The organism is Corynebacterium afermentans subsp. afermentans (assembly GCF_030408355.1).
Taxonomy (GTDB): domain Bacteria; phylum Actinomycetota; class Actinomycetes; order Mycobacteriales; family Mycobacteriaceae; genus Corynebacterium; species Corynebacterium afermentans.
On record NZ_CP046606.1, the window covers coordinates 959713 to 1016336 of the forward strand.

Annotated in this window: 53 protein-coding genes, 1 tRNA gene and 2 pseudogenes (1 of these 56 running past the window's edge); 34 read left to right on the forward strand and 22 right to left on the reverse strand. The window is 64.8% G+C overall.

The features are described from left to right. From CAFEA_RS04570 to CAFEA_RS04585, 4 genes and pseudogenes are all read right to left on the reverse strand, one after another. Positions 1–42, reverse strand: partial view of a hypothetical protein gene (locus CAFEA_RS04570; protein WP_063937407.1) — the start only. 417 nt of this gene lie to the left of the window's left edge; the window shows 42 of its 459 coding nt (coding positions 1–42); it begins with the start codon at positions 40–42; the stop codon falls past the left edge of the window. 5 nt (positions 43–47) lie between these two features. Then, positions 48–620: a DEAD/DEAH box helicase gene (locus CAFEA_RS04575; RefSeq protein ID WP_253704944.1), complete on the reverse strand. Its 573-nt coding sequence runs from the start codon at positions 618–620 to the stop codon at positions 48–50. A gap of 1 nt (position 621) precedes the next feature. Then, positions 622–1392 (reverse strand): annotated as a pseudogene (locus tag CAFEA_RS04580) (HindVP family restriction endonuclease). 641 nt (positions 1393–2033) lie between these two features. Further along, positions 2034–2396: a helix-turn-helix domain-containing protein gene (locus tag CAFEA_RS04585; RefSeq protein ID WP_063937523.1), complete on the reverse strand. Its 363-nt coding sequence runs from the start codon at positions 2394–2396 to the stop codon at positions 2034–2036. Between the two features lie 116 nt (positions 2397–2512). On the opposite strand from CAFEA_RS04585, the gene CAFEA_RS04590 reads away from it, so the two are divergent. From CAFEA_RS04590 to CAFEA_RS04605, 4 genes and pseudogenes are all read left to right on the forward strand, one after another. Further along, complete coding sequence (locus tag CAFEA_RS04590; protein WP_156490099.1) at positions 2513–3619, forward strand: hypothetical protein; 1107 nt, start codon at positions 2513–2515, stop codon at positions 3617–3619. Positions 3620–3738: 119 nt separating this feature from the next. Beyond that, the gene (locus CAFEA_RS04595) at positions 3739–4797 is read left to right on the forward strand and encodes a site-specific integrase (protein ID WP_253704943.1); all 1059 of its coding nucleotides are present in this window, start codon (positions 3739–3741) and stop codon (positions 4795–4797) included. 81 nt (positions 4798–4878) lie between these two features. After that, positions 4879–6693, forward strand: coding sequence for a hypothetical protein (locus CAFEA_RS04600; RefSeq protein ID WP_253704941.1), 1815 nt, complete (start codon positions 4879–4881; stop codon positions 6691–6693). Between the two features lie 386 nt (positions 6694–7079). Next, positions 7080–7307, forward strand: a pseudogene (locus CAFEA_RS04605) (helix-turn-helix domain-containing protein); the annotation flags it as partial. A gap of 151 nt (positions 7308–7458) precedes the next feature. Here the strand turns inward: CAFEA_RS04605 and CAFEA_RS04610 are convergent. The 6 genes from CAFEA_RS04610 to CAFEA_RS04635 all read right to left on the reverse strand — a co-directional run bounded on the left by CAFEA_RS04610 (position 7459) and on the right by CAFEA_RS04635 (position 13909). Continuing rightward, positions 7459–7535 (reverse strand) — tRNA-Arg (locus CAFEA_RS04610). A 261-nt stretch (positions 7536–7796) separates the two neighbouring features. Further along, positions 7797–8975, reverse strand: a complete 1179-nt coding sequence (locus tag CAFEA_RS04615) for an IS1249 family transposase (RefSeq protein WP_063937531.1) — start codon at positions 8973–8975, stop codon at positions 7797–7799. Positions 8976–9136: 161 nt separating this feature from the next. Then, positions 9137–9811: a LutC/YkgG family protein gene (locus tag CAFEA_RS04620; protein WP_063937403.1), complete on the reverse strand. Its 675-nt coding sequence runs from the start codon at positions 9809–9811 to the stop codon at positions 9137–9139. After that, positions 9812–11365: a LutB/LldF family L-lactate oxidation iron-sulfur protein gene (locus CAFEA_RS04625; protein ID WP_063937402.1), complete on the reverse strand. Its 1554-nt coding sequence runs from the start codon at positions 11363–11365 to the stop codon at positions 9812–9814. Beyond that, a complete protein-coding gene (locus CAFEA_RS04630) occupies positions 11362–12147 on the reverse strand; it encodes a (Fe-S)-binding protein (protein ID WP_034999785.1) in 786 nt (261 codons plus the stop codon). Before CAFEA_RS04630 ends, CAFEA_RS04625 begins: the two co-directional genes overlap by 4 nt. A gap of 91 nt (positions 12148–12238) precedes the next feature. After that, entirely contained in the window at positions 12239–13909 is a 1671-nt protein-coding gene (locus CAFEA_RS04635) for an L-lactate permease (RefSeq protein ID WP_063937401.1), read from the reverse strand. Positions 13910–14073: 164 nt separating this feature from the next. Here CAFEA_RS04635 and argS point away from each other — a divergent pair, with 164 nt between their 5' ends. From argS to thrB, 4 genes are all read left to right on the forward strand, one after another. Further along, on the forward strand, positions 14074–15726 hold the full coding sequence (argS, locus tag CAFEA_RS04640; RefSeq protein ID WP_063937400.1) for an arginine--tRNA ligase: 1653 nt from the start codon (positions 14074–14076) through the stop codon (positions 15724–15726). Beyond that, positions 15727–17091: a diaminopimelate decarboxylase gene (gene lysA / locus CAFEA_RS04645; protein WP_063937399.1), complete on the forward strand. Its 1365-nt coding sequence runs from the start codon at positions 15727–15729 to the stop codon at positions 17089–17091. Positions 17092–17177: 86 nt separating this feature from the next. Next, entirely contained in the window at positions 17178–18530 is a 1353-nt protein-coding gene (locus CAFEA_RS04650; protein WP_063937398.1) for a homoserine dehydrogenase, read from the forward strand. Positions 18531–18542: 12 nt separating this feature from the next. Further along, positions 18543–19472, forward strand: coding sequence for a homoserine kinase (gene thrB, locus CAFEA_RS04655; protein ID WP_063937397.1), 930 nt, complete (start codon positions 18543–18545; stop codon positions 19470–19472). Here the strand turns inward: thrB and CAFEA_RS04660 are convergent. Then, entirely contained in the window at positions 19469–20725 is a 1257-nt protein-coding gene (locus tag CAFEA_RS04660) for an HNH endonuclease signature motif containing protein (protein WP_063937396.1), read from the reverse strand. The genes thrB and CAFEA_RS04660 overlap by 4 nt on opposite strands. 287 nt (positions 20726–21012) lie before the next feature. Here CAFEA_RS04660 and CAFEA_RS04665 point away from each other — a divergent pair, with 287 nt between their 5' ends. Continuing rightward, entirely contained in the window at positions 21013–21249 is a 237-nt protein-coding gene (locus CAFEA_RS04665; protein ID WP_063937395.1) for a hypothetical protein, read from the forward strand. A gap of 12 nt (positions 21250–21261) precedes the next feature. Here CAFEA_RS04665 and CAFEA_RS04670 read toward each other — a convergent pair whose 3' ends face one another. Then, positions 21262–22992, reverse strand: a complete 1731-nt coding sequence (locus CAFEA_RS04670) for a long-chain fatty-acid--CoA ligase (protein WP_063937521.1) — start codon at positions 22990–22992, stop codon at positions 21262–21264. Between the two features lie 240 nt (positions 22993–23232). Between CAFEA_RS04670 and rho the strand changes: the two genes are divergently transcribed. From rho to CAFEA_RS04765, 19 genes are all read left to right on the forward strand, one after another. After that, positions 23233–25032 carry a transcription termination factor Rho gene (gene rho / locus CAFEA_RS04675; RefSeq protein WP_286131550.1) on the forward strand — a complete coding sequence of 600 codons (1800 nt, stop codon included), beginning with the start codon at positions 23233–23235 and terminating at the stop codon, positions 25030–25032. Then, positions 25032–26111, forward strand: coding sequence for a peptide chain release factor 1 (gene prfA, locus CAFEA_RS04680; RefSeq protein WP_063937393.1), 1080 nt, complete (start codon positions 25032–25034; stop codon positions 26109–26111). Before rho ends, prfA begins: the two co-directional genes overlap by 1 nt. After that, complete coding sequence (gene prmC, locus CAFEA_RS04685) at positions 26098–26943, forward strand: peptide chain release factor N(5)-glutamine methyltransferase (RefSeq protein ID WP_063937392.1); 846 nt, start codon at positions 26098–26100, stop codon at positions 26941–26943. The genes prfA and prmC overlap by 14 nt, the downstream gene beginning before the upstream one ends. 25 nt (positions 26944–26968) lie before the next feature. Next, positions 26969–27625, forward strand: a complete 657-nt coding sequence (locus CAFEA_RS04690) for an L-threonylcarbamoyladenylate synthase (RefSeq protein WP_063937391.1) — start codon at positions 26969–26971, stop codon at positions 27623–27625. Between the two features lie 6 nt (positions 27626–27631). After that, the gene (locus CAFEA_RS04695) at positions 27632–28795 is read left to right on the forward strand and encodes an MraY family glycosyltransferase (RefSeq protein ID WP_034999805.1); all 1164 of its coding nucleotides are present in this window, start codon (positions 27632–27634) and stop codon (positions 28793–28795) included. A 19-nt stretch (positions 28796–28814) separates the two neighbouring features. After that, positions 28815–29213: a Cg1360 family ATP-synthase-associated protein gene (locus CAFEA_RS04700; RefSeq protein WP_063937520.1), complete on the forward strand. Its 399-nt coding sequence runs from the start codon at positions 28815–28817 to the stop codon at positions 29211–29213. Between the two features lie 355 nt (positions 29214–29568). Next, on the forward strand, positions 29569–30363 hold the full coding sequence (gene atpB / locus CAFEA_RS04705) for a F0F1 ATP synthase subunit A (RefSeq protein WP_034999809.1): 795 nt from the start codon (positions 29569–29571) through the stop codon (positions 30361–30363). A gap of 97 nt (positions 30364–30460) precedes the next feature. After that, positions 30461–30706, forward strand: coding sequence for an ATP synthase F0 subunit C (locus CAFEA_RS04710; protein ID WP_034999811.1), 246 nt, complete (start codon positions 30461–30463; stop codon positions 30704–30706). Between the two features lie 47 nt (positions 30707–30753). After that, positions 30754–31326, forward strand: coding sequence for a F0F1 ATP synthase subunit B (locus CAFEA_RS04715; protein ID WP_063937390.1), 573 nt, complete (start codon positions 30754–30756; stop codon positions 31324–31326). A gap of 5 nt (positions 31327–31331) precedes the next feature. Continuing rightward, on the forward strand, positions 31332–32165 hold the full coding sequence (locus CAFEA_RS04720; protein WP_063937389.1) for a F0F1 ATP synthase subunit delta: 834 nt from the start codon (positions 31332–31334) through the stop codon (positions 32163–32165). A gap of 8 nt (positions 32166–32173) precedes the next feature. Then, positions 32174–33838 carry a F0F1 ATP synthase subunit alpha gene (gene atpA / locus CAFEA_RS04725; protein WP_063937388.1) on the forward strand — a complete coding sequence of 555 codons (1665 nt, stop codon included), beginning with the start codon at positions 32174–32176 and terminating at the stop codon, positions 33836–33838. A gap of 51 nt (positions 33839–33889) precedes the next feature. After that, a complete protein-coding gene (locus CAFEA_RS04730) occupies positions 33890–34858 on the forward strand; it encodes a F0F1 ATP synthase subunit gamma (protein ID WP_063937387.1) in 969 nt (322 codons plus the stop codon). A 3-nt stretch (positions 34859–34861) separates the two neighbouring features. Further along, positions 34862–36373 (forward strand): F0F1 ATP synthase subunit beta, encoded by a 1512-nt coding sequence (atpD, locus tag CAFEA_RS04735; RefSeq protein ID WP_034999821.1) that lies wholly within the window; start codon positions 34862–34864, stop codon positions 36371–36373. An 11-nt stretch (positions 36374–36384) separates the two neighbouring features. After that, the gene (locus CAFEA_RS04740) at positions 36385–36753 is read left to right on the forward strand and encodes a F0F1 ATP synthase subunit epsilon (RefSeq protein WP_063937386.1); all 369 of its coding nucleotides are present in this window, start codon (positions 36385–36387) and stop codon (positions 36751–36753) included. Between the two features lie 134 nt (positions 36754–36887). Further along, entirely contained in the window at positions 36888–37367 is a 480-nt protein-coding gene (locus CAFEA_RS04745) for a DUF2550 domain-containing protein (protein WP_034999833.1), read from the forward strand. Between the two features lie 22 nt (positions 37368–37389). Beyond that, entirely contained in the window at positions 37390–38082 is a 693-nt protein-coding gene (gene nucS / locus CAFEA_RS04750) for an endonuclease NucS (protein ID WP_034999834.1), read from the forward strand. Next, complete coding sequence (locus CAFEA_RS04755; RefSeq protein WP_063937385.1) at positions 38082–38369, forward strand: Rv1322 family protein; 288 nt, start codon at positions 38082–38084, stop codon at positions 38367–38369. Before nucS ends, CAFEA_RS04755 begins: the two co-directional genes overlap by 1 nt. Before the next feature lie 10 nt (positions 38370–38379). Then, positions 38380–38682, forward strand: a complete 303-nt coding sequence (locus CAFEA_RS04760) for an MTH1187 family thiamine-binding protein (RefSeq protein WP_063937384.1) — start codon at positions 38380–38382, stop codon at positions 38680–38682. Between the two features lie 6 nt (positions 38683–38688). Continuing rightward, entirely contained in the window at positions 38689–39522 is an 834-nt protein-coding gene (locus CAFEA_RS04765) for a tetratricopeptide repeat protein (RefSeq protein ID WP_063937383.1), read from the forward strand. Here the strand turns inward: CAFEA_RS04765 and glgB are convergent. Beyond that, positions 39519–41708: a 1,4-alpha-glucan branching protein GlgB gene (glgB, locus tag CAFEA_RS04770; RefSeq protein WP_172796714.1), complete on the reverse strand. Its 2190-nt coding sequence runs from the start codon at positions 41706–41708 to the stop codon at positions 39519–39521. The genes CAFEA_RS04765 and glgB overlap by 4 nt on opposite strands. 8 nt (positions 41709–41716) lie before the next feature. Further along, positions 41717–43744 (reverse strand): maltotransferase domain-containing protein, encoded by a 2028-nt coding sequence (locus CAFEA_RS04775; protein WP_063937382.1) that lies wholly within the window; start codon positions 43742–43744, stop codon positions 41717–41719. Positions 43745–43883: 139 nt separating this feature from the next. On the opposite strand from CAFEA_RS04775, the gene CAFEA_RS04780 reads away from it, so the two are divergent. Genes CAFEA_RS04780 through CAFEA_RS04800 form a run of 5 tightly spaced genes read left to right on the forward strand, consistent with a single transcriptional unit; the run spans position 43884 to position 48929 of the window. Beyond that, a complete protein-coding gene (locus tag CAFEA_RS04780; RefSeq protein ID WP_063937518.1) occupies positions 43884–44678 on the forward strand; it encodes an ABC transporter ATP-binding protein in 795 nt (264 codons plus the stop codon). A 19-nt stretch (positions 44679–44697) separates the two neighbouring features. Then, positions 44698–45573, forward strand: a complete 876-nt coding sequence (locus CAFEA_RS04785) for an NUDIX hydrolase (protein ID WP_143313236.1) — start codon at positions 44698–44700, stop codon at positions 45571–45573. Beyond that, positions 45563–46702 (forward strand): THUMP-like domain-containing protein, encoded by a 1140-nt coding sequence (locus CAFEA_RS04790; protein WP_063937381.1) that lies wholly within the window; start codon positions 45563–45565, stop codon positions 46700–46702. The genes CAFEA_RS04785 and CAFEA_RS04790 overlap by 11 nt, the downstream gene beginning before the upstream one ends. 10 nt (positions 46703–46712) lie before the next feature. After that, positions 46713–47822 carry a cysteine desulfurase family protein gene (locus tag CAFEA_RS04795; RefSeq protein ID WP_063937380.1) on the forward strand — a complete coding sequence of 370 codons (1110 nt, stop codon included), beginning with the start codon at positions 46713–46715 and terminating at the stop codon, positions 47820–47822. A gap of 51 nt (positions 47823–47873) precedes the next feature. Then, the gene (locus CAFEA_RS04800; RefSeq protein WP_063937379.1) at positions 47874–48929 is read left to right on the forward strand and encodes a glycoside hydrolase family 25 protein; all 1056 of its coding nucleotides are present in this window, start codon (positions 47874–47876) and stop codon (positions 48927–48929) included. Here the strand turns inward: CAFEA_RS04800 and CAFEA_RS04805 are convergent. The 8 genes from CAFEA_RS04805 to CAFEA_RS04840 all read right to left on the reverse strand — a co-directional run bounded on the left by CAFEA_RS04805 (position 48926) and on the right by CAFEA_RS04840 (position 56333). After that, positions 48926–49714, reverse strand: coding sequence for a spermidine synthase (locus CAFEA_RS04805; protein ID WP_063937378.1), 789 nt, complete (start codon positions 49712–49714; stop codon positions 48926–48928). The two genes, CAFEA_RS04800 and CAFEA_RS04805, sit on opposite strands and share 4 nt — an antisense overlap. 14 nt (positions 49715–49728) lie before the next feature. Continuing rightward, entirely contained in the window at positions 49729–50478 is a 750-nt protein-coding gene (locus tag CAFEA_RS04810; protein WP_063937377.1) for an ABC transporter permease, read from the reverse strand. Positions 50479–50481: 3 nt separating this feature from the next. Continuing rightward, positions 50482–51228, reverse strand: coding sequence for an ABC transporter permease (locus CAFEA_RS04815; RefSeq protein WP_063937376.1), 747 nt, complete (start codon positions 51226–51228; stop codon positions 50482–50484). Then, the gene (locus tag CAFEA_RS04820; protein ID WP_063937375.1) at positions 51225–52139 is read right to left on the reverse strand and encodes an ABC transporter ATP-binding protein; all 915 of its coding nucleotides are present in this window, start codon (positions 52137–52139) and stop codon (positions 51225–51227) included. The genes CAFEA_RS04815 and CAFEA_RS04820 overlap by 4 nt, the downstream gene beginning before the upstream one ends. Before the next feature lie 83 nt (positions 52140–52222). Further along, entirely contained in the window at positions 52223–52903 is a 681-nt protein-coding gene (locus tag CAFEA_RS04825) for a response regulator transcription factor (protein ID WP_063937374.1), read from the reverse strand. Next, positions 52900–54012: a sensor histidine kinase gene (locus tag CAFEA_RS04830; RefSeq protein WP_063937373.1), complete on the reverse strand. Its 1113-nt coding sequence runs from the start codon at positions 54010–54012 to the stop codon at positions 52900–52902. The genes CAFEA_RS04825 and CAFEA_RS04830 overlap by 4 nt, the downstream gene beginning before the upstream one ends. A gap of 55 nt (positions 54013–54067) precedes the next feature. Next, entirely contained in the window at positions 54068–54355 is a 288-nt protein-coding gene (locus CAFEA_RS04835) for a metal-sensitive transcriptional regulator (protein ID WP_063937372.1), read from the reverse strand. Between the two features lie 31 nt (positions 54356–54386). Then, positions 54387–56333 (reverse strand): heavy metal translocating P-type ATPase, encoded by a 1947-nt coding sequence (locus CAFEA_RS04840; RefSeq protein WP_063937371.1) that lies wholly within the window; start codon positions 56331–56333, stop codon positions 54387–54389. Between CAFEA_RS04840 and CAFEA_RS11365 the strand changes: the two genes are divergently transcribed. Next, positions 56283–56564 (forward strand): hypothetical protein, encoded by a 282-nt coding sequence (locus CAFEA_RS11365; RefSeq protein WP_435383986.1) that lies wholly within the window; start codon positions 56283–56285, stop codon positions 56562–56564. The two genes, CAFEA_RS04840 and CAFEA_RS11365, sit on opposite strands and share 51 nt — an antisense overlap. Positions 56565–56624 lie beyond the last annotated feature (60 nt).

Genomic DNA, 56624 nt, shown 5'->3' on the forward strand with positions numbered 1-56624 from the left:
CGTCGCACGATAGGTGTCAATGTATTTGCTCATCACGTGCATGAGGGTTACTTCCTTTCGGGGTTGAGGGTGGTGGCCACGGCCTGGATCAGCGCGGCCTGCGTGGTGTTCTTCGCTTCCAGGGCTGCCAGGACTTGCTCGTCGATGGTGCCGGCGGTGGCGAGGTGGGTGATGGTGACGGGTTGGGTTTGGCCTTGCCGGTGCAGCCGAGCGTTCGTCTGCTGGTAAAGCTCCAAGCTCCAGGTGAGCGAAAACCAGACCAGCAGGTGCCCACCGGATTGGAGGTTCAAGTCGTGCTCCGCGCTGGCGGGGTGGATCAACGCCAGTGGAATGTCGCCGGCGTTCCACGCGGTGAAGTCGTCGGAGGTGGTCAACATACGTCCCTGCGGGAAGCGCTGACAGATTCGCTGGGCGTCGTGTTTGTGCCGGTACGCCACCAGAAGCGGCTGCCCGTTCGCAGCCTCAACAAGGTCCTCCAAGGCGTCGAGCTTGCGGGCGTGAACCTCCACGCTCTCCCCGGCGTCGTCATAAACCGCGCCGGAGGCCAACTGCATGAGCTTGCCCGAGAGGGCTGCGGCGTTGACGGCATCCACCACCTGCCCGTCCAGGTCGAGCACCATGTCACGCACCATCTGGTCGTACACCCGTCGCTCGGTGCAGGAAGTTGTCCCCGTAGAGGAGTTCGGTGGCGCGGTTGGTGAATGCTGCTGACTTATCGGACTGGAGGCCGAAATTGAGTTGGTTCGTGACGTTCACAAACTGAAGAGATTCCTGAATGCTGTAGTCGAAAAGTGACTTCAGAAGCCAAATGAGAGAACGATACGGCCGGCTGATGGTGTTTGCTGGGTCGCGTTTCACGGTCTCGGTAAACAGGGTTAGAAGCGCCATATCAGTAATAACGAAAACATCAAAGGTGTTTTCGTCCAGGCGCGGCGATTGACCAATAGTTCTCCATTCGGCCACAATGACCAACGGGGTTTGCTCTTCGATTCCGTTGCGGATAATTTCTTCTACCGCCTCGATAAGTTCTGCGCGCTTTTCAATCATCTTGGATTTATTGGACCACACGATGTCCTGTGGCGTTTGGAGCGCATCAACGATGATTCTCCGGAGCGTTTTCATCTGCTCTACGCCGTATTACCTGGCAATTGAGAAGGCAAGTTGCTCAATTGAGGCGGGGCGGATAACCAATTCGCAGAGCTGGTCTTCGCGGTTCCGGTGTGCCGAACCTGATGTTGGAACTACCACGAGTTTGATTTCAAACGCGCTCCTGTGGTGCCCACTTTCATCGACCACCACGACATCAGAACCGTTCGGGACATCTCTGGTGAACTTTCTATACTCAGAATAAATCCCCCTCAAACTGCCACCGCGCAGTTGCTGGGTCTGCATTGATGATTACGGGCCATGGCGTGGGAACGTGCTCTGTTTCAATTTCTCCGCCAGCACCGACCGTTGCGGAAACAACTGGGATGTCTAGGCCGCGCTCAAGGTGGATATAGTTCGCTAGCGACAGGGGGAACGCATTGGTGAATATGTTCTTCCCTAAAAATTTCCGGGACGTTGAATCGTGGCTTGCGTTCTGCATTCCGTACAAGAGGCTCACTAGGTGCTCCGTCGTCGTGGGCGTGTTCTTCTTCTCCTCGGGAAGTATGACACGGGTAATAGGAAAAACAGGTGCAATTATCGGGTCGATGCTATGACGAAATGAGACTTGAGCGAACCGTATCAAGTTATAGGATTGGTCTATTTCGCAGAAAACAAGGTCTCATCATTCGTGCTTTGTGGTGATATATCTCACATACATCCCCGATAGCGGGCGAATGTAAAAGAAAATCACCCCCGGACGGAGTAAGTAAAAAGGTGGCGAAAGTGAGAGATGTGTCGACATGTCGACGGACTTTCGAACATCCCGACGTTTTGTCGTCGTCACATAGCCTCAACCTATTGGAACCCTTTCACCCCGGACCCCTACTTTTCGGGGTGTGCCACCATTTTTAGCCATGGAAACAAACGCAAATCAACACCTGCAATTACCCCCGTTCGTGCTCCAGCGGCGGGAAGTCGTAGTCGCCTCCAAGCGGCCTGCGGTCTGTCTTCGCGGCAACCTGCCGCGGCCACAGTGGCGCTTGGGTGGCGTACTCGACGCGCTGCACGAGCCACGTCGCCGGCCACTTGGAACCGCTCAGCCATGTGCTCAAGGCCGAGTGCGACACGCCGCACCTGTTGGCGAAGTCGCTTTGCGAGCTCGCCCACCCGTTAGCAATGAACCGCTCAATAGTCCTCGTCAGGTTGTCGCGAAGCGTCCATGCACGCGCATAGGCCTCCGGCAGGCCGGTGGGGTCTATATCCGGCCAGTCGGGGAAAGCGTCTCTGGGTGCAAGTGGGAAAGCCACGAGGTTGACGCTACTGGCTCTGCGCTTGCGAAGCACTCCGGGGGTAGTGGGGTTATGCGCTACCTGGTACGAGGTGGGTGGCCGGCATGCCTGTAAACCCTCGCGTGGAGAAAGCAGTGCAGCAAGCGCTGTTCAAGCATGTCTCCGGCGCGCACGCACACCGCTTGCGTGACTTTGTCACCCAAACCGTTTCGTCCTATGTCGCGGTGAGCGGGTTTGGTGATATTTCGCCCTACGGTCCGACGTCCTTGCCAAACATGACCTCGCTCGTGGTTCAAGCAAGCGACCGCGTGTATCTTCAGGGGCGAGACCTCACCCCGGAGTCGGTCTTTGCGGTGGAGAATATCCACGCGGTTGTGCCTGAAAACATGCACGCCTACTACGCGAAGCGTCTTGCTCTTGTGCGAATCGCTGAGTTCAGCCTCGGGTATTCGCTAGACATTGAGGGTTCCGATGACGAGCCGAAGAAGGGGTATGCGAGGCCGTATCTGCCGGAAGACTTCCCGAAAATTCGCCAATGGGCGGTTGCACGTACGACGCAGTACAGCCGTGAGCTCACAGAAGGAGCACTCGCACTCTGTCTCGGTGCCGGGTTGATGGGCAAACAGGCCGTGACGGTGAAAGCCGGAGACATCCGCGAGGACAACAACGGTGTCGTGTGGGTGCCGCAAGGGCATGGTGAGTCGCCGCGTCCGGTGGCTACCGTCTTCACCCAGGCGCTTTTGGAACTTCGGGGCAGGCGGGAACCCGACCAGCTCCTACTGGGCGGCAAAGAAAAACCAGCTTCGCTACAGACTCTCAACGTCGGAAGAGAGTTCAAAGTGTTTCCGGCTCGACTGCGCATGACCTGGTACGTGGCGGTGGCCGCGACCACAAACGCAGACGTTGCGGCCACCGCGCTAGGCACAAAGTTTTTGTACCCCTACCTGAAGTTCTCCCGGAAAGACGGTGTACGCCCCGACCCCATAGAAGATCATGCTCGCGAGTTGGTCGACCCATTCACGAACTGGCCGGCATTGCGAGCTGACCAGCGCTGGCAACCGACCCCGTCACCCTCGGCGCCTGTCGCGAAAGAAACGGGTTCTGGGGACAAGGCCAAGCGCATGAATGCGGCCGACGTACCTGTTCAGCAGCAAGAACAGTACCCCCGCTCGGGTGTAGCTGACGAACAGGCGCGGAAACAACGTTCCATGTTTGAAGTTATCGACGGAGGTAAGAAATGAGTGCCGTGACGTGCAAACATGTCTCATTCCTTATGCGTCGCAAGCGTTTGTCCATGCTCCGCGCTGTCGCGGTAGCGACAGCATGGACCTTGACGACCTTAAGGTGTCGACCCAGGCTGGTGTTCAATTCCACCACCACGGAACAAGACCAGGCGACCACCACCTGCCTGGTCGGACAGGGCAAATTGAACATGAACACCGTCAAACGCACCGACCCGTTCGAGGTTATTGCTGCCTACACACCAAAGGTTGTCACCGAGGAGCGCTGGAGCGAACTTTCCGGTTTCGTCCGTACTGCCGTTGGCAACACTGTCGAGGACACCTGGACCGCAGACCGCACCCGCAATGCGCTGCGACTGGTGACAAAACTCTGCAACTTCGTTCTTCACACTGGCCGCGACTTGTCGGTCGAGGCTGTCTTCACCGACGACATGGTGTCTGCCTTCTCGCACAACGAACTGGCCTCCGACACCACCCATGTCCGCGGCTCGTCTCGCGCTGTGCTTCGCAAGGTCGGTCTCGCCAACAACCCGGACTTCGACGCTCCGCGTCTTCGCCCCGAGTACGGCTCCGACTCTGGCTCGGCTCCGTACACCGAGGACGAGGTCACGACACTGCGCGTCTGGGCGAACGGTGAGCGCACTGAGGAGCGTCGCCGTCAGGCGCACCTGCTGCTGGCGTTGACCCTTGGCGCTGGCCTTCGCTCCTGCGAGGTTGCGGGGCTCACCGCACGCGACGTGTCGCAGGACAGCCTGGGGCTGACGCTTCTGGCCTCCGGCTACCGGGGCGCAGCCGAGCGCGTCGTGCCTGTCGAGCACGAGTGGTCAGGCGCCATTGCCGAGGCAGTAGAACTTGCTGCGGGCGAGGACTCCTGGCTTTTCCGTCCCCGTCGCACGACGGCCGGCCACGGCACGGTTGCAACCTTTACCAAGCGCTCGTTCCACCCAACCGAAGCGGTAGACGTGGCGCGGGCCAGAACGACCTGGGTGGTCAACCAGATCCACAAGGGCGTGCCGGAGACCGCGGTGCTTCAGGCCGCAGGACTCCACGACTTGCAGCACTACAGGCGGTTCATTTCCGCGCCTCGTCATAGCGAGGACCAGGTCCGAGCACTGCTGCACGGCACTCGCGCAAGCGAAACACAGAGCGGTCTGACACTCATTCAGGGCGCACTCTAAACCAACCACATTTCCCCTGGTGGCGACACCAGGTGGGTCTCTTATTGCCAAAAACAACCCACACGAGGAGGTGACAACGACATGGCGAACCTGTACCCGAAAACGCAAGAGAACTTCTCTCAACTCAAGTACGCCGCCGACCTCGTTGACGCCTCCGGTGTAGTTGAACTGGTAGAGCGCTGGCGTATTGAGGACGGGCTCCAAGTAGGCCGCGGTGGTCGCCCGCCTTACGTGACCATTCGCACCGCCATTGTGTTGTGGGTCCACATGGCGCTGACCAAGCGCGCGCAACTGGTCGCCCGCATGTCCGAGGTAGTTGCCTTCGGCATGAAGCCCTACATGCGCGACTACTTCTCGCTCGTCAACGAGGACGTTGACCTCTCCACCGTCGAGGGTCGAATGGACTACTACGACGAGTGGTACCACCGCATTTGGCGTGGGCTTGACCGCGTGCGGGCGACTATGGAGCCGTACCCGCAGGTCTCCCGTCACGGCCGCCACACCGTCGACGAGTGGCTTGAGTTCATGGACCTCTTTGGCCTGGACTCGAAGAAAACCTCCAAGAAGGGCTATGAGCCAACCGAGGAAGAATTGCTCGCAGAAAAACGCATGGCGCGCTGCGACGAGTTCTCCAACCGCCTGCTGTGGGCGACGGTCGAGAAGTTCGGCGACAAACTCGGCACCTGGAACGGCGACGTGGCCGTCGACGGCACTGCGTTCAAAGTCTCTGCCAAGGGCAACCCGAACAAGCAGGACATGCTGGCGGGCAAGGTGCCAGGCCACCGCAAGGTAGCGTCCACGCCGACGCTCGGCAACTACTCGAAGGGCCGCGACGACCACGACGGCGACGCGAAGGGTGCCAAGGGCGACGCCATGTGGGCCGGCGAAGCGACCTTCGCCACCATGGAGGGCGACGGCATAGGCAAAGAAGGCGGTCTGCCGTCGCTTATTCTCGGCATGTCGTTCCACCGCCCCGGTGCGAAGCCGTGGCAGCGTGCGCTTCGTTCGCTGACGAACGTGCTTGAGCGCCCGGAACTACCGCGTGGCCGCTTCCTTGCTGACCGTCTCTACCTTCCCGGTCAAAAGGCCGAGAACCTCCAGGTACCGCTTCGCAAAGTAGGCTACGACCTTATTGGCGACTACAAGAAGAACGAGCTGGGGCTCCAGACCGAGCTCGCCTCCGGCGCGGTCGTTGTGGACGGGCAACTCTACTGCCCGGTAATGAAGGCGCGTCAGCGCCTGGTCAACGCCACCGCAGACTTTCAGAACGGGGCCATTGAGGAAAACGAGTACTACGCCCTATTGGAAGAGCGGAAGAAACTCCAACTTGTCCCGCTCGGCAAGCCTGTCAAGGGCGACGGCAAGCAGCGTTTCCAGTGCCCTGCACGCTCCAAAACCGCAAAGGTGACCTGCCCGCTTGTTCCGCGCTCGCAGGAGAAGCACCCGAACCGCCCGAAGGAGCGGTTGCTCGAAAGCGAAGTGCCGACCTCCGGCATGTGCGGTTCCGTATGTTCGCAGACCTCTATTACCGTGCAGAACACTCCGGAAGACGGTGCCAAGTTCCTGAGCCAGGGTGCTCCATACGGCACGAAAGAGTGGCAACAGCAGTACCACCGCCGAAATACCATTGAGTCGCGCAACGACCGTGTGAAGTCTTCTCGCCACCAGGGCCACGGCGACCCGACCATGCGCCTTATGCGTGGCTGGGCCGCGCAAGCCATTTCGGCTGTCATGTCCGCCGTCGCAGCCAATATTGGTCTGCTTTCTGCGGAGTCTCGCTGGCGCTTCCCGAAGAAGCCCACGCCTCCCACGACCCCTCCGGACGGGCGCAAGACCCGCGGACGCGAGCGGGAGGGGGCGCAGGCGAACCCGAACGCCCCACCACTCGCGGCATAGCCCGACCAAGGCCACCGGCTGGTCCTCACACAACGAGGACGAAGCCCGTGGCCTAGAGGTCGTGGGCGAGTGCCGAAATTCGGCTCAAAACGGCGCTCACGCAAAGAAAAATGACCCCTCCGAACGAACGGAGCGGGTCATTTTTGTGTTCGCGGCCGTTTTCCTTCGGCCGGCGCGGGGTTTCGTGAAAAGATTGGAACAGTTTCGTGAAACCCCCTGGTCAAGTGGTGTCCCCGACAGTGTCTGAAGTCACGACATATTTGACGGGGTGTGCCTGCGGAAGGCGTTGTGATCCTTGACAGGTCAGTCGCGTCATTGTTGACACTTAGGGTTACTTCAGTCGTGTCGGTGATGTTTGACTGGTGAGTCGGGACATGTTTGACACTATGAACAGTCCTAACCGCAACATCGCCATCGTCAGAGCCGTCAGAGATCAAGGCGGCACACCCACCAGCGTCGCCAAACGCTTCGGCATCTCACGGCAACGCGTCCACCAGATCCTCAACGCCTACGACGCAGGCGGCGCCGAAGCAATCGCACCGAAATCACGCGCCCCTCACACCCACCCGCACGCCGTGCCGGAAGCACTACGCAACGACATCATCACCGCCCGCGACTACCAAAAGGCCTACTGGAAACACGGCGACCCACCACTGCCCCCCCCCCGAATGAACAAAACCGGCACCCCAGAACAAAAACAACTGGGATGCCGGTCCGTCCAGCATGTCGCGACTCATGCGTCAAGCATGACGCGACTCATGACAGTGGTGTCCCCGACAGGATTCGAACCTGCGACCTTCGGTACCGGAAACCGATGCTCTAATCCACTGAGCTACGGAGACAATGCCGTCTAGATTAGCACCCGGCATTACAGCCAACGAAATTGGAACGAACCCTAGGGTGACTCCCAGCTTCACCCCATGGATTTGCAACACCCATGTCGCATAATCGTTTCTGCGCGCCGCGGGAACGGCGTGACACGGGAAACAATGACAGCGAAACGGCCGGCCCCGAAAGGGACCGGCCGTTTCGTTATGCCAGATCGGCGGCTACTTCACGGGTTAAACGACAAAAAGTGTGTCTGATTCAGCGTGTCGTGGGGGTTAGATTTGGCCTTTTTGGATGCCGATTGAGTGTGTGTAGTTGGTGTCGATAGCGTTGTCGTAGAGGGCTGGTCGTCCGGTTTCGTGGTCGGCTTCGTTCTCGTTTCGGGTCAGGGTGGATACTTTGGCGAGTTGGCCCTGGCCCCAGTCGGACTGACTGGCGATTCGTACTGGATCGTCAGGCAGTTCCGTTTTCAAATAGAGCCACCAATCCAGCATGCGGCGTTGTCGTTCACCTGATCTGCCGCGGTGTGTTCTGGCGAGCAGTTTGAGCTGGGCGTTGATGCCGCCTTCCAGGCTGTTGGTGGTGGATTTGATCCACTCTGGTTGAAGTACTGCTTTTGGCGGGTTGAGGTAGACAAACAGCATCTCGGACCGCCAAAGATGGTTGAGGCTGTTGTATGCCTTGCGCACGTTGTGATGCGTCCACACGCGGGTCCATGCACCGGTTTTGGGATCTTTGACCAGGGTTTTCTCGTCCATCCATGACCGGTAGAGCGTGGAGAACTCGTGCAGCTGCGCACCCCATGCAGCGGCTTCATCCAGCGTGGTGATCCGGGTCAGCTTCAGCGCAAGTCGGTAGATGGTGCGCCCGGCATCGGTGCGTGGGTTACTGGTGGTGTAGCGGCGTACCACGCGTTGGGCGTGGACGAGGCAGCGTTGAATTTTCGTAGTCGGCCAGCACTTTTTGATCGCGCTGTATGCGCCTTGGCCGCCGTCGATGACGGCGATGAGTGGGGCTTCGATGCGCTCAAGCAGCAGTTGGTAGTCGCGGGTGGTTTCGTGTTTGCACCAGTGCCAGGCAATCACGTGGTCGATCGTCGCCGCGACGATCAAGCAGCCGCCAGCGGTGTAGGTGCCGTCAAGGAAGATCTGGTCGTAGACCCGCTTGTCGTGGCCGGCGGTGGGGTCAGGCACATCAACGAACCAGAACGGTTCGAATCGACGTTGCATCGTGCGCGGTGAGCACCCCACACGGCGGGCAACGGTATCGAGGCTGGCGCCGGTGGTGAGGTGGTCGATGAAGACGGTGAACGCCGCCGCGTTGGTGATGTCGCTTCTGCGTTTCACGCTGGAGGCGCCGCATCGTTTGCAGCGCCACCTGGTGGTGCCTTTGCTAGTGGTGCCGTTTCGTTTCATTTCTCCGCCGCAGTGGCAGCGTGGTTGGTTCTTTGACATTGCGACACCACACCACGCCGCACATAGCACATCACGGCAGCCACACCGAGGATTGAACGCTCGAGACCTAAATATATGCCCCCGAAGCATATATTTCCCTGAAACCTACAGGTCAAACCCTGAAAATCGTCGATTCCAGACACACTTTTTGTCGTTTAACCCTACTTCACGATCATCACGATGAGGTCGCGCGGGCCGTGCACGCCCTCGACGCGCACGAGCTCGATGTCGGAGGTCGCGGACGGACCAGAGATCATGGTCGCCGGGCGCTCCGGATTGATGCGGGAGATCATCTCCGGCACGCCGAAGACGACGGTCTCAGGACGCACGATGCAGATGTGGCGGTCCGGCACCAGGGACAGGGCGCGGCGGCCGCACACGTCGCCGGACTCCAGCACGATGGAGCCGGTCTGCGCGGAGGTGACCTGGGAGTCGGTGATCACGGCGTCGACGTCGGAAAGCTCGCGCGGATCGGTGTCGTTGGAATCCGGGCGGGCGGTGCCAGCAAAGCCGTCGAAAAGCGAGGCGTCGAGGCCGGGGGCGTAGACGACCTCGTTGCACTTGCGGTCCGCAAGCACCTTGACGATGTCCTCGGCGAGGGTCGCCTCAGTGGTCTCCACAACGTCCGCCTTGTAGTCCACGAGGCGGTCGATGAGGATCTCGCGCAGCTCGTCGGTGCCGAGGTCGGAGGAGGTGTTGTAGTTGCGAACCACTTCCACCTGCTCCGGCGTGTTGGACAGCTGCTGCGCGTCGCGGATGCGCTTGAGGATCTCGCGCTTCGCGTCCTCGTTGCGGGTGTCGCGCGGGGCAGAATTACCGGTTACTCGAGTAGTCATTTACTTGTCCTCTTCCTCGAAACGCTCACCGGTGACCTTCTGGCCATCCGGGATGCCCTGCTCGCGGGCCTCGGCCAGCAGGCGCTCGGCTTCCTCGGAGCCCCACCACTGGCGGAAGGACTTCTTCGGCGGCACCGCGACGTCGCGGTACTCGGTCCAGCCGGAAATCGGCGGCGGCATGAGGTCGATCTTGCCGTTGAAGCCGCCGAGCACGCGGCCCAGTGCCACCATGCGCACCAGTTTGTCCCACACGCCGCTGCGGCCCCAGACCTGGGCCAGGGAAGCGAACGCCGCGCGCTCGATGTGGCTCGGCTCGTTCTTCGCCTTCTGGTAGCGCAGCTCCAGCAGAATGTCCGTGATCGGGATCTTCACCGGGCAGACCTCGTTGCAGCGGCCGCACAGGGAAGACGCGTACGGCAGGGAGCCGTTCGGGTCGTCCGAGGAGTCGATGCCGGTCAGCTGCGGGGTAATGATCGCGCCGATCGGGCCCGGGTAGGTGGAGCCGTAGGAGTGGCCGCCGGCACGCTCGTAGACCGGGCAGACGTTCAGGCAGGCGGAGCAGCGGATGCACTTCAGGGCCTCGCGGCCGATCTCGCTGGACAGGGCGGCGGTGCGGCCGTTGTCCAGGAGGACGATGTGGAAGTTCTGCGGACCGTCGCCTTCGGTCACGCCGGACCACAGGGAGGTGTACGGGTTCATGCGCTCGCCGGTGGAGGAGCGCGGTAGCAGCTGCAGGAACACGCCGAGGTCCTCGAAGTTCGGCAGCAGCTTCTCGATACCCATGACGGTGATCAGGGTCTCCGGCATGGTCAGGCACATGCGGCCGTTGCCCTCGGACTCCACGATGGAGACGGTGCCGGTATCCGCGCAGCCGAAGTTAACGCCGGAGATGGCCACCTTGGCCTCCATGAACTGCTGGCGCAGGTACTTGCGGGCAGCCTCAGCCAGCTCCGCCGGATCCTGGGTCAGGGTCTCGTCCGTGTTCGGCATCTTCGCGGCGAAGATGTCGCGGATCTCCGCGCGGTTGCGGTGGATTGCCGGGACCAGAATGTGGGAGGGGAAGTCCTCGCCGAGCTGCACGATGAGCTCTGCCAGGTCGGTCTCCTGCGCGAAGATGCCGGCCTTTTCCAGCTCTTCGTTCAGGGCGATTTCCTGGGTGGCCATGGACTTGATCTTGACCACCTTGTCCTCGCCCGTGGCGCGGACCAGGTCCTGGATGATCTCGTTGGCTTCCTTGGAGTCGCGCGCCCAGTGGACGTGGCCGCCACGCTTGGTCACGTTTTCCTCGAACTGCTCCAGCAGCTCGGGCATGCGCGCAGCGACGTCGCGCTTGATAGTGGAGCCGGCCTCGCGCAGGTCCTGCCAATCGTCCACCTCATCCACGACAGCCTGGCGCTTCACGCGGATGGTGGTGGTGGCGTACTGGTAGTTGCGGCGCTTGGTTACGTCGTTGAGCTCGTGGTGCGCAGCCTTCTGGAACTTCTCCTTGCCGCGCAGGTGGGACGGGCCGCTCGCGTACGGCGGCATGGTGGGTTGACCGAGTGCGACCTTCACAGCATCTTCTCCTTCTTGTACGCCGCGGACGTCGGGGTCAGCGGGTGCTCCTTAGTGGAGGCGAGGATCTCCGCCATGTGCACAGCACGGATGCCCTGGTGCTGGCGGGACATCGCGCCCGCGATATTCATCAGGCAGGAGGAGTCACCGGCGGTGACGTACTCGGCCTGCGTGTCCTTGATGTGGCGAACCTTGTCTGAAACCATCGCGGAGGAGACCTCCGGCATCTTCACAGAGAAGGTGCCGCCGAAGCCGCAGCACTCCTCGGAGTTGGGCAGATCCACCAGTTCCAGGCCCTCGACGTGGCGCAGCAGCTCGGTCGGGCGGTCGCCGACCTTGAGGAAGCGCAGGGAGTGGCAGGAGGAGTGGTAGGTCACGCGGTGAGGGAAGAAGGCGCCCACGTCGTAGGTGCCTGCGACGTCGACGATGAACTCGGAGAGGTCGTAGGTCTTCTTCGAAGCGGTCTTCGCACCGTCCGCCAGTGCCTTGGAACCGAAACGCTCGGCCAGCTCGACGTGCTGCTCGCGCACAGCACCCGCGCAGGAACCGGAGGGGGCGACGACGTAGTCGATGGAGGGGTCCGAAAACGCGTCAACGTAAGTTTCGATGATCGGAATGGCTTGCTCTTTATAGCCGGTGTTTAGGTGCATCTGGCCACAGCAGGTCTGCTGTTCTGGAAAGACAACGTCGTAGCCCAGGCGGGAAAGCACAATGGCCGAAGCCTTGTGCGCGTCGGGGAAGAGGGCGTCGCCGATACAAGTAGAAAACAGCGCTACTCGCATGTTCGGACTCCTAAAAGATGAGATCACAGGGAAATAATGAAAGCCCCCGCAGGCTGTGATGACCTCGAGGGCTCCAATATTCGGTTGTCAGTTACGGAACGACCGGCGCAAGCACGCTCAGAACGTTCGACTGAAGGAAGACTATCACGCACACAGCAACCAGGAAGCCGAAGCTCCAGCCGACGACCTTCTTGAAGATCTCGGACTCCTTGCCCTCCATGTTTACCGCGGTCGCGGCAATGGCGAGAGACTGCGGCGAGATCATCTTGCCCACAACACCACCGGTGGTGTTGGCGGCGAGCAGCAGATCCGGGTTGAGGCCCAGGTTGTTCGCGGCGGTGACCTGCAGGTTGGCAAACAGGGCGTTGGCGGAGGTGTCGGAGCCGGTCACGGCCACGCCCACCCAGCCGAGGACCGGGGAGAAGAACGCGAATGCCGGGCCGAGGTTGGCGAAGAACTCGCCGATGGTCACGGTCTGGCCGGAGTAGTTCATCACGTACGCCAGTGCCAGCACGAGCACGATGGTGACTGCGGACCAGCGCATCTTCCACACGGTGTCGGTGAATTCCTTGCCCACCTGGCCCCAGGTCAGGCTGTAGCGGCCGTTCTCGTTGAACACCATGTAGGCAACGGAGACGATGAGCGCGGAGATGACTAGAAGCGTGCCGGGGTTGTTGATCCAGGCGAAGTTGTAGTCGCTGTTGACGGCCTGGCCGGATGCGTCGAGAAGCTTGCCGTCTAGGCCCGGCCAGGGGAAGGAAATCTGGAACTTGTTCAGCCACTTCGGAATGGTGCTGCCGAGGTTGGCCAGGCCGAAGATGACAACGACGACGGCGTACGGCATGAGTGCCATCCAGACGCGGTGGCCCGGAAGCTCCGCATTCTCGGTGTGTGCCGGCAGCTCAAGGCGCTGACGCATCTCTTCGAGACCCTTCGGCTGCCAGAAACGCAGCAGCAGGAACGCGGCACCGAGCGCGACGATGCAGGCCACGACGTCGGTGAGCTGGTACGCGAAGTAGTGGGAGGTCCACCACTTGGCCACGGCGAAGGTGAGGCCGATGGTGAAGGCTGCCGGCGCGGTCTCGCGCACGCCACGCTTGCCGTCGATGATCAGGGCGATGATGAAGGGGACGATAAACGCCAGGATCGGGGTCTGGTTACCGATGATCGCCGCGATGTTCTCGGTCTGCTCGACCGTGCGGCCGCCGACCTCGCCGGCGGTGGTGATCGGGATGCCCACGGCGCCGAATGCCACCGGAGCGGTGTTGGCCAGCAGCACCACGGTCGCGGCCTTCAGCGGCGGGATGCCCAGTGCGAGGATCATGGTTGCGGTAATCGCCACCGGCGCGCCGAAGCCGGCCAGCGCTTCAAGCAGGCCGCCGAAGCAGAACGCGATGAGCATCGCCTGGATGCGCACGTCGCCGTTGCCCATCTTGTCGAAGACGGTGCGCAGGTCCTCGAATCGGCCGGATGCGACGGTGATCTGGTAGAACCAGATGGCCGTCAGGATCACGAAGACGATGGGGAAGAGGCCGAACAAACCGCCGCGGAAGGCGGAGGAGATGGCCATGGTGGTGGGCATGTTGAAGCCCAAGATGGCTACCAGCAGTGCAACTACGAGCGCGACGGCGCCGGAGGTGTGCGCGCGGGCTTTGAATCCGAGCAGCATGATGAAGAACGTGAGCAACGGCAGGGTAGACACCAGCGCCGAGAGGCCCACGCTGCCACCGATCGCGTCGGTGAACACTTGGAATTGATCCATGGGAGGCTCTTTCGAGTCGGTACGGGCAATGACTGCAAAACAATATGCCACCCTAACCCCATTAGTGACGAATGGAGGGGGTTCGCTTTGGTGTGACCTATTGCACCGAGCGGCCGGTGCCCATGCTGCGTGCGGTGTCGGCGGGTGCTTTAAACTTGTGCCCCATGACGCCAGCTGAACTCGCAACCACCGTGAAAGAGGCCGCGACGCGCGTGCTCGCCGCCCACGATCTCGACGCCTCAGTCGTCCCCGACACCGTGACCGTGGAGCGCCCCCGCAACCCCGAGCACGGCGATTACGCCACAAACGTCGCGCTCCAGGTGGCCAAGAAAGCTGGCACTAACCCACGCGATCTCGCCACTTGGCTTGTCGACGACCTGTCGGCCAACCCCGCAATCGCCTCCGCCGAGATCGCCGGTCCGGGCTTTATTAACCTGCGTCTCGCCGCCGGTGCCCAGGGCCAGCTCGTGGCAAAGGTGCTGGATGAGGCCGAGAAGTTTGGCCACTGCGATCTCTACGCAGACGAGAAGATCAACCTCGAGTTCGTCTCCGCCAACCCCACCGGCCCGATCCACCTCGGCGGCACCCGCTGGGCCGCGGTGGGCGACTCGCTCGGCCGCGTTCTCGAGGCTGCCGGCGCGGAGGTTACCCGCGAGTACTACTTCAACGACCACGGCGGGCAGATCGACCGCTTCTCCCGTTCGCTCGTTGCCGCGGCGAAGGGCGAGCCCACCCCGGAGGACGGTTACGGTGGCGATTACATTCACGAGATTGCCCGGGCGGTCGTCGATAAGCATCCTGGCGCTCTCGATGGCGCGGACGCCGAGGTGCAGGAGACCTTCCGTGCGGCCGGCGTGGAGATGATGTTCGCGCAGATCAAGCAGTCCCTGCACGAGTTCGGCGTGGACTTTGGCGTGTACTTCCACGAGAATTCCCTGTTCGAATCGGGCGCCGTGGATAAGGCCGTGCAGACGCTGAAGGACAACGGCAACCTGTACGAAAACGATGGCGCGTGGTGGCTGCGTTCTTCCGACTTCGGCGACGACAAGGACCGCGTCGTACTCAAGTCCGACGGCGACGCCGCCTACATCGCCGGCGACATCGCGTACGTGGCCGACAAGTTCGACCGCGGCCACACCCTGGCTATTTACATGCTGGGTGCGGACCACCACGGCTACATTGCGCGTCTCAAGGCGGCGGCGCAGGCGCTGGGCTACAACGCGGATGCCGTTGAGGTGCTCATCGGCCAGATGGTCAACCTCGTGCGCGACGGCCAGGCCGTGAAGATGTCCAAGCGTGCAGGCACCGTGATCACGCTCGAAGACCTCGTGGACGCGATCGGCGTTGACGGCGCGCGCTACTCGCTGGTGCGCTCCTCGGTGGATTCCACCTTGGACATCGACCTGGACCTGTGGACGAAGCAGTCCTCCGACAACCCCGTCTACTACGTGCAGTACGCCCACGCCCGCCTGTGCTCCATCGGGCGCAAGGCGGCCGAAGCCGGCGTGTCCCACACCGACCCGGACCTGGCGCTGCTCACCCACGACAAGGAGGGCGACCTCATCCGCACCCTCGGCGAGTACCCGGCCGTCGTGCGCGCCGCCGCGGAGCTGCGCGAGCCGCACCGCATCGCCCGCTACACCGAGGAACTGGCCAGCGCGTTCCACAAGTTCTACGACTCCTGCCAGATCCTGCCCAAGACCGGCGAGGAAGCGGAGCCGATCCACACCGCGCGCCTGGCCCTGGCGATGGCCTCGCGCCAGGTCATCGCGAACGCGCTGGGTCTGATCGGCGTGAGCGCACCGGAGCGGATGTAAATGACCGTTTTCGTCTCTACGCCCTACGAGAAGGACAACGGCGACTTCAACGACCTGCCCGCACACGTCTGGCCCCGCTGCGCCAAGCGCGAGGAGGACGGCGTGGTCACCATTGCCGGCGTGCCGCTTCCGGAGATCGCTGCGGAGTACGGCACCCCGGTTGTGGTCATCGACGAGGACGACTTCCGTTCGCGCTGCCGCGACATGGCCGCCGCGTTTTTAGCGCCCGAAAACGTGCACTACGCCTCGAAGGCGTTTTTGACCCGCCGCGTGGCCCGCTGGGTCGATGAGGAAGGCCTCGCGCTGGACGTGGCCAGCGAGAATGAGCTGCGCATAGCCCTGGCCGCGAACTTTCCGCCCGAGCGCATTACCGTGCACGGCAACAACAAGTCGGACGAGTTCCTGCGCTTGTGTGTGGAGTCACAGGTCGGCCACGTAGTCATTGACTCGCATCAGGAATTGGCGCAGCTGGAGGCCGTGGCGAAGCAAGCGGGCGTGAAGCAGGACGTCTTCGTGCGCGTGAAACCCGGCGTGGACGCCCACACCCACGAGTTCATAGCCACCAGCCACGAGGATCAGAAGTTCGGCATCTCGCTCGCTACTGGCGACGCCTTATCGGCCGCCGCCGCAGCCATCACCTCCGACTGGTTGGAGCTGACCGGCCTGCACTGCCACGTCGGCTCCCAGGTTTTCGACGCCGAGGGCTTCAAGCTCGCCGCCGAGCGCGTGCTGGGCCTGTACGCCGAGATCTGGAAGACCCAGGGTGTGGCGCTGGGCTACCTCGATCTCGGCGGCGGCTACGGCATCGCGTACATGCCGGGCGAGTCGCCTTTGGACGTCAACGCTGTGGCGCACGACCTGCTCACCGCGGTGCAGGAGGTCGCTGACGAGCTAGGCATCGCCGCGCCCACCGTGGTGGTCGAGCCCGGCCGCGCGATCGCCGGCCCGTCCGCAGTGACCGTCTACACCGCCGGCGTGATCAAGGACGTGGACACCTCCTACACCACTTCGCGTCGCTACGTCGCCGTCGACGGCGGCATGAGCGACAACATCCGTCCCTCGCTCTACGGCGCGCTTTACGACGCCCGCGTGGTCAACCGTTTCACCGATGGCGCCCCCACCGACACGCGTCTGGTCGGCTCCCACTGCGAGTCCGGCGACATTCTGGTGGAGGAGGCATCCTGGCCCGACGACATCGCCCCGGGCGATCTCATCGCGCTGGCCGCCACTGGTGCCTACTGCTATTCAATGGCCTCGAACTACAATGCGTTTGGCCGCCCAGCAGTCGTGTCCGTGCGCGGCGGAGAGGTGACGCCGATGGTGCGGCGGGAGACTGTCGAGGATCTGATTGCGCGCGAATATTAATTGACCGTCAGTGTCTTTTGCGCGATAGTAGACAAAGCGGTTCACCGCTGATCCCTGTCACGTACGACGAAGGAGCTACTCGCATCATGACTTCCGCCACCGCCGAGGGATATAACGGCAACTACCCGGGCAAGGGCATCGGCACCCCCGTGGGCATTGCCGTGTTGGGCAAGGGCACCGTCGGTACCGAGGTGTTGCGCCTGCTGTCCGAATTCTCCTCCAACCTGGAACACCGTATTGGCGGCCCGATCGAGGTGAGGGGTGTTGCGGTGTCGGACGTCGAGAAGCACAAAGATGCCCCCGAGGTCCAGGGCTTGTACTTGACGGGGGACGCGCGCGAGCTGGTCACCCGCGACGACGTGGACATCGTGGTCGAGCTCATCGGCGGCATTGACTACCCGCGCGAGCTCGTTCTCGAAGCGCTCAAGGCCGGAAAGTCCGTGGTCACCGCGAACAAGGCCCTGGTGGCGGCTCACAGCGCCGAGCTTGCCGACGCTGCCAACGCCGCCGGCGTCGACCTCTACTACGAAGCCGCCGTCGCCGCTGCCATTCCGGTGGTGGGCATGCTGCGCCGCTCCCTTGCGGGCGACCAGGTGCAGCGCATCTCCGGCATTGTCAACGGCACCACCAACTTCATCCTCGACGCCATGGCTTCCACCGGCGCCGACTACGAGGAGGCGCTGGCAGAGGCCACCCGACTCGGCTACGCGGAGGCCGACCCGACCGCGGACGTGGAGGGCCACGACGCCGCCTCCAAGGCCGCCATCCTCGCCTCCATGGGCTTCCACACCCGCGTGACCTTCGACGATGTGCACTGCGAGGGCATCACGAAGATCACCGCCGATGACATCGAGGCCGCGAAGAAGTCCGGCCACACCATCAAGTTGCTTGCTATTTGCGAGCGGCTTGTCGACGACGCCGGCAACACCACCGGAGTCAACGCCCGAGTCCACCCGACGCTGGTGCCCAACGAGCACCCGCTCGCGTCCGTGGACAAGTCCTACAACGCCATTTTCGTCGAGGCAGAAGCAGCAGGTCGACTCATGTTCTACGGCAACGGCGCCGGCGGCGCCCCCACCGCATCGGCAGTACTCGGCGACCTCGTCGGCGCCGCACGCAACAAGGTCCACGGCGGGCGCGCCCCGGCCGAGAACCCGTACGCGGACTACCCGGTTGTCTCGTTCGAGGAGGTGACCACCCGCTACACGATCAACATGACCGTCAACGACCGCGTCGGCGTTCTCACCGATCTCACCGCCCGCTTCGCTAAAGCCGGCATTTCGCTGTCCGCGGTGCGCCAGGAAGAGTCCGGCGACGAGGCCCACCTCATCGTTGTCACCCACGCCGCCCGCGAGCAGGATCTCAACGCGATCGTCGAGCAGCTTTCGGGCCACGACGACGTGCTCGCCGTCAACTCCGTCATCCGACTCGATTCCTAAGGGGCCCTTGCAATGGCAATCGATCTGCAGCCCCGTCTGAAAGTCAAGGTCACCGTCCCCGGTTCCTCGGCAAACTTGGGCCCCGGCTTTGACACCCTCGGCATCGCGCTGAGCATCTACGACACCGTGGAAGTGGAGGTCACCGACTCCGGCCTCGAGGTGGAGATCTTCGGCGAGGGGGCCGACGATCTGCCCCGCGACAGCTCCAACCTTGTGGTCAAGGCCATCCAGTCCGGCCTTGCCGCTGCGGACGTGTCCGCGCCCGGCCTGCGCGTGGTGTGCCACAACACCATCCCGCAGTCCCGCGGCCTCGGCTCCTCCGCGTCCGCCGCCGTCGCCGGCGTAGTTGCCGCCAACGCGCTGGCCGGCTCCCCGCTCGACGAGGACGCGGTCGTGCAGCTGTCCTCCGAGTTCGAAGGCCACCCGGACAACGCCGGCGCATCCGCGCTCGGCGGGGCAGTGGTGTCTTGGACCGACATCCCCGTCGACGGCCAGTCCAAGCCGTCCTACCGCGCCGTGCGCATCCCGGTCGACGAGTCCATCAACGCCGTCGCCCTCGTGCCCGCCTTCCACGCATCCACCAACGCGGTGCGCAAGGTGCTGCCCAGCCACGTCACCCACACGGACGCGCGTTTCAACGTTTCGCGCACCGCGGTGATGACAGCGGCACTGCAGCACCACCCGCAGCTGCTTTTCGAAGGAACCCGCGACCGCCTCCACCAGCCGTACCGCGCAGATGTCCTGCCGGTCACAGCCGAGTGGGTCAACCGCCTGCGCAACCGCGGCCACGCCGCCTACCTGTCCGGCGCCGGCCCGACCGCGCTGGTGCTCACCACGGGTGAGGTAGAGCCCTCGCTTCTCGACGAAGCCCGTTCCGCCGGCCTCCGCGTCATCGAACTCGACGTCGCCGGCCCCGCCACCGCGGAGCTAGTGCACGACTAAGCGCCTGCCTGACCCGGGTGCTGGCCTGCGCCCGGCTCGTCGAAGCTGTCGCCCGGCGTGACCGTGTCTCGCAGCGGGCCCCGGTGGTTGTGGGTGCGCCTGGGCAGCGAGCGGTTTCTGGAGACGTACTGCGTGCCGTCCTTCAGGCGGAAGTACAAGTCCGGACCGTGGGCCTGGATATGCGCCAGGCCGTGGCTGATCTTGGAGTGGCAGCTGGAACACAACGGAATTAGGTTATCCACGTTGGTGGCGCCCCCGTCTTCCCATTCCTTGATGTGGTGGATCTCGATGAATCGCCGATGGCTGCATCCGGGCATCGCGCACTGGTGCCCCCAGGCCGTCAATAGTGCGAGGACCTGTGCGTCTGTGGCGAAGCGCTGCGCGCGGCCGACGTTGATGGTCAATCCCTTCTTGTCCAGCAGGTGCAGGCGTAACGTAGCGTTCGCGATGTAGCTTCGCACTTCCTGGGATCTCGCCGAGGTGTTCTCCGGCATCCACGCACCGCCGTCCTCTGTGAGCACAATGTTGACGTGGGCGCCGGGAGAACGAAGCGGGCTAGTGGGGCTGTCGCGCACCATGTCCATCATGGCGATGAAAGCGGGGTAGAGGTCCTTCTTCTCCGGTGGGCCGAAGCGTGAGGGCGGGCGCAGAATCGACTCCAGATCGAGTTTGGACTTCCGCGGTTTAGGGGCGTCCGCAGTGAAATCAGGCGGGCAAGACTCTGCTTCTGCTTCGGCCGCCGCGATGAACTCGTCAAGCTTGTCCGGGTCCGCGAGCTCGTCTGAGTTGGGTAGCTCGGCGCAGTAATTGGCCAGCTGAGCGACCTTCAACGCGGTAAGCAGTGCTTGTCCGCGTACCGCGGGAAGGAGCGCGCGGAAATCCATCATTCCGTCGGCGCGGAAATCGGCCTTCACAAACGGTTCTTCGGGTTCGTTCTCATCGGCGGTGTCGGTGCCGGCGAGGATGCGTTCGAGCTCGGAAAAGGCATGGATGAGTGCGAGGCCGATCAGTTCTTCCTCATTTCCCTCATGCATGAATTTCAGCAGGAAGCGCATCGTGTTGTACGGCATCACGCCGGAACGGAACGCCTCATACAACATGCGGAACCGGCGTAGGCCTCGGGCGACGCGGAGATACTCGTACGCGGTGGATGGCGGGAGATTGAGCTCGCGTTTGAGCCATGTGGCAGTGGATATTTCGCCACGTTGTTCGGCAATTCCTTCTTCGTCGAGCTGGCCAAGTGCGTCGAGCATGTCTGCTCGGTGGGCGTGGGATTCGCAGTGGTGGAACTTTAGATCGTCTATAAGCTGCAGTGTTTTACTGGTGGCTGTGGTCACGGAAAGCCCCCTGGGCGATGGCTGGATGGTCGCTGTGGGGTCGAGGGTAGGCGAAAATGTGTGCGATGTAAAGGAGTTCTTCAAAAATATTTGCGAAGATTGAAAAGTGATTCTGCGGCCGCAGAACACCCTCAAGTATTAGATGAGACTTTCGAACCGCGCGGATTCTGCGGCCGCAGAATGTGGGCCGGGGTTTTCACAAAGTGATTACGAGGCGTGCAGGTGAGCCGATCAAGTTCGACGGCGCCAGCAGCCCGGGCGAGGAGCGGACGGTGGAGGAGACCACCGAAAACACCGAAGAAGCCGAGAGCACTGAGGCCGCAGAAGCCGCGGACGACAAGTCGGGCGGGCTGACCCTGCCGCTGCTCGGCGGTCTCGGCGTGCTGCTGCTGGCCGTGATCGGTGCGGTGGTCTTCCTGCTCAACCGCAACCGCGCATAAAAGCAGTTTGCTTTACGACGTCGCCTTCGGCCGGCTGCCGGGGCCGGGCAAGGCGATGATGTCGAACTCGTCCCGGGCGAGGTGTTTGCGCAGGTCCTTCTTGTCGAACTTGCCCACGGACGTCTTGTCGATGGTGTCGACGAAGGTCCAGTACTCGGGTGCCATCCACTTGGGCAGCACATCGGCGAGCCCTGCGCGCAGGCGGGCGGCGGTCTCCGCGGTGGGGGCGACCTCGGCGGTCAGCTTGGTCACGGCGAGAGGGCGCTCGCCCCACTTGTCGTCGGGGATGCCGATGACGGCGCACTCGATGACTTCCTCGGACTCCATGATCAGGTTTTCCACCTGGGCGGAGTAGATCCATTCGCCGCCGGAGCGGATGACGTCGCGGGCGCGGTCGTAGAGGGTGAGGAAGCCGGCATTGGTCACGGTGCCTACGTCGCCGGTGCGCAGCCAGCCGTCGGCAGTGAAGTGGTCGCGCACGTCGTCGACGTCTTCGCCGCGGAAGCGTGAGGCGATCTCGCCGGGCTCCTGGGTGGGCGAGTGGTAGTAGCTGGCGGCGACCATGTTGCCCCGCACCTGGATTTCGCCCTGGGTGAGGTCGGTGGGCGCCATGACCTGGCCGTCGTTAACCACGCGGTGTTGCAGGGTGGGGGCGAAGCGGCCCTGGGAGATGCGGTAGGCCCAGCGGGCCTCGCCGGAGGCGCCGGACGGCGGCCTGGCGACGGTACCGACGGTGGAAGTCTCCGTCATGCCCCACACGTGCACCACGTCCACGCCGTAGCGCTCCTCCCACACCTTGATCAGGGCGGGCGGGGCTGGCGAGCCGCCGACGAAAATCTCTTGCAGGCTCATGCGCTCGGGCGGGTTGTGCAGGTAGTGCACCATTAGCTGGATCCACAGGGTAGGCACCCCGTGGGCGACGCGCGGGTGGGTGCCCGCGATGAGCTTGGCCAAGGTGGGGGCGGACATGTCCGAATCCGGCAGCACTAGCGGCGTGCCAGCCAAAAACGCGGCGAGCGGCACGCCCCAGCTGAGCACGTGGTAGATGGGGATGCAGCACAAAAACGTCTCGCCGTGGGTCACGGCCAACGAGTCGGTGGCGCGCAGGCCCGTCGCCTCCAGCCACAGGGAGCGGTGAGAGTACGCCACGCCCTTCGGTGCGCCGGTGGTGGCGGTGGAGTACACCAGCGCCGCTGCGGTGTTTTCGGGCAGTTCGGGCCATGGGTAGGACGTGGGCCGGCCGTCGAGAAGCTGCTCGTAGCTGTATACCTTGACTGAGTCGGGGAGGTGCGAAGCTGCGTCGTCAAGCGGTTCGACGCCCGTAAACGCCACCGCGCGCACGGTCGGGCAGTCCTGCAAAATTGTGCCCAGCTTCTTTGCCAACCGCGGGTCCGCGACCACGACTTCAGACTCGGAGTGGTTGACAACGTACGCGATCTGATCCGTCATGAGCTGCACGTTTAGCGGATTGAATACCGCGCCCTTCGCGGCGACGGCGAACATCACCTCGATGTGCTCCGCGCAGTTGTACAGCAGCGTGGACACGCGCTGGTCGCCATCGATGCCCAGGTCGTTGTGCAGAGCATGCGCAAAGGCCGCGGCGCGCGCGCCGATCTCGGCGAACGTGGTTTCCTCCGCGCCGGATGCGCGCCACGTCGTGCACTTCGTGTTGGCGTGGGCGGTGATGCCGAACTCCATAATCCTGGCGACGGAGAACGGCACCTCCTGCATCGTTGAAAGCATGCAGGCCATGTTAGCGCGGGCCTGATTAGCGCAGGGCCTTCTATGCGCTACACTTCTGCGTGGATCGTGCGAATTGCACCCGTCCCGGAACTTCTCCGGTTGAGGGTGCTGGCGGCGCTACCGGGAGGAACGTTTCCCCGGGCCCGCGAGATCCGTAAGACCGCACACGACCGCTACCGGTGCATGCAAACGCGAATATCTGCGCGATTAAGCAGCTGGCTTAGCGACGAAAGGACACACGTGACCGAAACCGGCACCGCGGCCGACCTCGCCGCAATGAAGATTCCGGAGCTGCGAAAGCTCGCCGCCGAAAAGGGACTTAAGGGGATCTCCGGGCTCCGCAAGGGGGAACTCATCCAGGCCATCGTCACCGGGCAGGTGCCACGCAAGGCCGCCGCCGAGAAGGCAGCGCCGGCGGAAAAGGCAGCGCCGGAGCAGGCAGAGAAGCCGAGCCAGGCTGAGAAGCCGAGCCAGGCAGAGAAGCAGCAGCCTAGCGACGACGACGAGTCCCGCGGGGCATCGCGCTCCGCCGCACGTCGCGCCCGGCGCAACCGTGCACGCTCGCAGCACGACGAGCAGCAGGGCGGTGACAACCGTGACAACCGTGACAACCGCTTCAGCCGTGGTAACAGCGCCGAGGGCGATCACGAGCAGAACCACGACAACAACGACCGTGGCAACGACCGTGGCGGCCGCAACAACCACGGCAACCACGGCAACCATGGCGGCAACAACGACGACCACCACCACCACGGTGGGGGCCGCCGCGGCCGTCGCGGTCGTCGCAACCGTAACCGCAACCGGGACCACAACCACGGCGGCGGAAACAACGGCAACAACGACAACCAGAACTTCAACCCGGAGGACCTGCAGGAGGTCGCCGGTATCGCGGACGTGCAGGACAACGGTTCGGCGTTCATCCGCACTACCGGCTACCGCCAGTCCAACGCGGACGTCTATGTGCCGCAGAAGCTCGTGCGCCAGTCGGGCCTGCGCTCCGGCGACGCGGTGATGGGTCAGGTCCGCGCGAACGGGCAGTCCCACTCGCAGGGCAACGGCCGTAACCGTCGCAGCTACAACCAGGTAGTGCGGGTCGATTCCATGAACGGCCAGACCACGGAGGCGGCGAAGGGCCGCAAGGAGTTTCACAAACTCACTCCGCTGTACCCGAACCGCCGTCTGCGCCTGGAAACTGAGCCGAAGATCCTCACTACCCGCGTGATCGACCTGGTCATGCCGATTGGTAAGGGCCAGCGCGCGCTGATCGTCTCCCCGCCGAAGGCCGGTAAGACGACGATTCTGCAGAACATCGCCAACGCGATCGCCACCAACAACCCGGAGTGCTACCTCATGGTGGTGCTGGTGGACGAGCGTCCGGAGGAAGTCACGGACATGCAGCGCAGCGTCAACGGCGAGGTCATTGCCTCCACGTTCGACCGTCCGCCGTCAGAGCACACCGCCGTGGCCGAGCTTGCCATCGAGCGCGCGAAGCGCCTGGTGGAGATGGGTCAGGACGTGGTGGTCCTGCTGGATTCCATCACCCGCCTGGGCCGTGCCTACAACAACTCCTCGCCGGCGTCCGGCCGCATCCTTTCCGGTGGTGTGGATTCCAACGCGCTGTACCCGCCGAAGCGCTTCCTGGGCGCAGCTCGCAACATCGAGGAGGGCGGTTCGCTGACGATTATCGCCACCGCGATGGTGGAGACCGGCTCGGCTGGCGACACCGTGATCTTCGAGGAGTTCAAGGGCACCGGCAACGCGGAGCTGAAGCTGGACCGCAAGATCGCGGAGCGCCGCGTGTTCCCGGCTGTGGACGTCAACCCCTCCGGCACCCGCAAGGACGAGCTGCTGATGAGCCCGGAGGAGTCGCGCGTGATGCACAAGCTGCGCCGCATCCTCTCCGCGCTGGACCCGCAGCAATCCATTGACATGCTGATTAAGCAGTTGAAGAAGACGAAGACCAACGGCGAGTTCCTGATCGGCGTGGCCAACTCTGCACCGATGGCGCAGACGGAAAACGACGAGGAGGACTACTCCTAATGGCAGAGAAATCGCAGGTTTCGCTTGTCGACGACTACGTGGCCGAATACCAGGGCATCCAGGCCCAGATGGGCGACCCGGAGGTGGCGGGCGACCAGGACCAGTTCCGCAAGCTGTCCAAGCGCTACGCGGAGCTGCAGCCGATCATCAACGTCTACAACGACCTGACTCAGGCGCAGGAGGACTACGAGGCCGCGGCCGAGATGGCCAACGAGGACAAGGAGTTCGCCGAGGAGGCCAAGCGCCTTGAGGGCGAGATTGTCCGCCTGGAGGAGGAGCTGGCCGACCTGCTCGCTCCGCGCGACGAGCACGACGGCGACGACATCATCATGGAGCTCAAGGCCGGCGCCGGCGGCGAGGAGGCCGCGCTGTTCGCTGGCGACCTTGCGCGCATGTACCAGAAGTACTGCGAGAAGCATGCCCTGACCTGGGAGGTGCTTGACGTCGCCGAGTCCGACCTGGGCGGCGTGAAGGACATGACCGTTGCGGTGAAGTCCAAGAACCCCTCGCGCGACGGCGTCTGGTCCAAGCTGAAGTTCGAGGGCGGGGTGCACCGTGTGCAGCGCGTGCCCGTCACGGAGTCCCAGGGCCGCATCCAGACTTCGGCCGCAGGTGTCTACGTCTTCCCGGAGGCCGACGAGATTGAGAGCGTCAACATCGACGACAAGGACATCCGCGTCGACGTGTACCGCTCTTCCGGAAAGGGCGGCCAGGGCGTGAACACGACCGACTCGGCCGTGCGCATCACCCACCTGCCCACCGGCATTGTGGTGACCTGCCAGAACGAGCGCTCCCAGATTCAGAACCGCGCCCGCGCCATGCAGGTGCTGCAGGCCCGCCTGGAGCAGCTGGAGCGCGAGAAGCTCGAGGCCGAGGAGGCCGAGGGCCGCGCATCCCAGGTGCGCACCATGGACCGCTCTGAGCGCATCCGCACCTACAACTGGCCGGAGAACCGCATTTCGGACCACCGCATCAACTACAAGTCCAACAACCTGGACTCGGTGCTCGATGGCAACATGGACGACCTGATCAAGGCGCTGCAGACGCACGAGCGCCAGGAGCGACTTGAAGCCGAGTAGCCTCCGCTCGTTCCTCTCGGAAGCGGTGAATGCCCTCCGGGAGGCGGGCGTCGACTCTCCGGAGGTGGACGCGCGCCTGCTCGCCGCGCACGTGCTCGGCGTCGCGCCGATGCAGTTGATGTTCGCCGATGTGCCGGCGGATTTCGGGCAGCGCTACACCGAACTCGTCGCCCGCCGCACCAAGCGCGAGCCGCTGCAGCACATCATCGGCACCGCGCCGTTTTACGGTGTAGACCTCGCCGTCGGACCCGGTGTGTTCATCCCCAGGCCCGAAACCGAGGTCCTCGCCGAGTGGGCAGTGCACAAGCTTATCGACGCACCTTCGGCCCCCACCGTCGTCGACCTCGGCTCCGGCACCGGAGCGTTGGCCATTGCGGTCGCCCGGGCCAGGCCGGATGCGACGGTGTACGCGGTGGAGCGGTCGGAAGCCGCGCGTGCCTACCTGCAGCGCAACGTCGATACGTTCGCGCCCCAGGTCAACGTGGTGGCGGGAGACATGACCGACCCGCAGCTGCTCGCCGGGATCAGCGCGGACGTGGTGGTGTCTAACCCGCCATATGTCCCGGGAACGCCGAAGCTGCAGCAAGAGGTCTACGCGGACCCGCGTGAGGCGGTGTTTTCGGGCGCTGATGGGATGGCGGCGATTCGCGGGATCGTGCCCGTCGTCAAGCAAATGCTCAAAGATGGGGGAGCTGTGGGCATTGAGCACGACGATACGACCTCCGAGGCTGTGCAGGATGAGCTGTGCGCCAGCGGTTTTGCGGACGTGCGCGCGCTGGAGGACATGACCGGACGGGCCCGGTTTGTCACGGCGAGTAAGCTAGCCCGGTAACTGCCCGACGGCCAAGGAGCGAACATTGAGGGAAACGTACAACTGCCTCGACCCGCAAAAGCGCATCGAAGGTGTACGCGCGGCCGCCGACGCCGTCCGGGCCGGCCGCTGCGTGGTGCTGCCGACGGACACCGTCTACGGCATCGGCTGCGACGCCTTCAACAACGACGCCGTGGACACGCTTTTGGCGACCAAGCGTCGCGGTCCGGATATGCCGGTGCCGGTGCTCGTGGGCTCCTGGGTGACCATCCAGGGGCTCGTGCGCGAGTTCTCAGAGACCGCGAAGACGCTGGTGGAGGCATTTTGGCCGGGTGGGCTGTCCATCGTCGTGCCTGAGGCGCCCAGCCTGCCGTGGAATCTCGGCGACACGCGCGGCACCGTGCTGTTGCGCATGCCGAACCAGCCGCTGGCGCTCGAGCTTCTGCAGGAGACCGGGCCGATGGCGGTGTCCTCCGCGAACATCTCTGGCAACCCGCCGGCGACCACCGCCACCGAGGCGCGCCAGCAATTCGGCGACGCGGTGCCGATTTACCTCGACGGGGGCACCGCGGAGATCGGGGAGCCCTCCACGATCATTGATCTTTCTGGCCCCGCGCCACGGATTCTGCGCGAGGGGGCGATTTCCGCCGAACGCATTGGTCAGGTCTTAGGACTTGACCCAGAGAGCCTGCGGAGGAAGTAGCCGCCGATGAACGCCTCCGGTGTTCCGCTGCGTGAGCTGGGACTTGTCCTGCTCGTGGCGGCCGCAGTCACGTACCTGGCCACCGGGCCGGTGCGATCCATGCTCGTGCGCACGGGCAGGGTGGCTGAGATCCGCCAGCGCGACGTGCACACGCAGCCGACGCCGTCGTTAGGCGGGCTGGCCATGTTAACCGGGTTCTTGGCGGCCTATGCGCTCGCGCAGCAACTGCCCGCGCTGACCCGAGGGTTCGCGCCCGTGACGCCGGAGATGACCGCGGTGCTGGTGGGCGGGCTCGCCATCGTGCTCGTCGGGGTGGTGGACGACCTGTATGAGCTGCGCGCGCTGACCAAGTTGATCGGACAGTTTGCGGCCGCGGTGATCATGACGGCTCTGGGCATCGTCTTTACCGTTTTTTATGTGCCGTTCGGGGAGGGCACCACGCTCATCCTGGATCAAGTCCAGGGCATGGTCTTGAGCGCGCTGTTTACGGTGCTGCTGATCAACGCCGTGAACTTTGTCGACGGCATCGACGGGCTCGCCGCGGGCCTGGGCATGATCGCGGGGTCCGCGATTCTGATCTACTCGCTGGCGGTGCTGCACGACCAGGGTGGGGCAGTCTCCGCATACCCGCCGGCGATCATCTGCGCGATCCTGGTGGGCATCTGCGCCGGGTTTTTACCTCACAACTTCGAGCCGGCGCGCATCTTCATGGGCGACTCTGGGGCGATGCTGATCGGGCTGTTGCTCGCCGCTGCGTCCATTTCCGCTTCGGGCAAGATCAACATGTCCCTCTACGGCGCGGCCGACCTGGTCGCGCTGGTCAGCCCGATCATCGTGGTGCTGGCGGCGATCGCCCTGCCGGTGCTGGACTTGGTGTGGGCGGTGATCCGTCGCACCGCGAGGGGGCAAAGCCCGTTCGCCGCGGACGCCGGGCACATCCACCACCGCCTGCTGCGGCTGGGGCACACCCACCGGCGCACCGTGCTGGTGCTCTACATGTGGGTTTCCGCGGTGGCCTTCGGCGCGGTGAGCTTCTCCGTGGTGCCGTTTAAGGTCGCGGCGTCGCTGAGCGTGGCTGCGCTTTTGGTTGCGTTCTTGCTCACGCTGGTGCCCTTGGCCAAGGGGAAAATTGGCCCGGCAGGTAGGATGACCCACCGTGAAACCGCTTGAAGTCAACGACGCTAATGCCATGTCCAACCACCGCAAGCCCCTTGTGCGCGCCCTGAAGGTGGCGAGCTGGGCGCTCGTGGTGCTGACCGTGGTTGCCCTCATGGGGTGGGGCGCAGCGCGCGACCTGCCCGGCATTTGGGCCGCGCTGATGGGCGTGGCCGTTGGCGGGAGCTTCGTGCTGCTGACGGCGGTCACTGTGCTCGCCACCTCGAACTCCTCTCCGAACGCGACCATGGCAATCGTGCTCGGCGGCTGGCTGCTCAAGATGGGCGTGCTGGTGCTGTTTTTCCTGTGGATCCGCGGCTACGACTTCTACGACCACCAGGCGTTCGGCATCACCACCATGGCCGCTCTAGTTGTGGCTTTGGGTGCCGAAACATGGGGTTTGATCACCACCCGCACTACCTACCTGGATTAGGGGTAAGTGCGGGCTGTGACAGACCTAACAGCACTGCGAAAACACGTCGTAGCAGCGCAGTTGCGGGTTTTGGGGGTTTGGGGTGGTGCGTCGGGGGGACAATTGCACAGGTAAAACCTACTTTGCGCGGATGGCCTGTTAGGATTACCGCTGGGTTTGTTCCGAGTCGATATTAACCCTCGTAAGCAGGGGAAACCGGCAGAAGAACGACATCCCCTGCCCCCGCGGAAGCAGATGTGCGACGGAGTCCGCCGCGGAGGCAGTCTTTGTTGAAGACGTCCATCGCACCGCGCGCCGAGCGCATCGGAGCGCGGCCCGAGAACGGGAGAGAACGCTGAGCGTTACAACTTTGGCCATGAAGGGTGAATTCCACGCACCTTCGCTTGGTCCAGAATTTTTCCCGGGGCAGACGTACGGCCAGCTCATTGGCGAAGACTTCGCTAATGGGTGGTTCGCACTCGATCGCATCATGCTCGTCCGCCTCTTCATGGCGGCGATTTTGGTGCTCCTCTTTGTTATTGCCTTCCGGAACCCGAAGCTGGTTCCTAAGGGGCTGCAGAATGTCGCCGAGATCGGTGTCGATTTCGTCCGCGTCAACATCGCGGAGGACACGCTGGGGAAGAAGGACGGCAAGCGGTTCCTGCCGCTGCTGTGCACCATCTTCTTCACCACGCTGTTCATGAACGTCGCAACGATCATCCCGGGCCTGAACATCTCGCCTAACGCACGTATCGGCATGCCGATCGTCATGGCGGTTGCGGCCTACATCGCGATGATCTACGCCGGCGTGAAGCGCTACGGCATCGCTTTCTTCAAGCACTCGACCGTGATTCCCGGCCTTCCGCCGCTGCTCCACCTTCTGGTGGTGCCGATCGAGTTCTTCTCGACGTTTATTCTGCGTCCGGTCACCCTGGCTCTTCGTCTTATGGCGAACTTCCTGGCTGGCCACATCATTCTCGTCCTGCTGTACTCCGCCACGAACTTCTTCTTCTGGCAGCTGAACGCATGGACGGCAGTGAGTGGCCTGACCCTCATCGCAGCACTGCTGTTCACCGCATACGAGTTGATCATCATCTTCCTGCAGGCGTACATCTTCGCTCTGCTGACTGCGGTGTACATCGAGCTGTCGCTGCACGCGGATGCGCATTAACAAAGCGCGACCACACGGCCAACTGAATAACCCCACAATCTGTCACTCGCTCACCCGCAACCCGCGGGAGAGCACTTAGAAAGGGAACGACTTTCACATGAACGACATCATTCTTGCTCAGGCAGCGGAGACCGTGAACCGCTACGAGGGTCTCGGCACCATCGGCTACGGCCTTGCAACCATCGGCCCGGGCATCGGCATCGGCATGCTCGTCGGCAAGACCGTCGAGGGCATGGCTCGCCAGCCGGAGATGGCTGGCCAGCTGCGCACCACCATGTTCCTGGGTATCGCCTTCGTCGAGGCGCTTGCCCTGATCGGCCTCGTCGCCGGCTTCCTGTTCTAAAAAACACGAACGAGTAACCCGTACATTTTTTAGATCAGGAGCAACCAATGACTAACGTCACTGCATTCCTCGCTGCCGCAGAGGCCAGCGAGAAGCTGCCGCTGGAGAATGAACCTTCCATTCTTCGGCCGGCCGCCTACGACGTGGTTTGGTCTCTTGTCGTTTTCATCATCGTCGGCCTACTTTTTGCGAAGTACGTCATTCCGAAGTTCCAGGAAGTGCTGGCGGAGCGCGAAGACCGAATCAAGGGTGGCATCGAGCGTGCTGAGGTCGCCCAAAAGGAAGCCAAGGCTGCCCTGGAGAAGAACAACGCCGAGCTTGCGGAGGCGCGCCACGAGGCCGCTGAAATCCGTGAAGCCGCACGCACCCGCGGCAAGGAAATCGAGGCTGAGTCTCGTGCCCGCGCCGAGGAAGAGGCCCGCCGCATCATCGCCTCCGGCGAGAAGCAGCTGCAGGCCTCCCGCGAGGAGGTTGTCGCTGAGCTGCGCAACGAGATGGGCCAGAACTCCATCTCGCTGGCTGAGCGTCTGCTGGGCACCGAGCTGTCGGATTCGACCCGCCGCTCGAACACGATCGACGAGTTCTTAAGCGAGCTCGACCACGTGTCGACGAGGAAGTAGGCGAGATGAAGGCAGCTAGTCGCGAAGCACAGTCGCACGTTACGGGCAAGCTCGAAGAGCTGATCCGGAACGCCGACAATTCCGTCGCCGTGGCTGCGCAGATCGGTACCGAGCTGTTCCTCACCGTGGACCAGCTCGACACCGAGCGCGCACTGCGTATCGCCGTGGCCGACACGTCGCTGGATTCCTCGCAGCGCGAGGGCATCATCCGCGACGTCTTCGGCAACAAGGTTGCGGAGCCCACCTTGAACATCCTCACCGCTGCAGCGCAACAGGAGTGGTCGACCCCGCGCGAATTCCGCGCTGGTCTGGTCAACCTCGGCCGTCGCGCGCTGGAGCTGGGTGCCAAGGAACAGGGCCAGCTGAAGCAGGTGGAAAACGAGCTATACCAGCTCTCCACGCTGCTCGAAGGGGAGAAGGAGCTGACCCAGCTGCTCTCCGACCGCACCACGACCCCGGCGCAGAAGCGCGGACTGTTGGCTAGCGTGATTTACGGCAAGGTGACGATGTTCACCGAGGCACTGGCATTGCAGGTTATCGGCCGCCCCCACCACAACCCCGTCGACGACTTGGCCGAGCTGGCCGCGGGCGTCGCGGAGCTGCGTGGCAAGGCTGTCGCACGCGTGAAGGCCGCTGAGACACTCAGCGACACCCAGCGCGATGCACTGGCCCGCAAGCTGGAGCAGATTTACGGTCGCGAGATGGCCATCCACTCTGAGGTTGACCCCAGCCTCCTCGGCGGAATGGTTGTCCGTGTGGGCGATGAGGTCATCGACGGTTCGACGCGCGGCAAGATTAACCGCCTTCGCACCGACATGGCAGCCCAGGCGGCCAAATAGAAAACAACATGCTGGAAGAAACTACCGAGAGCAGGAAGAACATGGCGGAGCTGACGATCTCCTCCGATGAGATCCGTAGCGCGATAGCGAACTACACCTCGAGCTACTCCGCGGAGGCCTCCCGTGAGGAGGTCGGCGTGGTGACTTCGGCTGCAGATGGTATTGCCCAGGTTTCCGGGCTGCCAGGTTGCATGACGAATGAGCTGCTCGAGTTCCCGAACGGCGTCATTGGCGTCGCACAGAACCTCGAGACCGACTCCATCGGTGTCGTGGTGCTGGGTAATTTTGAGACCCTTTCCGAGGGCGACGAAGTCAAGCGAACGGGCGAGGTTCTCTCGATCCCGGTCGGCGAGAACTTCCTCGGCCGCGTGATAAACCCCCTGGGCCAGCCGATCGACGGCCTGGGCCCCATCGAGTCCAACGAAGAGCGCGCACTGGAGCTCCAGGCCGCAGGCGTTCTCGACCGCCAGCCGGTCGAGGAGCCGCTGCAGACCGGCATGAAGGCGATCGACGCCATGACCCCGATCGGCCGCGGCCAGCGCCAGCTCATCATTGGCGACCGAAAGACCGGCAAGACCGCAGTCTGCATCGACACCATCCTCAACCAGAAGGAGTTCTGGGAGACCGGTGACCCGTCGAAGCAGGTGCGCTGCATCTACGTCGCCGTCGGCCAGAAGGGCTCCACCATTGCTGGTGTGCGCCAGACTCTGGAGGAGGCCGGTGCACTGGAGTACACCACCATCGTGGCGGCTCCGGCATCCGACTCCGCTGGCTTCAAGTGGCTCGCACCGTTCTCCGGTGCAGCCCTGGGGCAGCACTGGATGTACCAGGGCAAGCACGTCCTGGTGATCTACGATGACCTGACCAAGCAGGCTGAGGCATACCGTGCGATCTCCCTGCTGCTGCGCCGCCCGCCGGGCCGCGAGGCATACCCGGGCGACGTGTTCTACCTGCACTCCCGCCTGCTGGAGCGTGCCGCCAAGCTTAACGACGAGCTCGGCGCAGGCTCCCTGACCGCACTGCCGATCATCGAGACGAAGGCGAACGACGTGGGCGCCTTCATTCCGACCAACGTCATCTCGATTACTGACGGCCAGGTCTTCCTGCAGTCCGACCTCTTCAACCAGGGCGTGCGCCCGGCTATCGACGTGGGCATCTCCGTGTCCCGTGTCGGTGGCGCCGCGCAGACCAAGGGCATGAAGAAGGTCGCCGGTAACCTCCGTCTGGACCTCGCCGCATACCGCGACCTGGAGGCCTTCGCGGCCTTCGCGTCCGACCTCGACGCCGCTTCCAAGAAGCAGCTCGAGCGCGGCCAGCGTCTGGTGGAGCTGCTGAAGCAGTCCGAGCACGCGCCGCAGCCCGTCGAGTACCAGATCATCTCGATCTGGTCCGCAAACGAGGGCGTTTTCGACGTCGTTCCCGTCGAGGACGTCCGCCGCTACGAGGCAGAGCTGCACGAGTCCATCCGCGCCAACGCTCCGCAGGTCTACGACCAGATTGCGGGCGGCAAGCAGGTTGACGACGACTCGAAGGCCGCGATCCTGCGCGTCAACGAGAACCTGGCACGCAACTTCCAGGCTTCCTCCGGCGAGCGCATCGTCCGCGAGGCCGAGGCAGAGCCGCTCGACTCCAAGCAGGTGGCCAAGAACCAGCTCAACGTCAGCCGCTCCTAGACCGCGTGAATCGCGACTAGGACAACTACTTAAAGGAAGGGAGGAAACACCATGGCAACGCTTCGCGAATTGCGCGACCGCATCAGGTCCGTCAACTCAACGAAGAAAATCACGAAGGCCCAGGAACTGATCGCCACCGCGCAGATCACCAAGGCCCAGCAGCGCGTCGAGGCGGCTAAGCCGTACGCCGACGAGCTGAAAGACGTCATGGAACGCCTCGCGTCCGCGAGCTCCCTGGCCCACCCCATGCTCAAAGAGCGTGAGAACGGCCGGGTCGCGGCAATCCTCGTGGTCACCTCTGACCGCGGTATGGCCGGCGGTTACAACCACAACGTCCTGAAAAAGGCGACGCAGCTGGAGCGCATGCTCACCGATGCCGGGTACGAGGTAGTCCGCTACGTCACCGGCAACAAGGGTGTCACGCACTTCAAGTTCCGCGACATGGACGTTCAGGGTTCTTGGACCGGGTTCTCGCAGCAGCCGTCGTGGGATGACACCCACGGCGTGCGCCACCAGATCATCGACGGCTACATGGCAGGCTCCGAGTCCTCGGTGCCGCTGCGTGTCGACGGTGCCGAAGGTGGCACCGTGCGCGGCTTCGACGTCGTGCACGTTGTCTACACCGAGTTCGTCTCCATGCTGTCGCAGGAGGCTCGAGTCGCCCAGCTCCTGCCGATTGAGCCGGTGCTGGAGGAGTTCAAGTACGAGCAGCAGGACATGCTGACTACTTCCGGCGACGTGCGCCCGGACATGAACTTCGAGCCCGACGCTGACACGCTGATGGAAGAGCTGCTTCCGGTGTACGTCTCTAGGTTGCTCTACTCGATCTTCCTGGAGTCCGCTGCAGCGGAGTCGGCATCGCGCCGTACGGCTATGAAGAACGCGACGGACAACGCTACGGAGCTGGCTAACGACCTGTCCCGTGAAGCTAACCAAGCCCGTCAGGCAAAGATCACCCAGGAAATCACCGAGATTATCGGCGGCGCTGGCGCGCTGTCCGGTAGTGGAGAAAGTGACTAAATCATGACTACTGCTCACTCTTTTGATGAGCGCAACGACGAGCTGGCGGGTGCGGCTTCTGAGACCGACACCGCCCCGGCTCAGGTCGAGAACACTCAGAACCCGCGCGGTTCTGAGAACGGCCGTGTCGTTCGCGTCATTGGCGCAGTCGTCGACGTGGAGTTCCCGCGTGGCGAGCTGCCCGCTCTGTACAACGCGCTCGAGGTCGACATCGACCTCGGCGAAATGTCCCGCACGATCGTGCTCGAGGTCGCCCAGTTCCTGGGTGACAACCTCATGCGCACCATTGCCATGGCGCCGACCGACGGACTTGTCCGCGGCGCCAAGGTGGCGGACTCCGGCAACCCGATCTCCGTGCCGGTCGGCGACCAGGTGAAGGGCCACGTGTTCAACGCGCTCGGCCAGTGCCTGGACGACCCGTCGGTGGGCGAGAACGGCGAGCGCTGGGGCATCCACCGCGAGCCGCCGGCATTCAAGGACCTCGAGGGTAAGACCGAGATCCTGGAGACCGGTATTAAGGTCATCGACCTGCTCACCCCGTACGTCAAGGGCGGCAAGATCGGCCTGTTCGGCGGCGCTGGCGTGGGCAAGACCGTGCTGATCCAGGAGATGATTACGCGTATTGCACGCGAGTTCTCCGGTACCTCGGTCTTCGCCGGCGTGGGCGAGCGCACCCGTGAGGGCACCGACCTGTTCCTCGAGATGGAGGACATGGGCGTGCTGCAGGACACCGCGCTTGTCTTCGGCCAGATGGATGAGCCGCCGGGGGTCCGTATGCGCGTGGCCCTGTCCGGCCTGACCATGGCGGAGTACTTCCGCGATGTGCAGAACCAGGACGTGCTGCTGTTCATCGACAACATCTTCCGCTTCACCCAGGCGGGCTCCGAGGTTTCGACCCTGCTGGGCCGCATGCCTTCCGCCGTGGGTTACCAGCCGACCCTGGCCGACGAGATGGGTGTGCTCCAGGAGCGCATTACCTCGACCAAGGGCCGTTCGATTACGTCGCTGCAGGCCGTGTACGTGCCGGCGGACGACTACACCGACCCGGCTCCGGCCACCACCTTCGCCCACCTCGATGCGACCACCGAGCTTTCCCGTTCGATCGCGTCGAAGGGCATCTACCCGGCCGTGGATCCGCTGACCTCCACGTCCCGTATTCTCGAGCCGGGCATTGTCGGCGAGCGCCACTACGCGGTCGCTCAGCGGGTGATCGGTATCCTGCAGAAGAACAAGGAGCTGCAGGACATTATCGCCATTCTCGGTATGGACGAGCTGTCCGAGGAAGACAAGATCACCGTGCAGCGCGCACGTAAGCTCCAGCGCTTCCTGGGCCAGAACTTCTTCGTGGCGAAGAAGTTCACCGGCGACGAGGGCTCCTACGTCCCGCTCGAGGAGACGATCGACGCGTTCGAGCGTATCTGCGAGGGCGAGTTCGACCACTACCCGGAGCAGGCCTTCAACGGTCTCGGCGGTCTGGACGACGTCGAGGCTGCGTACAAGAAGCTGCAGGCGTAGGAGGGTAGAACATGGCTGAACTTACCGCTCAACTGGTCGCGGTTGACCGCATGCTCTGGAAAGGCCAGGCAAGCATTGTCACCGCCCAGACCACGGAGGGTGAGATCGGCATCCTTCCTGGCCACGAGCCGCTCCTTGGCCAGCTCAAGGACAACGGTGTGGTGACCATCCGCCCGACCGACGGCGAGCGCATCGTCGCCGCCGTCCAGGGTGGCTTCCTGTCCGTTGTGGGCGAGAAGGTGACCATCCTGGCCGACTACGCCGTTTTCGCCTCCGAGGTCGACTCCGCCGACGCGGAGTCGCACCTCCACGACGAAGATCGCGTTGTCAAGGCTCGCTCCGAGGCGGAGCTCGCCGCGGTTCGCCGCTTGAACCAGTAACTGGTCTGGAAGGCATAAACGCCGACCGCCACGAACGCACCCCTTCCCGGGAAACCGGGAGGGGGTGTTTCGCATTTGTGCGATATGATCACAGGCAAATGTCTATCCAGCGGAGTCGAGGAGGTTGGGCCGGGATGATCGTCTTCGCAGCAATTGCAGCGATTGTCCTGGTCGTCCTCGCTGCGGCGGCCGCGTGGCGCTTCGCAATGGTGCGCAACTCCGGCGCACGCGCCATGATGCGTGAGCTTCCGGCGCAGGGCATCCACGGCTGGCGCCACGGGGTGCTGCGCTACGACGGGGAGCGGCTGCTGTTTTTCAAGCTCCGATCTCTGACGTTCCACCACGACGTGGAGCTGGATCGCCGCGGGGTGGAGTTCGAGGGCTTCAGGGACGTGACCGAGGGTGAACGGGAGTTCATGCCCGAGATCGGTCACGTTCTTCGTTTTTCCGGCCCGCAGGGTGACTTCGAATTCGCGGCAGACCGCCACACGGAGATGGGGCTGGTGTCGTGGGTGGAGGCGGCCCCGGATGTGCGCAAGGAGCGTATCGACGTGCATTCGCTGGCCCAACGCGCGCAGCGCGAGTCGGCGCAGCGCGATGCAAACGAGCGCTAGGCCCGGCTGTACCCTGACAGGCATGCGTCTTGTCATAGCCCGTTGCTCTGTGGATTACGTCGGCCGCTTGGATGCGCACCTGCCGGAGGCGAAGCGCCTGATCTTGGTCAAGGCGGACGGTTCGGTCTCCATCCACGCAGATGACCGCGCCTACAAGCCGTTGAACTGGATGACGCCGCCGTGCACCACCCGTGTGGAGCAGGTGGTGGACGTCGATGGCGAGGACACCGGCGAAGAGCTGTGGATCGTGGAGAACCCGAAGGGCGAGCAGCTGCGCATCACAATTTCTGAGGTGCTGTTGGACGAGACGAAGGAGCTTGGGCAGGATCCTGGCCTGGTCAAGGACGGCGTGGAGTCGCACCTGCAGGAGCTTCTAGCGGAGCACATCACCACGCTCGGAGACGGCGTCACCCTGGTGCGCCGCGAGTACCCGACTGCGATCGGCCCGGTGGACATCCTGGCGCGTGACCCGCAAGGAGGCACGCTTGCGGTGGAGGTGAAGCGCCGCGGCGGCATCGACGGCGTGGAGCAGCTCAGCCGCTACGTGGAGCTGCTCAACCGCGACGAGCTGCTGCGCCCGGTGCGCGGCGTGTTCGCGGCGCAGGAGATCAAGCCGCAGGCGCGCACACTCGCGGGCGACCGCGGCTTCGAGTGCGTGACTCTGGACTACGACGAGCTGCGCGGCATCGAGTCCGCGGAGCTGCGCCTGTTCTGATGCCGCGCAGGAACCGTCGCCGGAACCAGGCGCCGCGCTACGTGCTGCCCAAAGACGGCTCCACGTTCATTGGCACGCAAGAGATGGAGGGGCCGAGCTGGACCAACGGGGAGATCTTCAAGGTCCGCCAGATCGGCTCGGCGGCCGCGACGAAGTACTACATCTGCCCGGGTTGCAACCAGAACATCCCGCCCGGGGTGGCGCATGTGGTGGCGTGGCCGCGCGATACCGGCCGCGGCGCGGACGACCGGCGGCACTGGCACAAGCACTGCTGGCAGCGGCGCTAGTATTGGCCGCATGATTGCAGCGTTTTCTGTGGCACCGACCATGACCGAAAATTCCAACGCGGAGATGTCCGACGTTGTCGCTAGGGCGGTGAAGGTGGTCCGCGAGTCGGGCCTGCCGCATGAGACCACGGCGATGTTCACCACCGTCGAGGGGGAGTGGGACGAGGTCATGGACGTGATTAAGCGGGCGACGCAGGCGGTGGAGGAGGTCTCCCCGCGCGTGTCGCTGGTGGTCAAGGCGGATATCCGCCCCGGCTACGAAAACATGCTGCAGCAGAAAGTCGAATCCTTAAACAAGCACTTGGAGGCGTAAGAGCACATGACCAACCCGCAGTTCACCGGCGGCGCGATCGACTTAGGAGCGCTCGCGGAGCGCAACGACGAGGCGCAGGCCGGCTTCGAGCCGTTCATCACGGTCACTGAGGCCAACGTTGAAAAGGGCGTGTTCGAACGCTCCATGCAGATCCCTGTGGTGCTGCTCATCGGCACGCCGCGCAGCCCAGACTCGGAGAGTTTGAAGGCGCAGTTTGAGAAGCTCTCGGCAGGCCAGCGCGCGTTCATGGTCGGCTACGTGGACGCGGACGCCACCCCACAGGTCGCCCAGGCCATGGGCGTGCGCGTGCTGCCCACCGTGGTCGCGCTCGCGGGCGGGCGCCCGGTGGCCAACTTTGAGGGCAACCAGCCGGCCGACGAGCTCGAGCAGTGGGTGGGCGCCCTGGTCAGCCAGGTGGGCCCGCAGCTTAAGGGGCTTGTCGACGACAACGCGCCCGAGCAGGAAGACGCCGACCCCCGCCTGGACCGCGCAACCGAGGCGCTCAACGCGGGCGACTTCGACGCAGCCACGGCGGTGTACGACGAGATCCTTGCGGAGGATCCCACCAACGCGGACATCAAGCAGGCCAAGGCGACCGTGGCTGTGCTCAAGAGGGTGAACGGGCAGGGGGAGCCGGAGGATGACGTCGAGAAGCTGCTGTGGCTCGCGGACAAGGAGTTTGTCGCAGGCGACCCGGAGGCGGCCTTCGACCGTCTGTTAGAGCACGTCAAGGCCGAGCCGCGCGCCAAGGAGCGCTTGCTGGAGCTGTTGACGCTGCTCGAGCCGGGCGACCCGCGCGTGATCGCGGCGCGCACCCGGCTCGCAAGCGCCCTGTTCTAGCGGCGCAGGATGTAGTACTGCGCGCTCATCGCCGGTACGTGCAGCTCGGTGGACTGCTCGAAGCGGTCCCACTCGGTCGGCTCGGTGGTGAGCACCTGCGGCAGGTCGTTGCCGGCGCCACCGTAGACGGCGTCGTCGGTGTTGACTAACAGCTCCCACTCGCCGGCCTCGGGAAGACCCAGGCGGTAGTTGGGCTGGGAAACCCCAGAGAGGTTCACCACGGCGAGCACCGGGGTGGCGTCGACGCCCCAGCGGATGTAGGCGAGGATGTTGTTCGCGGCGTCGTCGCCCTTGACCCACTGGAAGCCCATCGGGGTGTTGTCCTGCGAGTACAGCGCCGGGGTGTCGCGGTAGACGCGGTTGAGGTCGCGCACGAGGCGCTGCACGCCGCGGTGGTAGCCGTGGCCCCAGCTATCGGAGATGTTGTCCCAGTTGACGGAGTGGGCCTCGTCCCACTCGGTGGTCTGGCCCCACTCGCAGCCCATGAACAACAGCTGCTTGCCCGGGTGCGAGAACATGTAGCCGTAGAGGGCGCGAAGGCCGGCGGCCTTGTTCCAGTCGTCGCCGGGCATGCGGGTCCACAGCGAGCCCTTGCCGTGGACGACCTCGTCGTGGCTAAACGGCAGGACGTAGCGCTCGGAGAACGCGTAGACCAGCGAGAAAGTGATCTCGTTGTGGTGGTAGGAGCGGTGGATGGGGTCCAGGGAGAAGTACTCCAAGGTGTCGTTCATCCAGCCCATGTTCCACTTCAACGAAAAGCCCAGCCCGTCAGCGTCCGTCTGCGCGGTCACGCCCGGCCAGGCGGTGGACTCCTCGGCGATGGTGAGCACACCCGGGTGCTCGCGGTGCACGGTGGCGTTCATCTCCTGCAAAAACTGCACGGCCTCCCAGTGCTCGCGTCCGCCGTATTGGTTGGGCAGCCACTCGCCGGGCTCGCGGGAGTAATCCAGGTAGAGCATGGAGGCCACCGCGTCCACGCGCAGGCCGTCCAGGTGGAACTCATCGCACCAGTACAGCGCGTTTGCCACCAGGAAGTTGCGCACTTCGCGGCGGCCGAAGTCGAAGACGTAGGTGCCCCAGTCTTTCTGCTCGCCGCGGCGCCAGTCGGGGTGCTCGTAGAGGGCGGTGCCGTCGAAACGCGCGAGCGCGAAGTCGTCTTTGGGGAAGTGGGCGGGCACCCAGTCCACCAACACGCCGATGCCGTTGGCGTGCAGCGTGTCCACGAGTTTGCGGAACTCGTCCGGGGTGCCCCAGCGCGCGGTCGGGGCGTAGTAGCCGGTGACTTGGTAGCCCCAGGAGCCGCCGAAGGGGTGCTCGGCCACGGGCAGAAACTCCACGTGGGTGAAGCCGTTTTCCACCAGGTAGGGCACGAGCTCCTCGGTCAGGGTGGCGTAGTTGGAGCCCTGCTTCCAGGAGCCGATGTGGCACTCGTAGACGCTCATGGCGGAGTTAGTGGGGTCGATGCCGGCGCGCGCGTTCATCCACTCGCTGTCGGTCCACTCGAATTCGCTCGGCGCGGCCACCACGGAGACGGTCTCCGGCGGGGTCAGCGTGCGCTTGGCCAGTGGGTCGGCCTTGTCCACGCGGGTGCCGTCGGCGGTTTGGATGGCGTACTTGTAGGTCGCGCCGTCGCCGATGCCGGGGATGAAAATCTCCCACACGCCGGAGGCACCCAAGGAGCGCATGGGGTACTGGTTGGGGTTCCACCCGCAGAAGTCGCCGATGACGGCCACACCCTGGGCGTTCGGCGCCCACACGGCAAAGGAGGTGCCGCGGACCTCGCCCAGGGAGGTCTCGTACGAGCGCACGTTCGCGCCGAGAACCTCCCAGAGGCGTTCGTGGCGGCCCTCGTTGATCAGGTGGAGATCGAGCGAGCCCAGGGTGGGCAGGAAGTGGTACGCGTCCGCCACGATGCGCGGTTCGGCGCCGGGGTAGGTGACGCGGAAGCGGTAGTCGGGCGCGTGCTCGTCGTCAAGCGAGATTGCCCAGATGTCGTCGCCGATGGGTTCCATGGCGCGCGCGCCGTTGTGGATGAGCAGCTCCACGCGCTCCGCGCCGAGGAAGCGGGTGCGCACGACGGATCCTGCGCCCACGCGGTGCCAGCCGTAGAAATCGTGGGGCGCGTGGTGCTTGCACTCGATGAGGCGCTGGCGGTCGCCTTCGGGGATGAGCAGGTCGGTGTTCATTGGCTTCCTTAGGGACGGTAGTCGTGGTCTGAGATCTGACGGTACGCAAGTGCTTCTCGACGAGCCGAAGGCACCTCCGGCAACCGGAAAATGTGCGCGACGTTCTTCTCCGGCGCGAGACGGATGAAGTTGCCGGTCTCGGCGGTGGTCCAGGTGTAGCGCTCGCCGGTGATCTGGTCGTGCACCTTGAAGGTTTCTCCGTCGTTGAGTCCTGCCGCGGAGGCGTCGACACGCAGCATGCCCTCCTGGGTGGAGGAGGGGTCTAAGTTGATCACCACAAGCACCGCGTTGCCGGTCTCGGCGTCCACCTTGGAGTAGGCGATGATCTGGTCGTTGGCGATGTCGTGGAAGCGGATCTGACGCAGCTGCTGCAGCGCCGGGTTATCGCGGCGGATCTGGTTGAGCAGGGTCAGGTACGGCTCGAGCGACGCGCCCTTGGCCAGCGCGGCCGTGAAGTCGCGGTGGCGCAGCTGGTACTTCTCGCTGTCGTGGTACTCCTCGCTGCCTTCGGCCACGGGGCGGTCCTCGTAGAGCTCGTAGCCAGAATAAACGCCCCACAGCGGGCTCATGGTGGCAGCCAGCGTGGCGCGCAGCGCAAAGGCTGCCGGGCCGCCCTGTTGCAGCGTGGCGTGCAGGATGTCGGGGGTGTTGACGAAGAGGTTGGGGCGGGAGACATCGGCGACGTCCACGAGCAGCTGGGCGAAATCGGTCAGCTCCGCCTTGGTGGTCTTCCACGTGAAGTGGGTGTAGGACTGCGAGAACCCGGCCTTGGACAGCCCGTACATGCGCGGCGGGCGGGTAAACGCCTCCGCCAGGAAGACCACGTCCGGGTCGGTCTCGTGCACCTTCGCAATCAGCCAGTGCCAAAAATCCACCGGCTTGGTGTGGGGGTTGTCCACGCGGAAGGTGGTCACGCCCAGGTCCACCCAGTACATGAGCACGCGGTAGATCTCCGCGTAGAGCTTCTCCGGGGCGTTGTCGAAGTTGAGCGGGTAGATGTCCTGGTATTTCTTCGGCGGATTTTCGGCATAAGCAATGGTGCCGTCCGCGAGCACGGTGAAAAACTCCGGGTGCTCTTTGGCCCACGGGTGGTCGGGGGCGGCTTGCAGCGCGAAGTCGAGGGCGATTTCCAGGCCCAGCTCGTTGGCGTGGTCCATCATGTCGAGGAATTCGTCCTCGCCGCCCAGGTTCGGGTCGAAGGCGTCGTGGCCGCCGTGCTTGGAACCGATCGCCCACGGCGAGCCGACGTCGCCGTCCTCCGGGGTCAGCGTGTTGTTCCGGCCCTTGCGGTTGACCTCGCCGATGGGGTGGATCGGCGGGAAGTACACGGTGTCGAAGCCCATGTCCGCCACGCGCTGAAGCTGCGCCGCGGTGGTGGCCCAGGTGCCGTGGACCGGGTTGCCCATCGCGTCCACGCCGCCGGTGGAGCGGGGAAACAGCTCGTACCAGGAGTTCACCAGCGCCTCGCGGCGCTCCACCAGGATGTCGGCCACGGGCCCGCGGGTGACCAGCTCACGCAGCGGGTACTCGGCCAGCACGTCGCGCACCTCGGTGGAGACGCACGGCGCGATGCGGTCGGCGAGCGGGAGCGTGTCGTCGAGAAGCTTTGTGCGGGCGCTTTCCAGCACCTGCGGCGCGGGGGTCTGGGCGATGGCCGCGGCGAACAGGTCCGCGCCGTGGGCGATGTCGTTGGCCAGCTCTTTTTCGGTCTGGCCCGCGGCGAGCTTCTTTTCCACCGCATTGCGCCAGGTGGCCATCACGTCGCTCCACGCGTCCACGCGGTAGCGCCACAGCCCCTTTTCGCGGGGGATGAACACGGCGTGGACGTAATCCGGGCGGTAGACCTCCTGGTGCATCGGCACCGTAAACTGCTCGCCGGTAGGCGACACCAGCACCAGTGTCGCAGCGATCGCGTCGTGGCCCTCGCGCCACACCAGCGCCGAAACGGGCACGACCTCGCCGACCACCGCCTTCGCGGGCAGCGTGCGCCCGGAAACGTGGGGGCGCACATCGTCGATGCCAAAGCGAGCAACCATCTTTCAGACCCTCTCAACCTGCCTGCATTCCATCAGCCAGGGTAGCGCGGGCCTCCCACACACGCGGGCCGAAATAGGTAAAGATGGATGCGTGAATGCGAGTGAGGAATTGGTGACAGACCCGGACCTGCTGGTGGACATGCGCGACGTGGAATTTATCCGCGGCGGCAACACCCTTGTGGGGCCCGTGACATGGCAGGTTGAGCTAGATGAGCGCTGGGTGGTCATCGGCCCCAACGGCGCCGGCAAGACCACCCTGATCCGCATGGCCTCGGCCCAGGAGTTCCCGTCCAAGGGCACCGTGTTCATCCTCGGCGAGCGCGTCGGCGCCACCGACATGCGCGACCTGCGCGCGGCGATCGGCGTGACATCGTCGGCGGTGGCGCAGCGCGTGCCGGAGGGCGAAAAGGTGGGCGATCTGGTCGTCTCCGCCGGCTACGCCATTTTGGGGCGCTGGCGCGAGGACTACGACGAGATGGACTACGAGCAGGCCCTCGAGGTGCTCGAGCAGGTCGGCGCGATCCACCTGATCGACCGCACCTGGGGCACCCTGTCCGACGGTGAGAAGAAGCGCGTGCTGGTTGCGCGTGCGGTGATGACCAACCCGGAGCTTTTGATCCTGGACGAGCCGGCCGCCGGCATGGACCTGGGCGGGCGCGAGGACCTGCTGGCCTACCTGGGCGATCTGGCCATGGACCCGGACGCCCCGGCGATTGTCATGATCACCCACCACTTGGAGGAGATCCCGGCGGGATTTACCCACGCCATGCTGCTGGACGAGGGCGAGGTGGTCGCCCAGGGCCTCATCAACGACGTCCTGACCTCTGAAAACGTTTCGCGTGCCTACCACCAGCCCATCGAGGTCACAGTGGACGAGGGCCGCTACACCGCCCGCCGAGCTCGCGCCAAGCGCGGTGGTGCGCACCGGGCGTAGGCCTGAGGGGATTTCGGCAATGCCCACGAGAAGGAATCGCACCCAGGGCGTGCTGACGCACGACGTCGGCGACACCATCGACGTCCACGAGCGCAGCGGGTTTCAAGGTGCCCGGCTGTCCGCGACGGTGATGCTGCTGCGCGACGGTGCGGACGGTCTCGAGGTGTGGATGCAGGAACGCGTGCTTTCCATGCCGAACTACCCCGGCATCACAGTCTTTCCCGGCGGTGGGGTGGATTCGCGCGATTTCCCGCCGCGCGCGTGGGACGACGGCGAGCTGTGGCTCGGCCGCTCCGCGATTTCCCTGGCCCGCCAGCTGGGCGTGACCAAGTACAAGGCGCACGCGTTGCTGTTTGCGGCGGTGCGCGAGCTGTTTGAGGAAACCGGCACGCTGCTCGCCGTGGACGACGACGGGGTGCTGCTCGATGACGCGCGCCCCTTCCACGAGCACCGCCTGAAGTTGGCGTCGCATGAGCTTTCGCTTACCGACGTGCTCCGCGAGTCCAACCTCAACGTCTGCGCCGACCTGGTCAAACCGCTCGCGAGGTGGGTGGGTAAGTCTGAAAGCGGCACTTGGTTCGACACCTTCACCTTCGTCGCCGCCAACCCGGAGGGCCAGGAACCGGACGCGAACACCGACGAGGCGGACGACGCCAACTGGTTTCCTCCCAAGCTGATCTTGGAGGGCTGGCGCCACGGCCTGGTGCGCTTGGCACCCTCGACGTGGGCGCAGCTGAACGAGGTAGCGCGCTTCAGCGACACGGAAGAGGCGCTGGCTGCCGCCTGGCGCGCAGACCTGTCCCCGGTGGTGGGCGACCCGGTGGACGACCTGCGTTACCACGACTTTTTCTCTTTCACGCCCATAGACAGGATTGGACGCCGCGGTGGGATTTAGCGTTGCAGAAGCCCGCTTTTTGGCGGCACACGCCGGGGAGATCGCGGAGGTTGCGCCGCAGGTGGCACTGACCAAGCAATCCGTGTTCGCGGACCGCGCGGTCCTCGATGCTCGTTTCGGCGAGTACGCCCGCGCGGTCAGCGTGCTCATCTCCTCCCAGCGCGCGGCAGCGGGGAAGTTTCCGGAGCACTGGCTCACCGACGCCGACGCAGTGCAGCAGGCCACCCCGGCGCGCGTGGCGAGCGTGCGGGCTAGGCGCATTGCCTCAGCCGGAGTGGAGTTCGTCCACGACGTGACCTGTTCGGTGGGCTCGGAAGCGCCGGCGTTTCTTGATGCCGGCGTTGCCTGGCTCGGCTCGGACCTGGACGCCGCGCGCCTGGTCATGGCGCGGCACAACCTCGGCGCGGACGCCTGGCTGGCTCGCGCGGACGCGCTCGCGCCGGTGAGCGCCGGCGGAGCGGTGGTGGCCGACCCGGCGCGCCGGGCCGGCGGCAAGCGGATCACCGACCCGGCGAAGCTCCTACCGCCGCTGCCGGACCTGCTTTCCGCGCATGCGGGCCGCGAGATGGCGGTCAAGTGCGCGCCGGGCATCGACTATTCCGGGTGGGACGGCCTGGTCAGCGTGGTTTCGGTGGACGGGGGCGTAAAAGAGGCGTGCCTGTACACGCCGGGGTTGGCGGGCGGAGCTCGTCGAGAAGCAGTGGTGTTGCGCGACTTCGAGGAACACGTCACTGACACCGAGCCGGACGAGGTGGAGGTCACCGCGCCGCGCAAGTGGATCATCGAACCGGACGGAGCGGTTGTCCGTGCGGGGCTGGTGCGGCAGTGGGCCGCGCGCCACGGGTTGAGCATGCTCGACGAACACATCGCGTACACCACCGGCGACGCTGTGCCAGCGGGCTATAGCGGCTTCGAGTTCATCGAGGCGGTGCCGCTGCGAGCGCTGAAGAAAACGCTCGCCGGCCACGGGGCTGGGGCCGCGGAGATCCTCGTGCGCGGGGTGGACGTGGACCCGGACCAGCTGCGCAAAAAGCTCAAGCTGCGCGGGGACAAGCAGATGGGCGTGGTGATCGCGCGCATTGGCGACGACGCGGTGGCGCATGTGTGCCACGCGCGCGTGCACGCCTAACCTGTGGGGCATGGTCTACCTCGATCACGCAGCCACCACTCCCATGCGCCAGTGCGCCATCGACGCGTGGGTAGAGCACGCAGGTGTCCTGAACGCCGGCAGTCAGCACGCCGCCGGGCGCCAGGCGAACGCGGTGCTCGCAGACGCCCGCGAGCGCATCGCGTCCGCACTGGGGGCGGATCCGGTGGAGGTGGTGTTCACCGGCTCCGGCACCGAGGCGAACAACATCGGGGTACGCGGGCTTTGGAGCGCCTCCGGCGGCGGGCGCGTGGTGTCCACCCCGATCGAGCACCCGGCGGTGCTCGAGGTGGTCAAGTCTCTGGGGCAGACTGAGTGGCTGCCGGTGGGGCGCGACGGCGTGGTGTCGGACCTTTCCGCGCTGGATGCCCCGGCCGCGGTGGCGGCGGTGATGTGGGCGAACAACGAAACCGGCGCGATCCAGCCGGTGCGTGAGGCAGTCTCCCGCGCCGACGCTGCGGGCACCCCGGTGCACGTGGACGCGGTGCAGGCGGTCGGGCACATTCCGGTTCACTTCCACGAGCTCGGCGCGGCCACGCTGGCGGCCAGTGCGCACAAGTTCGGCGGTCCGCGCGGCACCGGCATCTTGTTGGCCCGGCGCTCGCCGGCGCCGAAACCGGTGATCCTGGGCGGCGGGCAGGAGCGCGGGATCCGCTCCGGCACGGTGGACGTGGCCTCGGCCGCGGCAACGGCGGCGGCGCTGGAGGAAGCGGTCGCCGAGATGGGGCAGGAGCAACAGCGGATCGCGGGCCTGCGCGATGCGGTGATTGCTGGGGTGAAAGAGGCGGTGCCGGAGGTGATCGTCGCAAAGCATGAGCCCTGTCTTCCGGGGCACGCGCACTTCATGTTCCCGGGGGCGAACGCGGACGCGCTGATCATGCTTTTGGACGCCCAGGGCATCCAGGTTTCGGCCGGTTCGGCGTGCGCCAGCGGTGTGCTGCGGATGAGCCACGTGCTGGAGGCGATGGGGTACTCCGAGCGCGAAGCGATGGGTGCGCTGCGCGTGACGGTGGGGCGGACGAACACGAGCGAGGACGTGGAGAAGTTTTTGGCGGCGATTCCGGAGGTGGTGGAGCGGGCCCGCGCCGCCGGCGCGCTGTAACTTGCGTGTCGCGTGTGGTGTGTGTGACTTGAGTGGTTTAGTGTGTCGGGCATGCAGATCACTCGCCGCATCCGTACCGCAGCCGCCGCCGTGACCGCGCTCGCCTTGGGCCTGAGCGTGATCAACCCGGTGACCGGGCCCGCAGACGCCCAGCCAATCCCGGGCGTTGTTTCCGGCGTGGACGTGGCGGGCCACCAGCGCCCAGGTGGCGCCGCCATCGACTGGCGCTCCGTGCACACCATCGGCGGCCAGGACTTCGCCTACGTGAAGGCCTCCGAGGGTGACGGCTGGAAAAACGACTTCTACGACGAGGACGCGAAGGCCGCGGCCGACGCCGGCCTGAAGGTGGGCGCCTACCACTACGCGCGCCCCGCCGAGGATCCGGTGGCGCAGGCGCGCTACTTCGCCTCTGTGGTCAACGACGGCCCGGCAACCCAGCTGCCGCCCGTGCTGGACCTGGAGGTGGACGAAGGGCTGGGGCCGGTGCAGCTGGCGGGCTGGACGCAGGCGTTTCTCTCCGAGCTGGAGGCGCGCACCGGCAAGCGCCCGATGATCTACACGTACCGATACTTCTGGTACGAGCGCATGAACGACACCAGCGCGTTTACCTCGTATCCGCTGTGGCTGGCGGCCTACCAGAACCGCCCGCCGGCCCCGGTCGGCGGCTGGGAAAAGCTGAGCTTCTGGCAGCGCAGCGAGTCCGGCCGCGTGGTGGGCATCAACACGCCGGTGGACATGAACATCTTCAACGGCAACGCCGCGCAGCTGAACCAGTTCGCCGCGGGCGACCTGCGGGCCGGCGGCGGCGTGCTGGAGGCGTTCCAGGTGCCGGACTCCGGGGAGCTGAAGGTGCTCGAGCAGGACAGCACCAAGCTCGTCGTGGCCATCCTCGCGCTCGCCGCGGGCGGCCTGGGCGCGCAGCAGCTTATCGACGCCGCCCGCCTCGCCGGCTTCGACCCGACCGACGCGGATAACATCGCGGGTCTCGTCCGCGCATTGGCGGGCCAGGGCGAGCTGCCGATCGAGGACCTGCAGAAGATGATGGTCGGCGACTACCAGATCGGCGACCTGCTCATCCTGCTGGACAACGCCGCGAAGGCCGCCTAGTCGTGCCGCGGTGTCGTCGCTAAGCGGCGGCACCATTTTTCATCTTTGAACTGCGCCGGCACCCCGCCTTTGAGCAGGTTGCGGGTAAGTGAGTCGTTCGCCTCGAGCGGGTGGCCAGCGCCGATAAGCACGATGTTGCCGTAGCGGCGGCCCTTGAGCATCGGCGGGTCCGCGATCGCCGCGACGTGCGGAAACACCTCCAACATCCCCGCCAGCTCCTCCTTGGTCTCCTTGAGATCCGAGTGTGAGCCGCAGTTGGCCACGTAGAAGCCGCCTTCGCTTAACGACGTCCACGCCGCGGTGTAAAACCCCACCGTCGTCAGGTTGCGCGGGGTGGTGGCGGAGGTAAACACGTCGCGGATGATCACGTCGCGGGTCGCCGGTTTAAACGCGTCGGTGACCTCGCGGGCGTCGCCGACGCGGATTTTCACGGTGGGCGACCGGGGGACGTCGAAAAGCTCGCGCGCAAGCACCGCGAGCTCCGAATCGATCTCGACGACCGTGCTGCGCGAGCCGGGCCACGCGGCGGCGAAGTAGCGGGCGAGAGTGCACGCGCCGCCGCCGAGGTGCGTCAGACGCGACTTCGCCCGGTTTGGTTCCGGGTAGGCGGAGTCGAGAAAATCTGCCATCCAGCGCATGTACTCGAAATCCAGCCTGGTCGGCTCTCCCGGCACGACATGCGAGCTGGGCACGCCGTTGACAAGCAGCACCATGGAGCCGTCCGGCTCTTGGAGGACTTCTGTGATGCCGGTGTCGATCTCGTAAAACTCGCTTTTTGCGGCCATGGCAGGTGAGAGTACTAGAGGCGCGCGTCGGTCACTCGCAGGTAGGCCGCAGAGGCGGTCCACGCGGCTGCCGCGAGCGCGGCCGAGGCGAGGATCACGCTCAGGGCAGTCCCGAAGTCGAGCGCGCCGGCATCGGCGACGGCGGTGCTTCCCATCCACAGCGTTTCCGACAGCAGCGCCGGCGCGAGCACGAACCGCACGCCGGGCATGCCGGAGGCGAGCGCGCCGAAGGAGATGAGGCTGGCTATCACGGCGATGCCGATGGGGGCAGCGAAGCTGCGGAGGACCATGGAGAAAAGCGACTGCCAGGCCGCCACCGCCACCATCGGCGCCAGCGACAGCGCAGCCGCCGTGAGGAGGTGGACGGGAAACTCGCCCTGGACGCCCAGGGCGAAACCGATAACGAGGGCGAGAATCACCAGAACCGCGTGCATCGTCGCGGCCGCGATGCTGATCGCCGCAATCTTTGCGGCCACCAGGCTGCCGGTGCCGCGGGTGGAGGTAAGCATGGTCAACCAGTTGTGTCCCCGGTGCTCCACGCGCCAGGCGTAGGCGGCCAGCACCGCGATGCCGGCGGTGCAGAACAGCATGCCGTAGAAGAGCATGATCTGGGAGAAGTAGCTGTCCCAGCCCGCGGACAGTGTCTCGGCATTGGCGGAGTAGTTGCCGGCGCCGAAGCCGACGGCGATAAGCGGCACGAGGACCACCACCGCCCACATGTGGGAGCGCTTGAACTTCAGCAGGTCGTTTGTGATCAGGTGCATGGTTTAGATTTCCTTCCGGTCCAGGGCCCTCGAACCTGCGATGAACACTGCGGCGGCGAGGACAAGGTATGCGGCCCACAGCCACCAGCCGGGCTGGGTTGGAGCGACGCCCGACTCGGTGAATCCGAACGGCAGCAGCACGGCGTAGTAGCCGAAGGGGTTCAGCGCTGCGAGCCAGGCGGGGGACAGCAGCGCGGCGACGCCCAAGAACCCGCCGACGATGCCGACGCCCAACACGACGATCTGTGAATCGACCACCGCCGCGAGCAGCAGCATCACGGCCAGCAGGGCGATGCTGGTGCCCAAGGCCCCGAGCCCGAAGCGCAGCCATGTGGAAACCATTGCCCCGCTAGGCGCGGGCGCGCCCAAAGCGACGGGCAGGGCGAGGGCTGCGGCGAATTCGAGCGCGGTGAACACGACCACGATCAGGCTGGACACGGCGAACTTCCGGGAAAGCAGCGTCCCCGGCCTCGTGCCGGCAATCGCGTTGAGCCGCCACCCGCCGCTTGCGTGTTCCGCGTCGACGATGCGGCTGGCCACCAACGCCAGCTGCAGGGGAGCAAGAAACGCCAGGGCCATGCCCAGCCCGACGAGGTGGCTGGCCCACTGGGTGTGCGGGTCGGCCTGGAAATCTGCGATGGGATCGCCCGCGAACAGGTTCATGTTGGAAAACAGCACGATGCCGGCGCACATGAGCAGGCACAGCCAGACAATCTTGGTGCGCTTGAGCTTGGCAAACTCGACCATCATGCGCCCATCGCCTCCTTGCCCGTCAGGCCGATGAAGACGTCTTCCAGGGTGCGCCGCTTGCGCACCACCTGGTGCAGCGGCACGCCGTGGGAGACGAGGTGGGCGCAAGTCTCGGCGACCTGGGCGTCGCTAAGCCCGGAAAGCTGCAGGCCGCCCTCGACGAAGGTGGGGTGAAGCGCCCGCAGCACCTCGGCGGCTGCATCCGGGTGAGGGGTTTGGATGAACACGTCCGGCAGCTGCGCGCTGTAGAGCTCGTCCTGCGAGTCCTGAAACACCAGCTCGCCGTGGTTGATGATGGTCAGATCCGAGGCCATCTTCTCAATCTCGGACAACAGGTGGCTGGACACCAGCACGGTGCGGCCGTGGTCGCGGGCGAGGCTGATGATCAGCTCGCGGATCTCCTCGATGCCGGCAGGGTCGAGGCCGTTGGTGGGCTCGTCCAGGATCAGAAGCTGCGGGTCACGTGCCAGCGCCATCGCGATGCCGAGACGCTGCTTCATGCCCAGCGAGTAGTTCTTCACCAGCTTGTCCATGTGGTTTTCAAGGTGCACAAGCCGTACCGCGCGGCGCGCCCGTTCTTTGTCGGCGCCGAGCAGGCGGGTGACGATGCGCATGTTCTCCCCGCCGGTCAGGTGCGGGTAGGCGGCCGGGGCCTCAATGAGCGAACCGACGCCGGAGAGCACCTTCGCCCGGTTGGCGCGGGTGATCGGCTGGCCCAGCATCGTGATCTCGCCGCCGGTCGGCGCGATCAGCCCGAGCAGCATCTTCATGGTGGTGGACTTGCCGGAGCCGTTCGGCCCGAGCAACCCGTGCACCACGCCCGGCTGGACTTCGAGGTTGAGGTCGTGGACAACGTCTGTGTTTCCGTAGGTCTTGGTCAGACCCCGGGTGTGAATGATCGGTGTTTCCATGCGTTCAAGGTTCGCGCATGGCACGGGCCTTCCGCGTCGGCGCGGGGCACGATTTTGGGCATGATACCCAGGTATGACGCGGCTTAGGAATCCAGCAAGTCCGCCCGCGAAACCAACCCGGTCCGGTACGCGAAAAGTGCCGCGTGCACCCGGTCGCGCGACTGCGTCTTCGCCAGCACCCGGCCCACGTGGGTCTTCACCGTGGGCATGGAGATGAACATCCGCTCGGAGATCTCACCGTTGCTCCAGCCCCGGGCAATCGCGATGAGTACTTCGCGCTCGCGCTCGGTGAGCTCACCCAGCCCAAGGCGGTCCGCGGGGGACAGGGCCACAGCCTCCTCTGTCGGAGCAGCAAGCTTTGCGACGATCCGGTTCGTCGCCCTCGGCGAAATCACCGCGTCACCGCCTGCAACCGTGCGGATCGCGTCCAGCAGCGCCTCCGGTTCCGCGTCCTTGAGCAGGAACCCGCTCGCGCCCGCGCCAATCCCGCCGAGCACGTAGTCCTCGTCGTCGAACGTGGTCAGCACGATCACCTTGGTGTCCGGATGGTGCTGGGTGATACGCCGGGTGGCGGCGATGCCGTCGAGGACGGGCATTTGCACGTCCATAAGCACAATGCCCACCGGATCGCTGCCGCACGCCTGCACTGCCTCCTCGCCGTTCGCGGCGAGCCAGCGAACCTCCATGTCCGGCTGGGAGTCCAGCACGTTGCGGATGCCGTGGAGAAACAACGCTTGGTCGTCTGCGAGTCCGAGAGTGATCATGAGTTCAGCGGGATCCTTGCCGTTGTGGTCCAGGTGCCAGCGGGGGTGGCGGATGCGGTCACCGTGCCGCCCGAAAGCGCCGCGCGCTGCCGCATGCCCTCCACTCCGTGGCCCGGACGAGTGGTCGCGCCGGGAGCGACCGGGTTCGTCGTTTCTACCACGACGTTATCTGCGCCCCAGCGCATCGCGAGCTCGGCGCGGCCGGTGCCGTGCTTCATGGCGTTGGTCAGGGACTCCTGCACGATGCGCTGGACGGTAAGCGCGGTGGCCGGGGCCAGGTGCTCGGGAGGGGTGCCCTCGGCGGTGTATGCGACGTTAAGCCCGCCCGCGCGGCTGGTGGCGACCAGGCCGTCGATGTCCAGTTGCGTTGCTGGTTCAAGGGGGCGCTGTTCAGCGTCGCGGAGCAGCTCCACCACGCCGCGCATCTGGCGCAGCGAGTCGCGGCCGACGTTGCCGATGGTGCGCAGCGCCTCGTCCTTCGCCTCCGGGGTGGCGGCAAAGCGCGCGCCGTCGGCCTGCGCGACGATGACGGTCAGCGAGTGGGTGACAATGTCGTGGATCTCTCGCGCGAGGTGGGCGCGCTGCTCCTGGGCATCGCGCTCGAACTGCTCACGCTGTCGGGCCAGATCCTTCTCCGCGGTCTCCTTGGCACGGCGGCGCAGCTCGCCGAACAGCAGCGCCACGGTCAGCAGAATGATGCTCCAGAAGACGTAGGGGAGTCGCTCGGCAGGCTCGAGCGCGGTGAGCGCGGGGATGACGAACGCGGTGGCTGCGGCGTCGCCAAGCAACAGTGCACCCGTGGCGATGTCGCGGTGCGGGGCGGGCAGGTGGCGCCTGGCGATGTAGGCGGCGAACTGCGCCACGGCGATTGCGCCGACGGGGAGCGTGTTGCAGAACGCCGCGGGAATGAGCACCGCAAGGATCGCAGCGAACGTTTCCAGCGGCCAGCGCCAGCGGGTAAACGGGGCCGCAACGGCGCAGGCCAGCAGTGCGAGCCCGACGACCAACTGCCGCGAATCCGGCAGCAGCCCAACCAGGCAGGCGACCAGCATGAACGCTGCCATGCCCGCATTGCGGATCCGCACTGCGCGGGTAGTGGAAAAGTTCATGGCCTTCCACGCTACTTGCCGCCGCGGGCAGCCGCGTCGTACTGCGGTATGACGATTAGGACTTCACCAGCCGCGCGATTGCGGCGGACGCCTCTTCGATCTTGGCGTCGGCTTCCTGCCCGTCGCTGATCGCATCGGCAACACAGTGCTTCAAGTGGTCGTCCAGCAAACCCAGTGCTACGCTCTTCAGCGCCGCGTTGACCGCACTGATCTGGGTGAGGATGTCAATGCAGTAGGCGTTTTCGTCGATCATGCGGTGAATACCGCGGGTCTGCCCCTCGATACGTTTGAGCCGAGCGAGGTAACGGTCTTTATCGCTCATGTAGCCGTGGTCGTTCATCATGGGCCTCCTGAGTGGTGAGAGCGGTGTCGGGTCACTTGGACCGGTTGAGCATACGGTCGGCGCTGCTCTGTGGGGTGAGGTCGAGACGGCGGAGCAGCTGCGCATTGAGGGCGACGACGACAGTCGAGGCCGACATTAGGATTGCGCCGACGCTCATCGGCATCACGAACCCGATTGGGGCGAGGATACCGGCAGCCAGCGGAACGGACAGCAGGTTGTAGCCGGCCGCCCACCACAGGTTCTGCTTCATCTTCCGGTAGGTCGCACGGGAGAGCTCGATGACCGAAAGCACCGATCGCGGGTCGGAGCTTGCCAGGACGACGCCCGCCGAGCCGATCGCCACGTCTGTGCCGGCACCGATCGCGATGCCGACATCGGCCTGGGCCAGCGCGGGGGCGTCGTTGACGCCATCGCCGACCATGGCGACCTTGTGGCCCTCGCCTTGCAGTTCCTTGACCTTCGCGGCCTTGTGCTCGGGACGCACACCCGCGAAGACCCGGTCAATGCCCAGGTCCTTGGCTACGGTGTCCGCGACGGCCTGCGCATCGCCGGTGATCATGACGACCTGGGCGCCCGCAGAGTGCAGTGCGTCGACGGCGTCGCGGGACTCGGGGCGGATCTCGTCGGCAAGCCGGAGCGCTCCGATCACTTCGCCGTCGGCGAGGACGTGGAGAATGATCGCGCCCTCCTTTCGCCACTCGTCTGCGACCGGGAGCTCTTCGGCGGAATGCTTCTCAAGCAGGTAGGGTCCACCGACCTCGATTACCTCACCGTCAACAGTTGCCTTCACGCCCACTGCTGGGGACGAAGAAAAGTCGATTGCCTGCGGGACGGCTACGCCACGGGCCTGAGCAGCCCCGGTGATGGCGCGGGCGAGCGGGTGCTCGCTGTCTGCTTCGGCGGCCGCTGCCAGGGCAAGCACGTCTTCTTTATCACGCCCGCCGGCGGGGTCGATCGCGGTGACGGTGGGCTCACCTTTGGTGAGGGTGCCGGTCTTGTCGAACAGTACTGCGTCGACGGTGCGCATGGATTCGAGTGCGAGCCGATCCTTGATCAGCACCCCGCCGCGGGCGGCGCGCTCAGTCGCAATCGAGACGACCAGCGGGATCGCAAGGCCCAGGGCGTGGGGGCAGGCGATGACGAGCACCGTGATGGTGCGGACCACGGCGTCGTTTGGCATGCCGACAACGGTCCAGACCACGGCGGTCAGAATGGCGGCGCCGAGGGTGAACCAGAACAACCACGCGGCGGCCTTGTCTGCGAGGCGCTGCGCCCGCGATGACGATTCTTGCGCATCGGTGACGAGCTTTTGAATGCCGGCCAACGCGGTGTCGCCACCCGTGGCTGTGACCTCGATGCGCAGGCCCGAGTCTGTCGCGATGGTGCCAGCGACCACGTGCTCGCCTTCACCGCGGCGCACCGTTTTCGACTCACCGGTGACCATCGACTCGTCCATGCTGGCGCTGCCGTCGACAATTGTGCCGTCGGCAGGCACGGACGCGCCGGGCCGCACGATCACGACATCGCCGACCTCAAGATCCGCCGGGGTGACCTTTACAACTTCGTCGCCGTCGATCTTCTCGGCCTCGTCGGGCAGAAGTGCGGCGAGCGAATCCAGGGCCGAGGTGGTCTGAGCGAGGGAGCGCATCTCGATCCAGTGCCCCAGCAGCATGATGACCACCAGCAGCGCCAGTTCCCACCAGAAATTCAGCCCGCGGTCCAGCAAGTTCAGGCTCGCACCCCAAGAGGAGACGAAGGCGACCGTGATCGCGAGCGCGATCAGCAGCATCATGCCGGGTTTGTGGGAGCGGATCTCGGAGACAGCACCCGTCAAGAACGGGCGACCTCCCCAGAAGTAAATGACCGTGCCCAAAAGCGGCGAGATCCACCGGACCCATTCCGCGTCAGGCAGCTGGTAGCCGATGAGATGGGCGAAGGTTTCGTTAAATCCGACGACCGGGATCGCGAGAACCAGCATGATCCAGAAGAGCCTGCGGAACTGGGCAACGTGGTCTCCGTGGCCTCCGTGACCTCCGTGGCCCGCGTGCTCTGTGTGGTGGCGGCCGGCATGGCCTTCGTGGCTGCTGTGTTCGTGATGGCTGGCGTGCCCACCGGGTCGGGTGCCGGAGTGGGCGTGTCTGTCGTTCATAGTTCTGTCCTCTCGTTGCAGTTCATCGTTGTGGTCGGTTCGGCCGTGCCGGGGGCCTAGCACGACGGCCGTCTCCCACGTTAGTACCCCAGGGGGGTATATGTCTAGAGTGTGTCCCGA

Bases quoted from the DNA above. Each gene is read 5' to 3' on its own strand.
- CAFEA_RS04575 (WP_253704944.1), bottom strand. From the start codon at position 620: ATGGTGCTCGACCTGGACGGGCAGGTGGTGGATGCCGTCAACGCCGCA.
- CAFEA_RS04600 (WP_253704941.1), top strand. From the start codon at position 4,879: ATGGCGAACCTGTACCCGAAAACGCAAGAGAACTTCTCTCAACTCAAG.
- CAFEA_RS04615 (WP_063937531.1), bottom strand. From the start codon at position 8,975: ATGTCAAAGAACCAACCACGCTGCCACTGCGGCGGAGAAATGAAACGA.
- CAFEA_RS04620 (WP_063937403.1), bottom strand. From the start codon at position 9,811: ATGACTACTCGAGTAACCGGTAATTCTGCCCCGCGCGACACCCGCAAC.
- CAFEA_RS04630 (WP_034999785.1), bottom strand. From the start codon at position 12,147: ATGCGAGTAGCGCTGTTTTCTACTTGTATCGGCGACGCCCTCTTCCCC.
- CAFEA_RS04635 (WP_063937401.1), bottom strand. From the start codon at position 13,909: ATGGATCAATTCCAAGTGTTCACCGACGCGATCGGTGGCAGCGTGGGC.
- argS (WP_063937400.1), top strand. From the start codon at position 14,074: ATGACGCCAGCTGAACTCGCAACCACCGTGAAAGAGGCCGCGACGCGC.
- lysA (WP_063937399.1), top strand. From the start codon at position 15,727: ATGACCGTTTTCGTCTCTACGCCCTACGAGAAGGACAACGGCGACTTC.
- CAFEA_RS04650 (WP_063937398.1), top strand. From the start codon at position 17,178: ATGACTTCCGCCACCGCCGAGGGATATAACGGCAACTACCCGGGCAAG.
- thrB (WP_063937397.1), top strand. From the start codon at position 18,543: ATGGCAATCGATCTGCAGCCCCGTCTGAAAGTCAAGGTCACCGTCCCC.
- CAFEA_RS04660 (WP_063937396.1), bottom strand. From the start codon at position 20,725: ATGCTCGACGCACTTGGCCAGCTCGACGAAGAAGGAATTGCCGAACAA.
- CAFEA_RS04670 (WP_063937521.1), bottom strand. From the start codon at position 22,992: ATGCTTTCAACGATGCAGGAGGTGCCGTTCTCCGTCGCCAGGATTATG.
- prfA (WP_063937393.1), top strand. From the start codon at position 25,032: ATGGCAGAGAAATCGCAGGTTTCGCTTGTCGACGACTACGTGGCCGAA.
- CAFEA_RS04695 (WP_034999805.1), top strand. From the start codon at position 27,632: ATGAACGCCTCCGGTGTTCCGCTGCGTGAGCTGGGACTTGTCCTGCTC.
- CAFEA_RS04700 (WP_063937520.1), top strand. From the start codon at position 28,815: ATGTCCAACCACCGCAAGCCCCTTGTGCGCGCCCTGAAGGTGGCGAGC.
- atpB (WP_034999809.1), top strand. From the start codon at position 29,569: ATGAAGGGTGAATTCCACGCACCTTCGCTTGGTCCAGAATTTTTCCCG.
- CAFEA_RS04710 (WP_034999811.1), top strand. From the start codon at position 30,461: ATGAACGACATCATTCTTGCTCAGGCAGCGGAGACCGTGAACCGCTAC.
- CAFEA_RS04715 (WP_063937390.1), top strand. From the start codon at position 30,754: ATGACTAACGTCACTGCATTCCTCGCTGCCGCAGAGGCCAGCGAGAAG.
- CAFEA_RS04720 (WP_063937389.1), top strand. From the start codon at position 31,332: ATGAAGGCAGCTAGTCGCGAAGCACAGTCGCACGTTACGGGCAAGCTC.
- atpA (WP_063937388.1), top strand. From the start codon at position 32,174: ATGCTGGAAGAAACTACCGAGAGCAGGAAGAACATGGCGGAGCTGACG.
- CAFEA_RS04730 (WP_063937387.1), top strand. From the start codon at position 33,890: ATGGCAACGCTTCGCGAATTGCGCGACCGCATCAGGTCCGTCAACTCA.
- atpD (WP_034999821.1), top strand. From the start codon at position 34,862: ATGACTACTGCTCACTCTTTTGATGAGCGCAACGACGAGCTGGCGGGT.
- CAFEA_RS04740 (WP_063937386.1), top strand. From the start codon at position 36,385: ATGGCTGAACTTACCGCTCAACTGGTCGCGGTTGACCGCATGCTCTGG.
- CAFEA_RS04745 (WP_034999833.1), top strand. From the start codon at position 36,888: ATGATCGTCTTCGCAGCAATTGCAGCGATTGTCCTGGTCGTCCTCGCT.
- nucS (WP_034999834.1), top strand. From the start codon at position 37,390: ATGCGTCTTGTCATAGCCCGTTGCTCTGTGGATTACGTCGGCCGCTTG.
- CAFEA_RS04755 (WP_063937385.1), top strand. From the start codon at position 38,082: ATGCCGCGCAGGAACCGTCGCCGGAACCAGGCGCCGCGCTACGTGCTG.
- CAFEA_RS04760 (WP_063937384.1), top strand. From the start codon at position 38,380: ATGATTGCAGCGTTTTCTGTGGCACCGACCATGACCGAAAATTCCAAC.
- CAFEA_RS04765 (WP_063937383.1), top strand. From the start codon at position 38,689: ATGACCAACCCGCAGTTCACCGGCGGCGCGATCGACTTAGGAGCGCTC.
- glgB (WP_172796714.1), bottom strand. From the start codon at position 41,708: ATGAACACCGACCTGCTCATCCCCGAAGGCGACCGCCAGCGCCTCATC.
- CAFEA_RS04775 (WP_063937382.1), bottom strand. From the start codon at position 43,744: ATGGTTGCTCGCTTTGGCATCGACGATGTGCGCCCCCACGTTTCCGGG.
- CAFEA_RS04780 (WP_063937518.1), top strand. From the start codon at position 43,884: ATGCGCGACGTGGAATTTATCCGCGGCGGCAACACCCTTGTGGGGCCC.
- CAFEA_RS04785 (WP_143313236.1), top strand. From the start codon at position 44,698: ATGCCCACGAGAAGGAATCGCACCCAGGGCGTGCTGACGCACGACGTC.
- CAFEA_RS04795 (WP_063937380.1), top strand. From the start codon at position 46,713: ATGGTCTACCTCGATCACGCAGCCACCACTCCCATGCGCCAGTGCGCC.
- CAFEA_RS04800 (WP_063937379.1), top strand. From the start codon at position 47,874: ATGCAGATCACTCGCCGCATCCGTACCGCAGCCGCCGCCGTGACCGCG.
- CAFEA_RS04805 (WP_063937378.1), bottom strand. From the start codon at position 49,714: ATGGCCGCAAAAAGCGAGTTTTACGAGATCGACACCGGCATCACAGAA.
- CAFEA_RS04810 (WP_063937377.1), bottom strand. From the start codon at position 50,478: ATGCACCTGATCACAAACGACCTGCTGAAGTTCAAGCGCTCCCACATG.
- CAFEA_RS04815 (WP_063937376.1), bottom strand. From the start codon at position 51,228: ATGATGGTCGAGTTTGCCAAGCTCAAGCGCACCAAGATTGTCTGGCTG.
- CAFEA_RS04820 (WP_063937375.1), bottom strand. From the start codon at position 52,139: ATGGAAACACCGATCATTCACACCCGGGGTCTGACCAAGACCTACGGA.
- CAFEA_RS04825 (WP_063937374.1), bottom strand. From the start codon at position 52,903: ATGATCACTCTCGGACTCGCAGACGACCAAGCGTTGTTTCTCCACGGC.
- CAFEA_RS04830 (WP_063937373.1), bottom strand. From the start codon at position 54,012: ATGAACTTTTCCACTACCCGCGCAGTGCGGATCCGCAATGCGGGCATG.
- CAFEA_RS04835 (WP_063937372.1), bottom strand. From the start codon at position 54,355: ATGATGAACGACCACGGCTACATGAGCGATAAAGACCGTTACCTCGCT.
- CAFEA_RS11365 (WP_435383986.1), top strand. From the start codon at position 56,283: ATGGGCGAAGGTTTCGTTAAATCCGACGACCGGGATCGCGAGAACCAG.
- CAFEA_RS04840 (WP_063937371.1), bottom strand. From the start codon at position 56,333: ATGCTGGTTCTCGCGATCCCGGTCGTCGGATTTAACGAAACCTTCGCC.